The sequence below is a fragment of the Microcoleus sp. A2-C3 genome, from assembly GCF_036706065.1.
In the GTDB taxonomy this organism is placed as follows: Bacteria; Cyanobacteriota; Cyanobacteriia; order Cyanobacteriales; family Microcoleaceae; genus Microcoleus.
Window position 1 is genome coordinate 1 of the sequence record NZ_JAUBVX010000016.1, and the last position, 57,671, is coordinate 57,671.

The window sequence follows — 57,671 nt, forward strand, 5'->3', positions numbered from 1 at the left end:
CATTCTCTCCCGGCGCGGTGGCTCTAGTTCTTCTTTTGCCACCGTTCTCATCTTTAGTTAGTCTAAACTACAGTTAATTGCTTTTGTTCGCAAACTATCTTGAAATCAATCTGCGTACAGATACTACGATTGCAACGCCCGCGCCAGCTCGCAATCATAAACGTCGTTAACTGAATCGTATTGACTTATAGCGGTAAGGCGCGCACTGCCAGAGAAAGTCTGGCGTGTTTGTTAAGCTTGGTTTGAAGTCCGTAAAACGCTTGAAATTTGGTATTTTGTAGGGTGTGCACTGCGCACAGGTTGACTTTTTCGGTGCGCATTGCGCACCCTACACATACAACTCCTAGAAAGTAAACGTAGTTCTCACCACCCCAATCACCAAATCAGAATTATTCTTATTGTGGTCAGGAGCAGTCAGCCAAATCACACCAGGAGTAATCGAAATATTGTCACTCAACTTAAACTGATAGAACCCTTCAATGTGCAGCGAAGTATCCTTATCTTCCGGCAAAGTATTATTAGTAGAACTCGTCACCCTCGGTTCCATACCTACCAGAATCCCCGCCACATTTCCTTCTTTCAACAAATCAGGAAAAGCCAAAGTAACAGCCCAGTTCCAGATTTTTTGGTCTCCCCGCTGCACAGAACCCAAGTTGGATAAAATGCGCTGGTTGGTGTAACCAGCCCAACCGCCAAGAGCAATTCGGCGACCCAGTTTCAACGAAGCCTGCGCGCCGTAGGAATTGCTAGAAACTGGCAGATTGCTGTCGCTGTCGATTCCGAAGGAACCGAGACGCGCCGGGAAGTTAGAAGCATTGCTGCCGGTACCGGTAACAAAGTTGTAGGAATTAACGTAAGTTAGACCTAAAGCCATAGTGCTTGTCGGTTTGAAAGTCAACTGAGCCAAAGCACCATAGGAACCGTTGAACAAACCGTTACCCCGCGTCGGGCTCGCAGCGTTGCCGGCCAAATATCCCAAACTCAGCTCAAGTTTTTCCCCAAACTGATGCCGCAGAGCGATACCAGAACCGCCAGTCAAATAGTAAATCGGGTTGCGAGTACCGAAGTTAGAAAGAGCGCCGCTGCCACCATCTCCGTCAAAGTAAGGGTTGACAGTGTTGGTAAAATCGTCAGCAGCGCCGGCGTTGGCTTCTAGAATTACAGTAGTGCTTTTACCTAGGGGGAATTGGTAAAGCAGCGCATCTAAAGCTACAGTATTGCTAGCCTCGCCGAAAGGCCCGGCATTAAACCGCAATTCTCCTTCAGCGGTTTTGGTATTATTAGTAGAAAACGAGCCCAAATTTAAAACTTGCAGTCGAGTTCTCAGCAAGTCTTGGCCTGAGAAACTCGTGTCAAAGTTCAGACGAACCCTGCTGCCAAAAGCTGTGGTTTTATCAGCTTCGCGGCCGTTAGCATCATCTCCGCCGGCGATACCTGTCAAAGCAAATACTACTTCGCCGTTAAGTTTAGTTGTAGTCGAAAACTGATTTGCTTCTAATTCAGACGTGCGTGCTTCCAAAGCATCGACGCGGCCGCGTAAAGTTGCCAATTCCGCTGCAAATTCTTCTTGGAGCTTTTGCAGAGAAGCCAAATCTTCTTTGGTTGCCAGATTTGTTGTACCGGCTTTGATCAGTTCGGTAACTTTATCTAAACACGCATTCAAACCGGCTGCAAATTCGTAGCGAGTCATCGCCCGGTTGCCGCGGAAAGTGCCGTCAGGATAACCAGCTATACACCCGTAGCGCTCTACTAGGGACTGCAAAGCTTGGAATGCCCAATCGGTGGGTCGAACGTCGGAAAGTTGCGAGACTGAGGTTACTTGGCCGACTGCATCTTCGCTGCCGCCTTCGGCGCTGTATTGGTTGATTTGTTCTAGAACATTTGACGGCGCTGGAGGCTGGGCAATTGGAGCGGTTGATTGGGAAATCTGCTCTGGTTGTGCGGCCGGTTTTTCGGCGCTGAGATTAGTCGGTGTGGCGACAGGTTGGGTTGCGCTTGAGTTTGCAGGCGCGACTGCGGGGATTTGTTCTGCGACAGGTTGGGTTGCGCTTGAGTTTGCGGGCGCGACTGCGGGGATTTGTTCTGCGACAGGTTGAGTTGCGCTTGAGTTTGCGGGCGCGACTGCGGGTTGGGTTTCGCTTAACTCTGCTGCTGCAACTGTATTGTTTTCTGGTGACGCGGCTTGTTCGGTAACTGGGGCTACCTTGGCTGGAACAATTTCTGTTTCAATAGTCTCAACAGTCAAGTTGCTAGTTAATGATGCTAGCTCAGCCGTCATTGTTGCTGTTTCAGGCTTTGTAGCTTCGGTTGCAGCACCTGCTAATTGCAATTGATTTGCTTGAGCTGTGGCAACTTCTACGGGTTGCTCTGCTGCTAGGGCTGTCGAAGATACGAGTAAACTTGCTGCTAATACAGCGGGACTGACTAAAAGTCCTTTCCACAAAAATTTTGACATTTTTTTCCTCACACCACGTTAATTCGATCGCCCTTTCCGAAAATTCAGTCGATCGCAAATCCCCTACAGTATTCCGTCTAATAGCATTTTTTGTCAACAATTGGGCGGATTTTTACCGGAGATTGCGGTTTGGCTGCCCTTGATTTCGGAAAAACCCCGTTGATTCCCAAAATCCTTAGCTGGAGCTAGATACTTACGTAGAAACCCGGTTGGTGGTTCCATCGTTCGTAAGTGATTGCTCAGTAGGACTAATATTGACAGCATTGGCGCAAATAAATCGTTCGATCGACTACACAAAAGTGAAAAAACTCAAATACGCCCTAGTTCACGAATGGTTGACACCCTCAGCTACCGGCGGTTCAGAACTCGTAGTGCAGGAAATCCTCAAATACATAGACGCTGATATCTATGCCCTGATTGACTTTGAATCGGCCAATCCCGAAAGCTATCTTTTCCAAAGACAGATTGGCACAACATTTTTGCAGCATTTTCCCAAGGCCCGCAGCGGCGTGCAAAAATATTTGCCATTTCTGCCGATCGCGATCGAACAACTAGATCTGCGAGAATACGACATCATTCTCTCATCATCCCACGCCGTCGCCAAAGGCATCCTCAGCAGTCCGCAGCAACTGCACGTCTGCTATTGCCACACACCCATGCGCTACGCTTGGGACTTAACTTTTGACTATTTACGCAGCAGCAAAGCCGGACGGGGCATTCCGGGCATCCTGACGCGATATTTGTTACACCGACTGCGGCAGTGGGATGTAATTTCCGCCAACCGCGTCGATTATTTCATCGCCAACTCCCAACATACGGCGCGCCGAATTTGGCGGTGTTATCGGCGACGGGCCGAGGTAATTTATCCGCCGGTCAATATCGAGCGATTTTCCTTGATGCGGCAAAAACAAGACTTTTATGTGACAGTGTGCCGCTTGGTAAGCTACAAAAACGTAAGTGCGATCGTCCAAGCATTCAATCAACTAGGGCATACTCTCATTGTTATCGGCACCGGCCCAGAATTAGAAATGATTCGGCAAATCGCCAAACCCAACGTGCAACTACTCGGCTGGCAGCCTGCATCCGTAGTGGAAAAGTACATGGCAGAAGCAAAAGCCTTTGTCTATGCAGCTTGTGAAGATTTTGGCATCGCTTTAGTAGAAGCTCAAGCTGGCGGCACACCCGTAATAGCCTATGCAGCAGGCGGCGCTTTGGAGACAGTGCTCGACATTCGCCAACACCCAGAAACAGGGACTGGTTTATTTTTTCCATCCCAAACCGCAGCAGCGATAGTCGAAGCCGTCGAGGAATTTGAGCAGTTGCAAGGAAAATTTCAGCCGGAAATGGCACGGTTGCACGCCGAAAAGTTTGCCCCCGAAGTCTTTGAGCAGCGCTATCTGGCTTTTGTCGAACAGTGCTATCAGGAATTTAAATCCGGCGATTTTTCCAAGTCGGGGACTTGAGAGTGGCAGAGTCCGAGTGGGACACTGGCAGACTCGGAGACCTGGAAAATATTCTGCAATTGCTTCCGAAGCCCTCAAAACCGCTCTACATAAGTACCTTGTCCATTCTTCCTTCTTCCTTCTTCCTTCTTCCTTCTTCCTTCTTCCTTCTTCTGAATTCAGAAAATTGAGTATTTGAAACATAATTCAGAGAACAAAGCGTCTTGAGGCTTTATGATCATGACTGTGTGTGGTGTGAAGTGAAGGAGTAAGATGACTGCCGACAGCCAACTAATCTCCGGCAAGGTAATTCGAGCGATCGCGAGACGCGGTTTTGGGTCTGTCCTCGACGGAGATAGACGCATAAGTCGTTCTCTACAGAGACTCGACGGAGAAATTTTCAAGCGGTTATTTGATATCCTCTTTTCATTATCGGTTCTGATCCTGTTTGCTCCGGTTTACCTGCTTTTGGCTCTCTCAATCGCCTTAAGCTCGTCCGGGCCTATCTTTTACGTACAGGAACGAGTAGGCAAAAACCGTAAAATGTTTTATTGCCTTAAATTCAGAACGATGGTGGAAAATGCGGATGACATATTGCTGGAAATCATGAAAAATTCTCCGCATTTGCGTCAAGAGTTTGAGGACAATTTCAAACTGAAACAAGACCCTCGAATTACCTGGATTGGAAGATTTTTACGAATGACCAGTTTAGACGAATTTCCCCAGTTTTGGAATGTTTTAAAAGGAGATATGAGCGTCGTCGGGCCGAGACCTTTAGTTGAAGAAGAACTGCCGAGATACGGCCGTCACATCAACAAAATTCTCACCATTAGACCTGGAATTACAGGCCTATGGCAAGTTTCCGGTCGCAACGACATTCCCTATCCCCAGCGAGTCCAGATCGACCTCTATTACGCCAATGACAAAAACCTTTGGATGGATATGTGGATTGTTTTCAAAACAATAGGAGTTGTGATTTTTCCTAAAAATAACGGCGCATATTAATTATTGTCCGCAGTCAGCAATCGGTAGTTAGTTTGTTTTGTTACTGACCACTGATGCTGACTACTGACAGCAAGCTACAAACTCTTTGCTAAAACTAAACACTTCCTTGATGCCGATCGAAGAATTGTGAGTTAAGGTAGAGCTTGAGCATACGATCGGCAAACAAAAAACTCTGTCCGAAACGTCCGAAGCGAATTAACACAGCCTGTCAAAGGAAAATTCAGATGACGCAACGCAAGCGAGCGCTAATAACAGGTATTACAGGTCAAGACGGCTCCTACTTGAGCGAATTACTGCTAGAACAAGGATATGAAGTTCACGGGATTATCCGGCGCAGTTCTAGTTTCAATACCGATCGCATTGACCACATCTATGTCGATCCTCACAGCGAGGGTGCACGGCTGTTTCTGCACTACGGCGACTTAACCGACGGCACGACTCTCCGCCGAATATTGGAACAAGTTCAGCCTGTAGAAGTTTATAACTTAGGTGCTCAATCTCACGTTCGAGTTAGTTTTGACTCGCCGGAATATACGGTTGATGCCGTAGGGATGGGAGTATTACGTTTGTTAGAAGCAATACGGGACTACCAGAATCGCACAGGCATAGAAGTGCGGTTTTATCAAGCAGGTTCTTCAGAAATGTTTGGTTTGGTGCAGGAAGTTCCGCAGAAGGAAACAACTCCTTTTTATCCCAGAAGTCCTTATGCTTGCGCCAAAGTTTACGGTCACTGGCAAACAGTAAATTATCGCGAATCCTACGGACTTTTTGCCTCCAACGGCATCTTGTTCAATCACGAATCTCCGCGCCGGGGCGAAACTTTTGTCACCCGCAAAATTACTCGCGCTGTTGCCAGAATTGTCGCCGGCAAACAGAAAAAACTTTATTTGGGCAATCTCGATTCCAAGCGAGACTGGGGTTATGCTAAAGACTACGTGCGGGCGATGTGGCTAATTCTGCAACAAGATAAGCCTGACGATTTTGTCATTGCTACAAATGAGACTCATTCCATTAAAGAATTTCTCGATTTGGCCTTCACTTATGTCAATTTAGATTGGCAAAAATATGTGGAGTTTGACGAACGCTACCTGCGTCCGGCAGAAGTCGAACTGTTGATTGGCGATTCGACCAAGGCCCGCAAGCAGTTGAATTGGGAACCTTCTGTAACTTTTCAGGAGTTAGTACATTTAATGGTAGATGCTGACATTAAAGCTCTAGAAAAGCAGGAACGAGGTTCTGGTAACGGATTTGATTAAGTCGCAAAACTCAGCGGTAAGTCGATTTTAGATGTTAGATGTTAGATGTTAGATTTTAGATTTACTCCACAGATGAATCTGAAAGCTTGAACTAGGGTCTAAAATTTTTGACACTCCCCGACTCCTGTCAGGGGCTTGTATCCTTTTCCGGGCGGGGTCACTGCTAACAATTTGTAGGGTAGTGCCCCGTGTCTGCCCCGATTCGCCGCGAAAGGGGTACACCGGGATTTCCTCTACAAATTGTTCATAACTGATAATAAGATTGTTGCAGCTATTAGCTTGGGCATTCAAAGAATCAGCTTAATTGCTAGGAAAATTTTCGGATCTGCGAGCTAATAAAAACATTAAAATGATCGCTGAGAACTCGCGGCACATAAGTCTAATTTTTGGGTTCGGACGGGGTGTATTGTGCTTATCTACAGCAGCTAAAACGGATTTGTTGACACGCGCATCCTGTAGCTGAAAGCTTTTTTAGCTAAAGTCAACAATTTGAGAATGGAAATTGTCGATCGACCTTTATTGAAAATCAATCACCAGGATAAAATTATGACAAGCTTGGATTTAAGCAGCAAGCGCATTCTAGTCACAGGCGGCGCGGGTTTTCTCGGCCGTCAAGTAATCGACCAGTTAGTCAAAGCAGGAGCCGATGCTGATAAAATTGCAGTAACGCGATCGATCGACTGCGACCTCCGCGTTATGGAAAACTGCAAGCGCGCCGCCGACAAACAAGACATCATCATACACTTAGCAGCCCACGTCGGCGGCATCGGTTTAAACCTAATTAAACCAGCAGAACTATTTTATGACAATTTAATGATGGGCGCGCAACTAATCCACGCAGCCTACGAAGCAGGAGTCGAAAAATTCGTCTGCGTCGGTACAATTTGCGCCTATCCAAACTTAACCCCAGTTCCCTTCAAAGAAGACAACCTTTGGAACGGATATCCAGAAGTAACCAACGCACCTTACGGCATTGCGAAAAAAGCCCTATTAGTGCAACTGCAATCCTACCGCCAGCAGTACGGATTCAACGGTATCTACTTGCTACCAGTGAATTTATACGGCCCGGAAGATAACTTTGACCCGAAAAGTTCCCACGTCATCCCCGCATTAATTCGCAAAGTCTACGAAGCCCAAGAAAGGGGAGACAAAACATTGCCAGTTTGGGGCGACGGCAGCCCCAGCCGCGAGTTTTTGTATTCCACAGATGCCGCGCGCGGGATTGTGATGGCGGCTCAATCTTACAATGAATCTGACCCGGTTAATTTGGGAACTAATAGTGAAGTTAAAATTCGCGATTTAGTGGAAACAATTTGCGAATTGATGGGATATGAGGGAGAAATAGTTTGGGAAACAGACAAACCGAACGGTCAGCCACGCCGCTGTTTGGATACCGAAAGGGCTAAGGAAAGGTTTGGTTTTGTGGCTGAAATGGGCTTTAAGGAAGGGTTGAAAAATACGATTGATTGGTATCGCAAACACGCAGTTTGAGTTAATAAAGCCCCGGTTTATTGAATAAATCGGGGCTTTATTGAATGAGATTCGGCGGTTTAAACTGAGACCATACAAACGATGTTTGCCTCCGCAGACTAAGAATAAGAATTTATACCAATCGATCGCCTTTTGGGGAGAGTTCTCCTACAATAATTACTTGTAGAACACCTTTATTGTAAAATATATTATTTTCGCATATGTTTATTTTGTAATGGAACTGAACCAGCAGAAAGAACTTTTTAGCAAAGCTTATGTGCGTGCCGTTGCAGCCGTGGCAGGTTTCTCTGTCAGTCAGCCAGAGGTAGATGATGACAGCATTGATTTGAAGATTGTGGCAAGAGGCGGTGAGGGAGTAGTTTTTTCCCCTGAGCTTAACTTACAATTAAAATGTACCTCAAGAGATGTACTCGACGGACAGTTCATCCGATATCCGGTGAGGATAAAAAATTACAGGGATTTGATCGTCAATTCCCAGGTTCCGCGCCTGTTAGTGGTAGTTTTAGTGCCGGAAAATTTAGAAAACTGGTTGCAGCAGTCTGAAGACGAAATGTGCATGAGGTATTGCACCTACTGGGTGTCGCTGCGGGGGCTGCCAGAAAGACTCAATACAGCGAATGTAACAGTTGAGTTATCCCGCTCTAATCAGTTCACAGTAGAGGCTCTCAAGTCTATTATGCAGCGTCTTAGTCAAGGAGGTTTACCGTGAAAGTAACTGTCAAAGACAAGGAAATTTTCCAAACTATAGATCCAAATGTGTTAGCAGAACACTTAGAGAAAAATGGCTGGCAAAAAGTTGCTTTAGTTTATGAGAATACTTGGATTTGGCACAAAAAGAATGATGTCGGTCAGATTTTTGAAATCAAGCAGCCTGTGAGACAAGAATTTGATGCCCCTCAGCTTATTGCTGAAGCTTTTAAGACGCTAGAAATAGTAGAAAATCGTTCTCAGTTAGATATTCTCAGCGATTTAATCACTTCTTTACCTAATGTTGTAATTTCGGGATGGATTAATAAAGTACACGGGGAAGAATCGGCAAACTGCAAAATTACATTAATGGGATTTGTGGTGGGGAAGCTGAGAAAAATTCATCTGGAATTGAGCGGATCTGATTATCAGTTGGCCCTCAAGGCTTATGAAGCGCGATCGCCCGTAACGTGTTTTGGTGATTTAATTAAAGAAAATGACTGTTTCGTGCTAAACAATCCGCGCGATTTTGCTCTGCTGACTGAGGCTGAATTAATCCAATAGTTTGGGAAATCCTGGTTGTGGTACAATATAAAGCAAAAATTATTGTGCCGATCGCATTACAGGAAAACAGGTTATGCAAACTTTAAAATTAGGTGCATCGGGTTCCGATGTTGTGAAACTTCAAAAACGCTTGCTGGAGTTAGGGTTGAATCCAGGAAGTGCAGATGGTAAGTTTGGGCCGAAAACTGAAGCATCCCTCAAACAGTTTCAAACCAATCAAAAAATTTTGGCAGACGGAATCGCGGGCCCCAAAACCCTCGCTGCGTTGTTCCCTGGGGAACTTTTGGGCTCGTCACTTTTATCATACAGGGCGATCGACCTAATCTTAGAATTCGAGGTCGGCGGCGGGCGGGAATACTACGAAAGCCTTTTGCAGCGTCCAACTTGGCCGGAAGGAGCATCGGGAATTACGATCGGCATCGGCTACGATCTAGGTTACAACAGTGTAGAAGTTTTTAATCAAGATTGGAATAAATTAGCGGATGCTGACCAAAAACGTTTGAGTAACTGCTGCGGGTTGACAGAGGATGCAGCAAAAGAACGTTTAGCTAGTGTTAGAGACATCATTATTCCCTGGGAATTAGCTTGGGAAGTTTTTAATATTGTCACAGTGCCGAAATTTTACAATCTGACAAAAGAAGCATTTCCCGGTTTTGAACAATTGCCCGCAGATGTTCAAGGAGGATTGGTAAGTTTGGTGTTCAATCGCGGCACGAGTATGCAGGGAAACCGTCGCCTAGAAATGCGTGTAGTTCGTGATTTGGTCACGAAAAAGAATGTGAATAAAATTGCTGAACAAATTCGCAAAATGAAACGAATTTGGCTGGGAACGAGCATTGAAAAAGGGATGAATAGACGGCGGGATGCTGAAGCGGATTTAATCGAGAAAAGTGCTTAGATATCTTTTAGCTGTTATGATAAAAGCGATGTTATCCGCACAAAACCTCGGCGAACAAGTCAATAATTGGGAATTTATCGAGTTGTGGGTAGATGCGATTGTTTTCCCGCCTCGGATTCTGATGTTAGTGGGTGGCAAAAATAGTAAGTGTGGTATTTACGAACCATCGCTGAATTATAAACTGCTGTTTTTAAGCTCAAGTTATGATGAGGCTCACTCGTGGTTACTGGAAGATGAATATGAGCGAGTTGATGGGAGGCTTTTAGCCTCGGACATAGTTTGAGTGAAGAATAATTAGGGCGATCGGCCTTGGGAAGCCGTGTCTATTTTTTTTAGCCGTTTCCCTACTTTTTTGCGTCCATTTAAACTGATTTAATATGAAAGATGAATACTCCTAAACCTTTATTAACTAAAATCGAATTAAGACGATCGCTCCTCAACACCCGCAAATCCCTATCAGCCCAACAATGGAGAGAAAAGAGCGATCGCCTTTGCAACCACCTGCACAACTCGCCCCTATTTACCCAAGCAAAAACAATCCTTGCCTACTTTAGCTTTCGCCAAGAACCAGATTTAAGTCCCCTATTTGTAACTCCCCGCAAATGGGGATTTCCCCGCTGTGTCGGCTCATACTTATCCTGGCACGTTTGGCAGCCCGGAGATGCTTTACATACTGGAGCTTATGGCATACTAGAACCGCTGCCGGATGCTCCTAAAATCGACCACTCAGAAGTAGATTTAATCCTCGTACCCGCCGTTGGTTGCGATGTTCGCGGCTATCGCTTGGGCTACGGCGGCGGCTATTACGATCGAATGCTGAGTTTACCTGAGTGGGAATCAAAAATTACGATCGGCACAATCTTTGAATTTGCCTTGCTAGCCCAGCTACCAGTTGACTCCTGGGACAAACCGCTGCACGGAGTTTGCACCGAAAGCGGGTTAGAAATGATACAGCAAAAATCTTAAAGGTCGATCGAGCAATAAATTTTCAGCAATTATCCCTAGATCCATGTTTATATGTATTATGACTAACGCACTCGCCCACAAAGAAACCGGGTTTTTTAACCGAGATTGAGGGTTTTAAGCAAATACTTTGGTTAAAAAACCCGGTTTTTGGGCACCCGTGCATCAATCCTATCTATCCTACTGAAAGTCCTATTTAATCCAAAATCTAAAATCTAAAATCTAAAATCCTATGGCCCACCGATACGTTCGAGTTAAAACAACACAAGGACACATCCATTACGGTTTGCTGCAACTAAGCCACAGCGTTCAAGTATTTGATGCACCTCCGTGGTTAAAAGGACAACCAACAGATTTGGAACTCCAACCAGATACTTACCAAATTCTCGCCCCGTGCTCTCCCTCAAAAATTGTAGCCGTCGGCAAAAATTATGCCGATCACGCGGCCGAAATGGGTACTCCAGTACCCGAAGAACCCCTGCTGTTTTTTAAGCCTCCCAGCGCTATCATCCCCGCAGGTGGAGCGATTCGCTATCCGCAGCAGTCGGAAAGGGTAGACTACGAAGGAGAATTGGCCTTGGTAATTGGCGAATATTGTAGCAACTGCACTCCCGAACAAGCACACGGCAAGATTTGGGGCTATACCATCGCCAACGACGTGACAGCCAGAGATTTGCAAAAGCGTGACAACCAGTGGGCGAGGGCGAAAGGGTTCGATACATTTTGTCCCTTGGGGCCTTGGATTGTCCGCGAACTGAGTCCCGCTGCACAGTTGCAGACTTTTGTCAATGAGAGCGATCGACCTGTACAGTCATCCCAGATCGATCGCATGGTATTTTCCCCAGACTTTCTCGTCTCCTACATCAGTCAAATCATGACTCTAATTCCCGGCGATGTGATACTGACAGGAACGCCGCAAGGGGTAGGGCCGCTACAAATAGGCGATCGAGTCCGCATTGAGATAGAAGGTATTGGCAGTCTGGAAAATACCGTAGTTATTGGTTATTAGTTATTGGTTATTAGTTATTGGGCATTGGGCATTGGGCATTAGAACCAACAAATAATAACCAACTAACAACTGCCAACCGTCAACTGTCAACTGCCAACTGTCAACTGCCAACTGTCAACTGTCAACTGTCAACTGACTAACGTACCTGCATATAAACAGCATCCGAAAGCGGAGGAATCTCTGCATAGCGTCCCAACGCCGACTGAATGACTGCATAGAAAAATGCAGCCAAAGCGCCCAAAAACACCATGTTATACAGAGTTTCTGCAATAAATGCGACTTGCAAGCCTTTTGAGAAAATTGGCAAAACCAAACCGCACAGCATCAAAACAATGTCTAAAAGAATCGCCTGCATCGCATTAAAACGAATGAAGTGACTGATGTTTTCGTTTCTAACTACTCCTAAATACAGGGCAAAGAAAATAACCAAGCTAGCAAAGGGCAAACTATAAATTTGCATCAATGGAGATAGCGGTATCAACAACAGTTGCAGGATAGGAAACTGTGTAAACAGAAACCTGCCAAAGGCAAGCCCGTCAATCAGCGGCAGCAAGTAAGGCAAACAAGCAAAAATCCGGTCTGGAACAGTCGTAGATCCGCGCCAAGTCATAATGAACTCTCCTGAGTCGATCGATTTAACTATCAATTCCCGTTAAACTCAGGATAACGCAGCAGGCTCAGTTCCGACTCGCCCGGAATTTACCCACACTCAGAGCCTAGTAGATTCAGGGGTACTTAGATCGAGTCGGGTTCAATAGTCACCATGCCCGATGCCCGATGCCCCATGCCCCATGCCCCATGCCCCATGATTATTTGATATTGGCAATGACGAAGCCCATTAGACACTCGTATCGATCGGGCAAATTTTCCGTAGGTTTAGCAACTGGATGCCCGCAGCGAAGCTCTCCACCGCTCCAGCGCGGTTGGCCCGTGCGATCGGCGAGCACACAACCTTGGCAAACACACTGAGGGGCAAGCATCTGATTTTCCATTAGAATAACTAACATTTGATACCTCCGGCAGGTTTCATACCAGTAATTTCATTGTATGTCAGGAACTTGGGACAAACGGCTTAAGCTGAACACAATGTAATATTTGGATCAATCGTGCGAAATCCGTAGTAGGGTAAAAGATCCCCAATTCGCAATCCCAAAATTGTCAAGAGGTTGATTATTGTGACCGACACTAACTTTGAATTCCTTTCCAAAACCGACCCGCAGATTGCCGATTTAATCGGGCAAGAACTCCAGCGGCAGCGAGACCACCTAGAACTGATCGCCAGCGAAAACTTCACCTCCGCAGCCGTAATGGCAGCTCAAGGCTCAGTGCTGACCAATAAATACGCTGAAGGACTGCCAGCCAAACGCTACTACGGCGGCTGCGAATTTATTGACGGCATCGAGCAAATCGCGATCGATCGCGCCAAACAGCTATTTGGAGCAGCCCACGCCAACGTCCAGCCCCACTCCGGCGCTCAAGCGAACTTTGCAGTGTTTTTGAGCTTGCTAGAGCCTGGGGACGGAATTATGGGCATGGATTTGTCCCACGGCGGACACTTGACCCACGGTTCGCCCGTCAACGTCTCCGGCAAATGGTTCAAAGCTTTTCACTACGGCGTTAACAAAGAAACAGAACAGCTTGACTACGACGAAATTTTGGCACTGGCGAAACAAAACCGACCGAAATTGCTGATTTGCGGCTATTCAGCATATTCGCGAATTATCGACTTTGAAAAGTTTAGAGCGATCGCCGACGAAATCGGAGCCTACCTGCTCGCCGACATCGCCCACATCGCCGGGTTAGTCGCCACAGGCCACCACCCAAGCCCCCTTGACCACTGTCACGCAGTCACCACCACCACTCACAAAACCCTGCGAGGCCCCCGTGGCGGATTGATTATGACTAATGACCCCGAACTTGGCAAAAAGTTTGACAAAGCAGTGTTTCCCGGCACTCAAGGCGGCCCCTTAGAACACGTTATTGCGGGCAAAGCAGTAGCTTTCGGCGAAGCATTAAAACCCGAATTTAAAACTTATTCCGGTCAAGTAATAGAAAATGCGCGGGCTTTAGCAGCACAGTTGCAGCAGCGGGGTTTAAAACTCGTTTCCGGCGGCACGGACAATCACTTAATGCTAGTAGATTTGCAATCGGCAAACATGACAGGCAAGCGAGCCGACCAATTAGTTAGCGGTGTGAATATTACTGCTAATAAAAATACCGTGCCTTTCGATCCGGCATCGCCTTTTGTCACCAGCGGTTTGAGACTCGGTTCGCCAGCGATGACAACCAGGGGCATGGGAACTACTGAATTTACCGAAATTGGTAATATTATTGCCGATCGACTCCTGAATCCAGATGATGAAAGCGTCGCCGCCGATTGTCTGCGGCGAGTAGCTGCACTTTGCGATCGCTTCCCGTTATATCCGCACTTGTTCTTGAAAGTGCCGGCATTAGCTTAATTTTCCTGATTGGCAATGAGAAATTGGTAGTTGGAAGTGTACGGGTAAAAGGGTAAAAGAGCCGGAAAAGATTGAGAGTTGCCATTCGCGATCGCCCCCTGTTTTAACGTACATATATCGATCGCGTGGGGCGGGTTTTACCCGAGATATTTGTCGGTAGCCAAAGATATCGATCTACCCGCCCCCTTCCAGGGATAAATCCACTCGGATCGATGTGTCGATCGACAGTCTCGCGATCACAGCATAGATCCCCAAGGGTCTTAATTTGAGAGTTACTAAGTGAAAAATCTCACTTTTTGGCGATCGGGCAACTTCCACTCCAACAAATTTCCGGCTCCCAAACCCCCCAGTCGCACTTTAAAGATGTTTCCTTGTGATAAGCCATCTGAAATGTAGTAGACTCTGCCTGACAGCCTAATTGCCCCGCACTATTATTTAAAATTGATTTCAGATGCCGTATCAGTATCTGTACCACGTAGTCGCTTTTCTGGTTTCTGCGATCGTCGTCCTCTACAGTACACCAATAGTCAAAAAAATTGGTCTCAAAAGCGGGAGAGTCGATCGGCCAGGCGAGCGAAAAGTCCACAAGCGCCCAATGGTGCGCTTGGGAGGAGTGTCCATCTTTATGGGCACTCTGACTGCTCTGTTATTTGTCTGGCTCTCAGGAGGCTTCATCGATGCTAGCGGACAAATTCTCGATCGCAAAGACGAATACGAAATCTGGGGAGTCACCCTCGGCGGCGTCGGATTCTTCCTCATCGGTTTAGCAGACGATTTATTTTCGCTCTCAGCCATCAAACGCTTGCTCATGCAAATTGGCGTATCCAGCATCGCTTGGTACGCGGGCGTACAAATTGAGTTTCTCACAGTTCCATCCTTGGGACTGACAGATCTTGGCTGGCTGAGCTTGCCAATTACCGTAATTTGGCTCGTCGGTATGGCCAACGCCATCAACTGGATTGACGGTTTGGACGGTTTAGCAGCCGGAGTTTCAGGCATTGCAGCAGTTGTGATGCTGATAGTCAGTCTGTCAATGCACCAACCCGCAGCAGCCCTAATTGCAGCGGCTTTAGCAGGCGGCACTTTGGGATTTCTGCGCTACAACTTCAATCCGGCTCAAATCTTTATGGGAGATGGCGGCGCTTATTTTATCGGTTTCACTCTCGCGGGAGTGGGAGTAATTGGGTTAGTTAAAACTACGGCTATTACCTCTGTGTTGCTGCCATATTTAATTTTAGCTGTACCGATTTTAGATATGTCAGCCGTGATTCTCGATCGACTCCGCAACGGCAAATCACCATTTATTGCTGACAAGCGCCACCTCCACCACCGACTTCTAGAAGCCGGACTATCCCATAAATTTGCGGTTTTATTTATTTACTCGCTGACACTGTGGGTAGGGAGTTTAGCCCTAGCTTTTTCGGTTCCAAGCGGCATCATTTACGCGATGGGTGCGACAAGTTTGCTGGGATACGCTAGCTGGAAAGTTTGGAGACACGCTCGATAGTCAGTTGACAGTTGACAGTGGACAGTTGACAGTTGACAGTTGACAGTTGATGGTTGATGGTTGACAGTTGACAGTTATCATTTACCACCAATTAGCAATTAGCAATTAGCAATTACCAATTACCAATTAGCAATTAACAATTAACAATTAGCAATTACCAATGCCCAATCCCTCCGCTTCGCTTCGCCCAATGCCCAATGCCCAATGCCCAATGCCCAATGCCCTATTACCAATAACTAATGGTTGCTGAAATTATTTGTGTTGGCACTGAATTGCTGTTAGGAGATATTCTTAATGGCAACGCTCAGTTTTTAGCGAAAGAATTAGCGAGTTTGGGAATCCCTCATTACTATCAAACCGTGGTGGGGGACAATCCAGAACGCATCAAACAAGTGTTAGAAATCGCTGTGGGTCGATCGCAACTTTTACTCTTCACAGGAGGTCTAGGCCCGACACCAGACGACCTCACAGTCGAAACAATCGCCGATTTTTTTGGCGTTCCCTTAATCGAAAAACCGGAAATTATCGCCGATATCGAACAAAAATTTGCCCTGCGCGGACGCACCATGAGTCCCAGCAACCGCAAACAAGCTTTAATTCCAGAAACGGCGGACATTCTGCCTAACCGCAGCGGTTCTGCACCGGGCATTATTTGGCAGCCGATTCCCAACGTGACAGTGATGACATTTCCCGGCGTACCGGCGGAAATGCACTTGATGTGGCGAGAAACCGCCGTTCCTTACCTAAAAAATGGCGGTTGGTGCAGCGCCACTATTTTCAGCCGCACGTTGAAATTTTGGGGAATTGCTGAGTCGGCCCTGGCGGAAAAAGTAGAATCTTTTCTGCATTTAACTAATCCTACTGTGGCTCCCTACGCCAATCACGGTCAAGTCAAATTGCGGATTTCGGCCCGCGCTGACTCGGAAGTGGCTGCGAAAAAGTTAATTGAGCCGATCGAACAACAATTGCTGCAGATTACTGGCCTAGACTGTTACGGCGCGGATACCGATACCCTCCCTTCGACTGTCGGGCAATTGTTGCTGGATGCGGGGCAAACTCTGAGTGTGGCTGAATCCTGCACGGGAGGAGGGTTAGGGGCGATGCTGACTTCTGTTCCCGGCAGTTCGAGCTATTTTTGGGGCGGGATTATTTCTTATGACAATCGAGTTAAGGAATCATTATTAGGTGTTAATCCCCAAGATTTAGCCGAATTCGGCGCAGTCAGCGAGCAAGTAGCAAAACAAATGGCTGCGGGAGTGCGCGCGAGGCTCAATACCGATTGGGGATTGAGCATTACAGGCATCGCCGGGCCCGGAGGCGGTACAGACGCTAAACCTGTGGGACTGGTTTATGTCGGTTTAGCTGGCCCCGACGGCGTGACAGAAAGTTTTGAATACCGCTTTGGCGATGCGCGAGGCCGGGATTGGATTCGGCATCTCAGTAGCTGTACGGCGCTCGATCGGCTCCGGCGTCAATTATTATTGGTAAAAGCGTAGAAAATATCCAAGGCCGTGTCAATTGTCAACTGTTAGCAGTAAGCTTAATCTTTATTTAACACTCTGCGAACCCAGATTGTTCCGTAATTTTCTGATAACCTCTTGATTATCTGTAAAGATTCGTTATGATAATAAGATAGGACTGATTGGCAAATATACTGAACTCTCTCCTTTGCTCAAAACAACCAGCAAGCGAGACAGCAAGTTTGACCTTTGATTTCAAAGTCGTGCTTGCTTATGTTTCAGAAATTTAGCCGTCGGTTTAGCAGTCTAGACTATAAAAAAAGGAGCTATCCGTTCAATGGAAAACATTGAAAAGGTGCTGGAACAAATTGAAAAATGGGTTCGCAAGTTGATAGAAGGACTTCTGAGTCCCGAAGCTCAACCGGAACTGCAACCGATTCCTATTCCAGTTAACCAACCTAGGCATCGCCGATAGTTGAGACTGGGTTTGAGATTTGATGTTGGCGATCGAATTCAAGTCAAAACTCAAAGTTTTGTGGCGCTGGAATTTAAAAAATTGTTAAATATCCTGGTACTTCATGGCCCTAATCTGAATCTATTGGGTCAGCGAGAACCTGGAGTATATGGTTCTGCGACTTTAAAGGATATCAACGAGTTGCTAGAACGAGAAGCGCAAGCTCTCCAGGTGCAAGTCTCTATTCAGCAGTCGAATCACGAAGGGGTTTTGGTGGATGCTATTCATTCGATGTTGGGGCAGCACCAAGGTTTATTGATTAATGCTGGAGCTTATACTCATACGAGTGTGGCAATTAGAGACGCGATCGCTGCGGTGAATATCCCTGCGGTGGAAGTTCATCTGAGCAATATTTACCGCCGGGAAGCTTTTCGACACCACTCGTATATTGCACCAGTGGCGATCGGGCAAATCAGCGGTTTTGGCTCGGAGAGTTATCGGCTGGGGCTGCAAGCTCTCGTTAGTCACTTGATGAAAAATTAAAAATTTACCGATTCTAGCGATCGGATGAGGGCCGGTTTTAGATGGAAAACCAGCCCTTATATGTTTGGGTTTAATTCAAATTCATCACAAGAATTGGTAATGGGTAATTGGTAATGGGTAATTGGTAATGGGTAATTGGTAATGGGTAATTGGTAAGCTGTTGCGCATTTTAATTGCATATTCTGCGCGATGCTCGGAGCAAATGCCCACAAGAGTTTGATTGATTATTGACACACAATTTAAATGCAACAACAGCTTAATGGGTAATAACACAGCAAAAAAATGACCAATGACTAATGACCAATGACTAATGACCAATGACTAATGACTAATGACTAATGACTAATGACTAATGACTAATGACTAACAACTTAAGTTAAATTCAAATGCGGCATTCCCTGTTGAGCAAGTTTCAAGGAACCATCCTGGGGGCAGTTTTAGGAGACTCTATAGGCCTGCAATACCAGAGGGAACTGGCGGGTATCCCTCGCCGAACAGAAGACTTGCAGCCGATTTTACAACTGACGAAACACCAACAATTGACCCTGAGTGGGGCAAAATTGGCGTTGAATTCTGCCAGCAGCAAAATCCTAACTAGCAAACACTCCAAATGCGGGAGACTTGCAGTGGCGTCCGCTCAAAGTTTAATTCGGTGTAACGGTTTAGATTTCAAAGATTGGGGCGATACTTGGGAAGTATTCGCCAAGTCGGAAATCTACCATTCGCAAAACACAGAGTTTCAAAGCCTGCTTAACCCTTGTGAAGTTGCGGTTGCTGCGCTGCCGTGCGCGATGTTTTTTCACGAAAATAAGGCTAAGCTGCGAGAAAAAATCATGCTGGCGACAGATGTTTTGCCCAACGAAAATAAGGCAGAATTGCAAACAGCCGTTTTAGCTATCGGATATGCGATCGCCCGATCGCTCAAACAAAGACTTGACCCCGCAACAGCGATCGAACAAACAATTGCCTACCTGAAAACAGATAATGCCTTAACAGAACTGCTGCTGCAAGTGCAAATACTACTAGAAAAAGGAGCCGATTTAGAAACAGCCGCCACTCATCTGTGCAAAAGCGCGACAGCTTTGCGAGAAAGACAGGGCGAAGGTGAAAAAAAATTACAAACCGAGTCAATTGTCAACCCAGAAAATTTGATTCCCATTGCCTTAGCTTTCTACTGCTTTTTGAACACCCCAGAAGACTTGCGCTTGTCAGTGGTGCGTGCTGCCCGCTGTGGCATAACTGGACAAATAACCTGCGCTTTGACGGGAGCTTTGTCTGGAGCCTATAACGGCGTTGCGGGGATTCCTGTAGAATGGCGACAGGTATCTTTGGCTGAGGTTAAATCCCAGCAGCTAGCCGAGGGCCGAGAACCCTCGCTCTGGGGAACTGGCAGCGATGCAAAAATTGTAGAGTTAGCAAATAACCTGTTTGCTGTTTGGGCGGGAGTTTACAAGCCCGATACCGGACTGGATTCCGCAGCGCTAGCCCGATCGGTGGCTGCACCTTATGTCATTAGACCTCGTAAAATATAAAGTTTGGAGCTTTTAACGGTAAGGGGAAACCAGAAATTAGCAAGTAGCCATTAACAAGTCAAAAGCGAAAGTGGAAGGAGAGCGACAATTAAAAATTAAAAAGTGAAAAATTAAATGTGAAAAATTAAATCGGACGCGCCTGCCCCAACAAGCCAGGTTTAAACGAGAATATGGGGTTGGGAAACGAAAAATCTACGGATAAACAAGGTTTTTAGCGATCGCGCGCGAGTTCTGTTCAAGATAGACAAGGTTGAATATTCAGCCAGGTTAGTTCGGATAAAATCAATCAAGATGCATAGTCAGGAATTCTGACAAAGCTGCTGGATAACAGTGATATATCTTCGACACAAATGAATACGCTCTCCTCATTGATGCGGCAGATTGAGCAGCTAGGGGCTGCGCGCTCACTGCGCCAACACATTGCTAAAGTGCAAAATGGCAGCAGCAAAGCAGATACCGATCGCGCTGGCGGGCCTCTCCTGAGCCGTTTGTCGCGCCCGAAATGGATTCTTCCCGAGGCTTTTACTACTAAATTTACAAGTAAAACCTCCAAATCAAGCCTCAAAAATCAAGCTCGTTCCCCTATGTTGGCGCTGGTGGCGGTAGTTTCCCTCAGCAGCACTTTGGGGCACCGCTTCTACAACCAGCCGAAACTGGATGTGGGGACGAAAGCTCCTCAGACGATTAAGGCTCCTGATACTGCTAGCGTCCCGGATTACAAAACTACTGAAGAACAGCGGAAAGCAGCGCGGATCGGGGCTGTAGCGATATTAATGCTAGATCCTGCGGTCAATCGACAAATTTATCAAGAATTGCAACAATTTTTGCAGCAGGGGAGCGATCTACGGGAGGCGGTAGGGCCGTTTCCGTTTGCGAAATCCTCGGCGCTCTCACTTGCTGCACAGGTTTACTTGCGAGGCTGTCCCGAGTGGGAGTGGCGATCTATTTTGGCGCAAGCTAAGGAAAAAAGTCAAACTTCCGATCGCTTGAGTTTGGATTCTCCCGCAGTTGCTGGGCCGACGGAGAACAAGTCTCAGCAGGATGCTATCGCTCAATTGCAAGCTTACAGCCGATCGGTCCGGGCGGAAGAGTTTCAAAGCCTGACAGACAGTATTTCCTCTGCTCGCCGCAGCTATCTCAATGCTGTGGAGGCGCTGGAAAAACCGTTGGTTTCCGGGTTCCCCCAGATTTACGATACTTCGCTGTTTGATTTGTCGGATGCAGCTTGGCAGAAAACCCAAACAGGCATGAATCGCGCGGCAAAAAGGATGGTGGCTCAAGGTATCCTGCAGGGATTGCCAAAAGAGATTTTGAAAGAAGCTGTGAAGCTGCAAGTGGCTGATGAAGTGCCGTTAGAGTCCCAAGGTTTGGCGGTGGAGGGTTTAACAGCGATTTTGCAGCCAAATCTGGTGAGAGATCGCGAGGAAACCAAACAGCTAGCTGAATTAGCGGCGCAAAAGGTGCAACCGGTGATGATCGCAGTACAGCAGGGCGAGATAATTGTTGCACAAGGAAAAGATATCTCGCAGCAAGATTTCGTGTTGCTGGACTATTTTGGTTTGAGCCGGCGGGGGGTGAATTGGTTGGGGCTGGCGGGGTTTGTTTGTTTAGTCGCAGGGGCAATTGCGATCGTACTGTTGGTGGAAAGGCACTACCGCTTGCGCCGCAGAGATCATTTGCTATTGCTGCTGCTGACTTTGAGCGCGCCGGTGCTGGTGAGTTTGGGGCTGCCTTGGACGAGTTTGCCCGCGATCGGCATTTTAGCAGGCGGCTTCTACGGTTCGGCGGTGGGAGTGACTGTGGTGGGGCTGCTGTCGGCACTGCTACCCATTGGCTTGGGTGTAGAGTTGATTCATTTGGTAGCTAGCGCGGCGGGGGGATTGCTGGGCGCTTTTATGGCCGGAAGGTTGCGATCGCGCGAGGAGTTGGCTCTGTTGGGCGTGGCTGTCGGCTTGACTCAGGGCAGCGTCTATCTGGTGGGGACTTTGATTGCCAGCGCTGCTGCTGGTGCGATTTGGTACGTCGTGCTCGGTACGGTGGGCGCGCAAAGTTTGGCCGGCTTGGCTTGGAGTGTTGTGGCGATCGGCATCAGCCCTTATTTGGAACACGTTTTTGACTTGATTACGCCGATCCGGCTGGCGGAACTTGCCAATCCCAACCGGCCGCTGTTGAAGAAATTGGCTGCCGAGACTCCGGGGACTTTTCAGCACACGCTGTTTGTGGCAAGTTTGGCAGAGGCTGCGGCCCGGGAACTCGGCTGCAATGTTGAGCTGGTCAGAGCTGGGACACTATACCACGATATTGGAAAAATGCACGACCCGCTCGGATTTTGTGAAAATCAAATGGGCGGGGGTAACAAACACGATGAAATTAATGACCCTTGGGCGAGCGCTGAGATTATTAAAAAGCACGTTAGCGAGGGCTTGGTGATGGCGCGGAAGCATCGATTGCCGAAGGCAATTCAGGCGTTTATTCCTGAACATCAAGGCACAATGTTAATTGCTTATTTTTACCACCAAGCGCAGCAAATTGCTGCAAAAGAAGCAGAAGATTTAAAGATTGCTTTGCCAGATGCGGGTAATTTAAAGTCAACAATCGAAAGTCGGGAAGTGAGGGAGGAAGATTTTCGCTATGACGGGCCGATTCCGCAGTCGCGGGAAACGGGGATTCTGATGTTGGCGGATTCTTGTGAGGCTGCTTTGCGATCGCTCAAGGATGCTACTCACGAGGAAGCTTTGAATATGGTTAATAAGATTTTGCGAGCTCGTTGGCAGGATAATCAGTTGATTGATTCGGGTTTGACGCGGGAGGATATGTCTCTAATTGCAGAGATTTTTGTGCGGGTTTGGGAACAGTTCAATCACAAGCGGATTGCTTATCCTAGTGCCGTTTTTACTCCGAGGTAGAGATAAGTTGCTAGTTAAAATTTGGGACTTATATTCAAATGGGGTATTTTACCACATGAGATAATTCCTAGAGTTAAAGAGTTAAAGATTTTATTGAGAGGCAATCGCTTTTAAGATGTACCACGCAGGGCACCGTGAACTTGAGGATTGCCACTCAAAATCACGACAGTTTGCTTGATTCCGTCGATTAACCAATGTCCGTCTGTTTGAATCAAGGAATGAAAATAGTTTCCTGCTGTATCCAGTCGATTCTCTCCCAATTTGCGAGTGGGGTCAAGTCGATAAATTTGGTATGCCGATTGGCATTTGGCGGTATCGTTGTTAAGAGTTACTTCTTGATTCGTGCTGACGTGCAGCGTTTGCAAACCGGCAAGTCCCTCTACCCGCTGTTTTATGTATGCTTCTGCGGTTACTCGTCTGGGAGTTTCACTCCTGAAGTCTGAATAGTCGATATCTATTTCGTCGGCTAGGTGCGATCGCAATTTGTCCCAGTCCTTGGCGTCGATCGCATTTGCGAATGCTACGATCGCATCTATGACAGCAGCGCGGTTAACAATCCAGCGGATTTCTGGGAGTTCGTACATGGCAAATAACCTTGGCTACTTTAGGTAAGTGTTGAGTTTAAGAGTTTTAAAACCGCAGATGTAGGCGCTTCGCCTTCCCGAAGGGTACGCGGATAAACGCAGATGAATTTTGGGTTTATCCTGATGTTAGATTGATTTTATCCTTTCACTCCGGCGGCCGCTTCTGTGGGCACAATGTATTTTTGCAAGAGCAAAAACAGTCCTAAAACAGGAATGATCGAAATAATCGAACCCGCGGCCACCAAACGCCAATCCAAAGAAAATGTCCCGGCTAAATTCGCGACACCTAACGGTAATGTGTAATATTCCGGCCTGTCTAAAACTAGAAGCGGCCACAAAAAGTCACTCCAAGAACCGATAAATACGAAAATTCCTAAAGTCACTAAAGCTGGCTTAATTGCCGGAATCATGACGTGCCACCAAATGCCTAATTCTGTGCAGCCATCAATGCGGGCGGCTTCTTCTAGTTCTTTGGGAACTGCTAGGAATGCTTGCCGCAATAAAAATATGCCGAAGGCTGAGGCTAGTCCGGGAAATATTACGCCTAAATAGCTATTTTTTAATCCTAGTTGTACTGTCAATATGTACAGCGGAATCATGACTATTTGGAAGGGAATCATGATTGTGGAAACGATCGTAATTAAGATGGCTTCGCGACCGCGAAAGTTGAGTCTGGCTAAGGGGTATGCGGCGAGGGCGCAAAATAAAACGTTGATGCTGACTGTGAGGCCTGCAATCAGGCTGCTGTTGAACAGGTAGCGGCCGAAGGGGTTGGTTTGCCAGACTTTAATGAAGTTTTCGAGGGTTGGCTGTTGCGGCCACAGTTGCGGGGGATATTGGAAGATGTTTTCGCTGGGGGATTTCAGGGATGTGCTGAGCAGCCACAGCAAGGGGAAGAGCATTAAAAGTGCGATCGCCCCCATGATACTGTATGTCCACAGCGTGCTCCACCGCGAGGGACGGCTGTTTAGGGAATTTGATTTTTTAGTTTTGAGATTGTTCATAGTTGGGATATGATAATAAGTCCTTGCTTCGTGAGAAGCCTTGTTTGTCCATAAGGGATTATTGCCATGAAACCGTTTATTTACGAAACAATGTACATTCTGCGCCCAGATTTGGGTGAAGAAATGACTGACCAGGCGATCGCGAAATATCAAACCATTTTGCGCGATCAAGGTGCTGAAAATATCGAAACTCAGCACCGCGGCAAGCGTCGCTTGGCTTACGAAATCGGCAAGCACCGCGACGGAGTATACGTTCAAATGAACTATACAGCTCCGGGCGCTGCAATTTTTCCTATGGAACGCGCGATGCGTCTGAGCGAAGAAGTGATTCGCTATTTGACGATCAAGCAAGATGTCCCAGATGCACCTGAAGCTGAAGCTGAAGCTGAAGTCGCTGCTTAGAAATCTTGTTAACTTAACGTCTTAGTAGTACGGATCTACTGTTTGATAGTTAGGCCTAGATCCCCCCTAGTCCCCCTTAGGAAGGGGGGGACAAGAGAATTGTCAAAGTCCCCTTAAGAAAGGGGAAAGACAAGGGAGTTGTCAAAGTCTCCCTTAAGAAGAAGGACAGGATTCATCTCAAAGTCCCCCTTCTTAAGGGGGATTTAGGGGGATCTGGCCTCGGATCAAAACGCGATTTATCAAGATTTTCAGGCAAAAACGTTAATCCGAGTTCAAAAACTCCAAATAATTATTAGTTAATTCTTTGACTGCTAATTCGTGAAATTGCTGGCCGTGTTCGGGAGTTGCTAAGGCTGGATTTGAACCCATTCTCCCGTCGGGAAATCGGCGGCGGAAGTCTGTAGCACTATAAATTTTGTGCCCGGATGCAACTTCTTCCGAAAGCGGTGCTTGCTTGATTGCTTCTGGATAAAGGTACTGAGTTAAGGCGATTTCGCTGGGGGTGGCGTGGGAACCTTCTTGGTTTCCGTACAATTCTTTGGCTAGTTTGTAGACTGAACCGCACATGAACCAGTTGCCAATTTGACACTGGATGCGATCGGCATTTGGTAAATTCAAGTCCGACAAATGCGCGTAAGTCTCGGAAAATGCTGCTTTCATCGTGGCAATGTTGCCACCGTGACCGTTGATGAAAAAATATTTCTCAAATCCGGCTTTTGCCAAAGATGTGATATAATCCCTAATTACTAATATCAGCGTCTGCGGTCGGAGGCTGATGCTACCGGGAAAGCTCGTGTGATGCAGGGCCATGCCTACATTAATTGTCGGGCCGACTAAGGCATTCGCTGCTGCGCCGACACTCTGGGCGATCGCACCAGCAGCAATCGCGTCAGTTCCGATTAAGCCGGTGGGCCCGTGTTGTTCGGTGGAGCCGATCGGGATAATTATGCCTCGCGAGCTCTCTAAATAAGCTTCTACTTCGGGCCAGGTAGTTAAATGCAGCAACATTATAGGCAGTCTACAGAATTTTTACTTACTATTGTCGATCGTAGCGGGCCTGAGTCAGTTGTAGCGCGATCGGCGATCGCGTTCAACCCAAGACGCACGATTCCTCAAAAACTCGATTGATGCCCAGATTTATCCTGACTTTTCCCCAATATTTTTAGAGCAATCAGGTTTCCGAGCATAAATGCGATCGAGATTGTATCTTCAACTAAAAATGTAGGGTTCGGTTGAAATTTAAGAACAACATTACTCAGCTTTAATAAATTAACCGTTTATTTACTAAAACTTTACCTTTTGATAACCTTTTGCCTGTACGATAAACCCATCTCCCAGTAAATTGGGTGTAACCTGGTCAATTTAAAGTGGGCAATGTTTTACAAAGTAATACCGACCCCTAACAATGACCAGGCTTCTAACGCCTGGACTGAGGAAGACAGCGCAGCTATCGCAACTGCTCAACGACTATATTTCTTGCACGAACAAGTAAAAACAGTCGAGCGTATGTCTGTCGGATGGACTGGCGAAAGATGATAAGTGATTGAATAGTCGATCGTTAATACAAAGCGATCGCAGCGCGAGAGTGCCTCAGCTACTGAAGAACGCACCTCCGGCTAGCCACATACAAACACAACTCCCACTGATATTTATGTCTTCTGCTGAATTAAGCGAATGTCCTTCAAGGTTGGCTGTTGGACAAGCCGGCCGTATCCTGTTATTGGAAGGTGAAGACCTGTTGCGGGAAATGCTAGCTTTAGCCCTGAAAGAACAGGGCTATGAGGTGGTGGTTACTAGCGACGGGCGCAACGCTCTGCCTTCTGTGCAGGCTTCCTCGTCATACCACGGTGAATTTGCCTTTAACCTATTAATTATGGATTCAATCAACGGTTTGGATCTGTGTCGAATGTTACGGCATCAAGGAAATCCCGTACCTATTTTGATTATCGGTGCTAGAGGAAGTGCCAACAATTGCGCTTTTTATCTAGAAGCCGGATCAGATGATTATCTCACCAAGCCTTTTGGAATGCGGGAATTTATCGCCCGTTGTCGAGCGCTGATGCGTCGCCAACGCCTCGGTCAGTTGTCGCAGCCGGTAATGCTGCAATATAAGAGCATAACTCTTTATCCTGAAGAATGCCGCGTATTGGTTCGCGGCATTGAAGTGAAATTTTCTCCTAAACAGTTTCGCTTACTAGAACTATTTATGAGTAATCCGCGGCGAGTGTGGTCTCGCGATCGGTTGCTGGAAAAAATTTGGGGTCAAGATTTTATCGGAGATAGCAAAACAGTTGATGTTCACATCCGCTGGCTGCGCGAAAAGTTGGAAATCGATCCTAGTCAACCGGACTACATCATTACAGTACGGGGATTCGGCTATCGATTTGGTTGATTGTTTAAATTAGTTGTAGGGCTCCAAGTTGCAGTCAAATATAACGTAGGGACACAACATTTTTGTGTCCTTATTTGTATGTGTAGGGCAATTATCGTAGTGCATATTTTCCGTGCGATCGACCACCAGCGAGCCGAATATATACTTAAGTCCAGCGAGTTGTGTGACAAAAGGTGAAAAATTCGGGTTTGAGTGCGATCGGGAGATTTGACATCCCAGGAAAAAAGAACAGAGATTGCTCGCCCCAAGATTCAAAAAAAAATACAATAAATTTAATTTTTAGCCGGCGGATGCTCAGTTGTCAAGCAATATTTTACCACAAGAAATGGGTTTCAAGCCTCCTCCTTGTAGTGTGCAAGGAAAAATTAATTTCCCTCGCAGGCCATCTCCTCGCGATCGAGTACGGGGTAACTCTCAACAGGCAAGCTGTTTGCAGTCAACTGTTGAAATACGACTGTCAAGAATCAAGAATTCCTACTTTTATTGAGTGCAAAACTACCTGCATTTGCACTCAATTCTTGCGAACAAAAATTTGTCATTCCCTTCCCAGATGCTGTTAATTCCTCGAAGGATAGGGAGAAGATTCCGGCGTTGCTGACTTACGGTACGAAAGGCTAAATATGCAATTCACAAAAACTAGCACCTAAAAAGCTTCGGGATTTTCTTGCTTATTTGTTTTTCGCGCCCAATCGAGCAACCCCCTGCCTTCTGCTATGAATTTCTCGCCCGCGATCGAATTAGCGCCGAGGGCGAAGCTTGCACACCACGCACTCTGAGTTAAAAAGTGCAATAAATGCCCCAGCGATCGCGACATTACCTCTATTTTGCTGTACAATCAAAAGCAGGCGTTTTTATTTTATTAATTCGATCGTAAAAATATTGTAGAGTTATGCAGCCTGCTAGCAGTTCATAGGTAGCATCTCAAAAATCAGCAGACTTTGATAACAGTCCATAACAGAGACAAAACTTACGATCGTCAATCCGGTTTCTACGCAAAACAAGCACCAACGTTGTGAACCCAACCCGATCTACTGGCCCCAAAGCCACAAAAACTGCTCGCTCCCGAACCTTGCGAACAGTTCTGATAGTTCCCTTCGTCTTGCAACTCTTCGCGGCGGTGGGACTGGTAGGATATCTCTCGTTTAAAAATGGACAGAAGGCAGTCAACGAAATTGCCGATCGACTAATGGCAGAAGTAGGCAGCCGCGTCCAACAAAATCTTGGTACTTACCTGACTGTACCCCATCAGGTCAACCAGATCAATGCTGCGGCGATCGAACTCGGCACCCTGAACCTGGAAGATTTACCTATTTTACAACGTCATTTTTGGCGGCAGCTTCAGATATTTGACACGCTCACTTTTACGGGTTTAGGGTTAGAACAAAAAGACAACTTGGGGGCAGAAAGGCTCGACAACGGCTCGCTGACTTTGAGAATATCGACAGCAGCAAGTAACTATGATTTTCGCACATATACTACCAATGAATCCGGTGAAATCGCCCAATTTTTAAACAACAAAACTAATTTCGACCCGCGCACTCGCCCGTGGTACAAAGCTGCGGTAGCTGCTGGCAAACCCACCTGGAGTCAGATTTATCCCAATACGGCCGGCATTACTGCTTATCTTGGCGCATCTATGCCTTTCTACGACAAACAAGGCAAATTGCAAGGCGTACTATTAACTAATATTAATTTGTCCACCATTGGCAAGTTTTTGGAAAGCTTAAAAATCGGCAAAACCGGACAAGTTTTTATTATAGAGCGATCGGGAATGCTGGTCGCAACTTCGACAGGAGAAAAACCGTTTCATACCGTGAAAAAAGACTACGGCGCTGAACGAGTTAAAGCAATTGATAGTAACAATACTTTCACCAAAACCACTGCTCAATATTTAGCAACCAATTTTAACGAATTCCAATCTCTGAAAAGTTCGCAGTCACTAGAATTTGATGTTCAGGGTAATAAACAATTTTTACAAGTTCTACCTTGGCAAGATGACAAAGGATTGGATTGGTTGATTGTGGTGGTTGTTCCCGAAGCGGATTTCATGGCACAAATTAATGCCAACACTACCGCAACTATTTTGTTGTGTGCTGCTGCTTTGATCGTCGCTATAATTGTCGGCGTTGTTACGGCAAGGTGGGTAACAAAACCGATTTTATCTTTGAACGAGGCTGCCAAAAATATTGCTAAAGGTGAATGGGGCAAAAGTGTCACAATTAATCGCGATGATGAAGTCGGAGAACTTGCCAACTCATTTAATAGTATGGCGGCGCAACTGCAAGTATCTTTCACAGAAATGCAAGCTTTGAATGCCGAATTGTCTGAGAGTGAAAGTCGGCTCAACCAAATTTTAGAAGCCGTTCCGGTGGGGATATTTGTCGCCGAGTCTAGCGGCAAACTTTACTATGTTAATTCTCGCGCTCAGGATTTATTAGGGAAAGGTATAGTCGCTAATACTTCGGAGGAACTTCGCGAAATTTATAAAATTCATCTGACAGGTAGCAACGAAATTTATCCAGCCGAAAAAGATCCAATTATTAATGCTTTTAAAGGGGCTAGTGTTAATGTTGATGATATGGAAATTCGCCAGCCTGACAGGATTATTCCGATCGAGGTTTGGGGCACGCCCATCTATGATGATAAAGGAAAGGTGAGTTATGCGATCGCAGCTTTTGCCGATATCACTCAACGCAAACAAGCCGAAAAATTGGTAGCGGAATACAACCGCACTCTCGAAATCCAAGTCGCGGAAAGAACCCAAGAACTCAAAACAGCATTGGACAACCTGCAAACCACTCAGGAAGAGCTGATTCAATCGGAAAAAATGGCAGCTTTAGGTCAATTAGTCGCCGGAGTTGCTCACGAATTGAATACTCCGTTGGGTGCAATTCGATCGAGTGCGGGAAATATGATTAATTTTTTGGGTCAAACTATCACTAATTTGCCCTCACTGTTTCAGTCGCTTTCCCCCGCAGAATCTGAAAACTTTAGTCAATTAATGTATCGCTCGCTACAAAAAGATATGACTTTAACAGCTAGAGAAGAAAGGAAGTTAAAGCGGACTTTGATTCGTCAACTCGAAGGCGAAGACATTGACGAAGCAGATAATATCGCGGATACATTGGTGGATATGGGCATTTACGAGGCTGACGACTTTCTGTCTCTGCTGCAAAAGGTCGATCGCGATCGCATCTTAGAAATAGCTTACAAACTCTCAGAAATTCAGCGAGGAACCCAAATAATCAATACCGCAGCCGATCGCGCTTCTAAAGTCGTCTTTGCCCTGAAAACCTATGCCCGTTACGACTCATCAGAAACGATGGTTGAATCTAATATAACTCAAGGCATAGAAACCGTACTCACCCTGTATCAAAATAACTTCAAATACGGCGTAGAAGTTATCCGCAATTTCCAAACAATACCGCCCATAATGTGCTATGTAGACCAACTAAATCAAGTATGGACAAATCTGATTCACAACGCCCTGCAAGCGATGGACAATCAAGGCACATTAGCTCTAGAAATCCTTCAGGAAGGCAACAATATCAAAGTCGGCGTTACGGATAGCGGTGCAGGAATTCCAACCGAAGTCATGCCCAAAATATTCGCTCCCTTCTTTACCACAAAACCCCCCGGAGAAGGCAGCGGTCTGGGTCTCGATATAGTCAGAAAAATAGTTGACAAACATCACGGTAAAATAGAAGTTGAATCCGTTCCCGGCAAAACTACTTTTACAGTTGTTCTACCTATAAATCGCCCCTAAATAATTAGTTAAATAATCAAAGATGTCTAAACCAATTATCCTGTGTGTTGACGACGAACCAGTAGTTTTAAAAAGCCTCAAAACCCAACTTAAATCTGCCTTTGGGAATGCTTATCTTTACGAGATAGCGGAAAATCCCGCCGAGGCTTTAGAGTTAATTGATGAATTAAATGAGGACGAAATTTCGATTGTATTGATTGTATCGGATTGGTTAATGCCAGGAATGAAAGGAGATGAATTTCTGATTCGCGTTCATCAAAAATTTCCCAAAATAGTCAAAATTATGTTAACAGGTCAAGCCGATGAACAGGCAGTAAAGAGGGCTTTTGACGAAGCCAACCTCCATCGGTGTTTGCAAAAACCTTGGTCGGAATCAGAGTTGATCGAAGCCATTAAAACAGCCTTATCGTTATGACAAAACAAGTCATTATTTGCGTTGACGATGAAAAAACAATTCTGAAAAGTCTTAAAACTGAATTAAAAGAGGCTTTGGGCAATACTTATCAGATTGAAATTGCCGAAGGAGGTCAAGATGCCCTAGAGTTAATTGCTGAATTACTCGAAGACGGGTATGAAATCCCTTTAATCATCTCGGATTATGTAATGCCTGACATGAAAGGAGATGAATTGTTGCGGCTAGTTCACGAAATTTCTCCCAAAACTCTCAAGGTGATGCTGACGGGTCAGGCGACTATTGAGGCGGTAGGAAATGCCATCAAACACGCGAAACTCTACCGCTATATCGGCAAACCTTGGCAAACTCAAGACTTGAAATTGACTGTGACAGAAGCCGTCCACAGCTACAGTCTGGATAAAAAACTAGCAGAACAAAATGCCGAACTTCGGAAAATCAATCAGGAGTTAGAAGTTGCCCTGTCACAGCAATTAAAATTAACAGAAGCTGCTAAACGCTTTGTGCCGAATCAATTTGTCTCGCTGCTAAGCCATGATAGCTTGAGCGACGTTCGACTAGGCGACAGCGTGGAAAAGGAAATGTCAATATTGTTTTCCGATATTCGGGATTTTACAGCTTTTTCTGAGAGTCTGACACCTCAAGAAAATTTCAATTTTATTAATTCCTATTTGAGTCGAATGGAGCCAAGCATTATTAAAAATAATGGCTTTATTGATAAATATATTGGCGATGCAATTATGGCTTTGTTCGGTGACAGTGCAGCCGATGCTGTGAACGCTGGAATTTCTATGCTGCATAGTCTCGACGAATACAATCAACATCGCATGAGTTGCAGCTACGCACCGATTAAAATTGGGATTGGTATCAATACGGGTTCATTGATGTTAGGAACAGTGGGGTCAACTAACAGGATGGACAGTACGGTGATTGGCGACGCGGTGAATTTAGCCTCGCGGGTGGAAAGCTTGACGAAAAGTTACGGAGTGTCGATGTTGATTACTCAAAATACTTTTTTACAGTTGAGCAATCCGGCAAGTTACTCAATCCGAAATATCGGCTGTGTCCGAGTAAAAGGTAAATCAGATTTGGTAACAATTTACGAAGTGTTTGATGCCGATACACCAGAAGTAAAAGAGGGCAAGTTAGCAACTTTACCCGTATTTGTCGAAGCACTGTATAATTACGCTGCTGCTAAACATCAAGAAGCGGCAGAGCTATTTGCTGATTGCGTGCGAAAGAATCCCCTGGATAAGGTGGCGCAAAATTATCTGGAACGCTGTCAGGAAATCCAAGTAATTTTGCCCCAAAGTCGATCGGATTTTATTTAAGTCCGGGACGCAAGGAAAGACTTGCATTCCTGACTGCGAACTATAACTCAAAACTCCCCTTTCCACTCCCAACAATGAAGTTTCCAGCAATCTCCTGCAACCGCAACAGCCCCCACCATATCTGAACTGGGAATTAATTCAATTAAAGACCATCTCGATGCTTCTTCGGGGTTTTGTTCAATATTTAACACTGCTGCTGGTTCTCCTGGTGCGAGGGTGACATCAAACTGATTCAGGGGAATAGATAATCCTTTACCGACTGCTTTGATGTAGGCTTCTTTGCGAGTCCAGCAGGTGAAAAAAGCTGTGGGTTGGAGATGCTCTGGAAGTGAACGCAGCACAGAGTTTTCTAATGGTGAAAAAAACCTTTCAGCAATATCCAGACAAGGAAAGTTGGGATTAATCCCTTCAATATCGACACCAATATCTCTATTTTTGGTAAGAGCAATTAGAGCCATTCTCCGAGAGTGAGACAAATTGAAACGCAGGGTATTTCCACTTTGGGCGATGATGAGAGAGGGTTTGCCATAGGGGTTGTATTCAAAGCGTAGATGGCTGGGATTTATGTGCAGATAGCGACTCAGAATTGCTCTCAGTGCGCCGCGACTCACAATAAATTGCGATCGATCTTTTGGAAAGTGAAAACGCTCTGCTTTTGTCTGTTCGTCGGTAGAGAGAGTCTGTGCTAAAGTTTGCAAGCCTGATTCTGTTTGAGTCAGAGAGACGCGCCAAACATGAATTTCGTTGATGTCTAATGTCAGGTTTTGCGGTGGGGAATTCCACGAATCAATAGCAGCAGTCATGTATTTATGTTTTGTGATGATTGACATCAGCATTCCCAGAAACAGGCAAGATGCCTGTGCTACAACAGATGAATTTCTATTTCAAGGATCAATTAATCCAAGTTTGCACAACTTTTCCTGCTAATTTTTGTCCCAACCAAGGTGTGTTTGCCGATCGCGACTTCAGACTACGCCCCTCAACAGTCCAAGTCATGAGCGGGTCGAACAAAATCAGTTCAGCAGAGACACCCAGCGTAACCGTAGCGGGGATTTGACCAAGACAAACGGCGGGACCTGTACTCAACACTCGCCACAGTTCCAAAGCCGAAAATTCGCCAGTTTCTACCAGTCCGTGCCACAGCAAAGGTAATGCTAATTCTAAGCCGATCGCCCCTGGGGGACTATCCGCAAAAGCCACGGTTTTTTCCTCGTAGGTACGCGGATTGTGGTCGATCGCGATCGCATCAATCACCCCATCTTTCACAGCTTGAATCAGGGCTAATTGGTCGTTGCGAGTGCCTAACGGCGGTTCTAGGTGTAAATTTGGATCGTAAGGAAACGAAGCCGTCAGAGCATTTTTCCCGCCTCCGCAATCTTTGGCATTTCCTGAAATTGCGCCAACATTCAACAGCAAGTGCATCCAAGTTACACTCGCCTGCACCGGCAAACCCCGCGCCTTGGCATCTCGAATCAATTCCACGCTGCGGGCGGTTGAAACGCGCATGATGTGCACGGGAGTACCTCCAGATGCCACCAACTCCAGGATTGCCGCCAAAGCCGATGTTTCCGCACTCGCGGGAATTCCTGGCAAACCCAAGCGTACCGACACCGCACCCTCCCGCGCTGCACCATTTCCTGCCAAAGTTCGATCGCACGGCCACAATGCGATCGACCTGCCCAAAGGCTGGATATACTCAAGCAAACGCCTCACCAGAGCCGGATTAGACAGCGACAAACCGTCCGCAAACCCCACCACCGCAGAGGATGCCAGCTCGCCCAACTCGGCCATCTGCTGACCTTTAACGCCCGCTGTCAGCGCGCCCCAAAAATACAAACGCGGTAGGGAGGGCGACAAATTGCGGATATGTTGCTGCAACAAAGCTAAACCGGCCAAATTGTCCACAGGCGGCGAAGTATCGGGCAAAATTGCCACTCGCGTAAAACCGCCAGCCGCGGCAGCCTGCATTAAGGATTCTAGGGTTTCTCGTTCCTCAAAACCCGGTTCTCCGCTATGACTGTAAATATCAGTTAATCCTGGCCCTAAAATTAGTCCTTGGCAATCCCGCACTTCTGTGTCTGCGGGAATTTCAGTGATGTTTTCTTGGATTGCTGTGATCTGATTGTCTGTAATTAGAATATCAGTGGTGCGATCGATCTTTGAAACTGGATCTAGCACCCTTACATTTTGTAGCAGTTCGCGAGTCATAAAGAAGGAAGAAGGAAGAGGGAAGAAGGAAGAAGGAAGAAGGAAGAAGGAAGAGGGAAGAAGGAAGAAGGGGCGTTGCTGATTTACGGTATGAACGGCTAAATATGCAAATCATAAAAACCATTGTCCACAAAGCTTATGGATTTTTACCTGGTTCTTTTTCATACCCTGATTAAGCAACGCCGAAGGAAGAAGGAAGAGGGAATAACGAATCGCGAAGACGCTCAGGACACGAAGGAAGAGGGAAGAAGGAGGAGGGAATGAAAGCAAGGGTTTCTGCTATGAAAGTTCAGACATTCGTTCGACGGGGAAGTGTAGCAGAGGGGATTTATTCTGCTATACTTCGTGCCGATAACTTTACTAATTACAGTGCTCCGGCTGCTGTTTGGTCGAATACGCCGCCGCTTAAGTGAGTTGTGATATTCATTGCTTGCAGTACGGGTAAACCGTCGGGGCCGTGGGGATAATCAATTACGCTAACTGCACCGTTTCCTTGTTTGAATTTCCAGAAGTGTTCGGGCTCTAAATTGAACAGGTGGCAGAGAAGGGCTTTGTTAACGGCGTCGTGGGCAACTACAATTCCTGTACCAGATACTGATTGTACGATTTCTCGCCACGCTGCGATCGCCCGAATCGAAACTTGCTCCAAATTTTCTCCTTCTGGCATTTGCACTTTTTCGGGAGATATTTTCCATTCTGCAAGCAAACCAGGATAGGATGCTTCTATTTCTGATTCAAATTTTCCTTCCCAAAGTCCGTGGCTGATTTCTCTCAATTCGTCGCGGAGTTCCAGTTGCAAACCGCCGTGATATTTGAGAATAATTTCCGCTGTTTCTTTCGGGCGCAGCATGGAACTGCTAATCGCAAAATCTAATTTTACATCTTTCAGAAATTCTGCGGCTTGCCGAGCTTGTTCGCGACCGTTATCATTGAGAGGTACGTCTATTTGTCCTTGAAATTTACCTGCTCTGTTCCAGTCTGTTTCGCCGTGACGCACTAGCAATAAGCGCGGGCCGCGGTGTCCATCTCTCGGTTTGGGGAAGATTTCTCCGGTATGGGCAGTTAAATTCAGTGATTCTAATTGAACTGCAATTTTCTTGTTGGATTCGGTTTGGTCATCTGTAAATCCAAAATTGATGACACTAATTCCACAATTTGATTGTTGAATTGATTGATAGTAATCTGGGGCAATTTCTGAGGCTGTAGCGATGAGCGCCCGGTTAATTCCGTTGTGACCTACTACTAGAATTGTGCCAGAAGTGTGGCGTGATAAAAGTTCTTCCCAAAACTTGCGGGCGCTAGCAAAAACGGCTAGTACGGGAAAGTGTTCGATTTCTCCTTCGGGGGAGGGGATTTTCATGGAAAATTTGTCGGGATGTTGTTGCCATTGCTGATATGCTTCGGGGAATTGGTCGATCGCATCTTGGCGCAGCATTCCTTCCCACAATGGCAAATCGATTTCCATCAATTTATCAGTTGGCTGGAGTTCTGGCGGATTTGTCAAGCGCGACACGATGATTTCTGCTGTTTCTTTGGCTCGTTGCAGGGGACTGGTGTAGGCGGCATCAAAGGCGATACTGCCCAGGATGTCACCTACTTGCTTTGCGCCAGCGCGGCCTGCTTCTGTCAAAACTGATTTATCGAGGCGGCCTTGGATGCGCCGTTCTTGATTGTATGTGCTTTTGCCGTGACGGACTAAGATAATGCGAGTCATTCGATTTTAGATTTTAGATTTTAGATTTTAGATTTACGCTGCTACCGAGTCGAAGGGTGCGCGGTGCACACCTTACCTCACACATCGCTGGCGCACAGTACATTATTCCTGTAGGGTGCGCACTGCGCACCGCTGGGCTAAGGTGTGCACCTTACGCATAAACGGCGAGTCGAGGATTTGTGGCGCAAGTTCTGTTGAGCCGAGTCAAAAAGATCAGCCAGTGAAATTTTACCAGTAGACGGGATACTCTCGACTGCAACGACCTATGATTAAAGACGGACAAGATTTAGCCACAGATTCGCGCGGGACGGAAAGCAGGAATGACACTGAAGCGGATAATTTTAAGTATTTTAACAGCGATCGCGATCGCCCTGGTCGGTTTATCTTTACTTGCTAGTTGGAATGAGCCGCAAATTCAAAGCCGGCTGGAACTCTATCAGACAAATTTGCTGCTTCACGCCTCGGAGTGGCAAGGAGAAAATAATTCTAGTGCTAATTTAAGTTCAGCGCGCAACAATATTATCGGTTCTGATCCTTTAAATACGGCTTTGACGCAATATCAAGAAGCGCGAGACTCGACTCAAAAAACTCTCAAAATAACTCAATCACAACTTAAAGAAATTCCGCCGACACTGGTATCGAAATCGGAAAATCCTGCTATCAAATCTGCACAAAAAAAGGCTGTACAAGAGTTAGTGATTCAACAGTCAACGCTGTTAAATGAACTTGAGTTGCGCCTGGGAATTTTGCAGGCAACTAGCGGCAAAAATGATGAGGCGATCCAAACTTGGAAAAGTTTAGTTACGCGGTACAAAACTGACGTTGATGCCGACCCTTCCGTGGCAAGTGCTCAGGTTTTAACGGGAATTTGGAGCAATCCACCTCAACTTTTGCCGGATGCGGAGCCACGGATTCAAAAGTCTTTGGACGGCTGGTTTCGCTATCGCGCTTTAGCTCAACTTTACAAGCTGCAAGAACGTTCTAAGGAGCTAGTGGCGCTGCAAGCTGCTGAGCAAGCAACGGCTGAACAAGCTATAGAAAAGTTGGCAATTATTGTCGGTGTTCCGGCTATCTCTCTTTGTATTGGCACGGTTTTGCTGGTTGGTTTGACTGTGCAGTGGCTGTTGCAACGGAAGCAGTTAGATCAAGCAGATTCCGGGCCGCTGTTGGCGCGAAATGGGAGCTTGGCTTGGGATGTGCCTTGGGATGGCGAGATTGTTTGGCAGGTGCTTGTGGTCGGCTTTTTCTTTGTCGGGCAAATCTTGATTCCCTATTTATTACTGCCAGTTTCTCTGGCTGTTTTTAAACTGAGTCCTGCTACTTTTGACCCGCGCGAAAAGGCTTTTTATATCTTTGCCACTTATTTGTTGCTGTCGGCTGGCGGGCTTTCGGTACTGTATTTTTCGGTTAAGTCTTTTTTGCCTTTACCTGATGGTTGGTTTCGGATTAATTGGCGGGAAAATTGGTTTTTGTGGGGTTTTGGCGGCTATTTGGTTGCTTTGCCTTTGGTGGTTGTGGTGTCGTTGATCAATCAGCAATTCTGGCAGGGACAAGGTGGCAGTAATCCGATTTTGCCGATCGTCCTTGAAGGTAGGGATAACGTGGCTCTGGCGGTGTTTTTCGGCACTGCTGCGATCGCCGCTCCGGTTTTTGAGGAAATCGTGTTTCGGGGCTTTCTACTGCCTTCTCTGACTCGCTATTTGCCTGTTTCCGGGGCGATCGCAGCTTCGGCTTTCTTGTTTGCGGTGGCTCACCTGAGTGTCTCTGAGATTCTGCCTTTGGCGACGTTGGGGGCGGTGTTGGGGTTTGTGTACACGCGATCGCGCAATCTCCTCGCCCCCATGCTTCTCCACAGTCTTTGGAATAGCGGAACTCTCTTGAGTCTGTTTCTTTTGGGCGGCGGCGCCAGTTAATTCGGGCGGTTGTTAATAATTGTGAATTAACCTTGCTTTTTTCACAAATTTGAGAAATAGGAAGTTAGGCTGGTGCGCCGCCCGCACCTGAGCTTAAATTTACTCCCAAATCTGGAAGCTAAACGGAAAAACTTGTCTTAACATGGAAGTAATACCTTGTCCGGTTTTTGTGGATGGTCGAACTAATGAGCAATTTTAACAGCCGCAAGTTAGAGAGAACGCCGAGTTGGATGCGTTTCGCACCCTACGCAGCCCTAGGCACTTTAATATTTTCTCTGAATGCAAGTAGCGAACTCGATTATTTCTGGAGAGGTTACTTTGTCATTCTACAGGCTCAAGCCGGTATAGTTATCCTGTATTTTGCGATGTCCAAGTTTCGCAAAAACCCAAATAAATGATTCATTCAGTTGATAGTTGACAGTTGACAGTTGACGGTTGACAGTTGACGGTTGACAGCACTTGACAAAAGAAGAAAGAGGATTGGAGTAATGAATAGTCTTGTTTTAATGTTTTACTACAAGGGTTCCGGCTTTCAACCAATTATTTTTGGTAAAAATTAGTCATAAGATTACTGAACTCGATCGTTAAAGATCTATCGCACAAGTTAAAGTAAAAAAACTGGGGAAAGGGAAAAATGGTAAAAGATAAAACCGTAGCAGTTGTGTTAGCTTTCTTTATCGGAGGTTTCGGAGGTCACAAATTTTATTTGGGTAACAATGTAGCAGGAGTATTTTATTTGCTATTTTCTTGGACATTAATTCCGTCACTGTTCGCGTTTTTCGATTTTATCGGCCTGCTGCTGATGTCGGAACAAGCTTTTCAAGTACAGTACAATGCCGGAGTGTTGCCGTCTGGGTATGCCCTCAGAGGGGCAAAAGATGTGACTGGGGCGATCGCAGAATTGAAAGGACTTTATGATATGGGCGCAATTACCGCCGAAGAATATGAAGAAAAACGCCAAAAACTGCTGCGAGAATTGTAATTTGTGAAGGAAGAAGGAAGAAGGAAGAAGGAAGAAGGAAAAGAGCCTTTCGGGTTCGCTTTCCCTCTAGGTAAAAATAAGGAAGAAGAAAGAACAGAATCCACTCGAAAAAGGGTGGGATTTAAATAAGAATCAAATAAAAGTAGATCGAGGATAGAACTAAAGTGTCTCAAGATTTATACTGGCTGCGTCAAACTCCCAACTGGGTGTGGTATTCTTTTATTCCCTACTTCGGCGGATTGGCGATCGCCTATGCAGGCCAAAAAACAAATATTCGCAGTTGGATGGGATGGGGTGTTGGCATTACTTTAGCAGCACTAGCACTATCTTCTTCACCTAATTTGGGCACCCTCGTTTGGATCGCTCAAATTGTCACTGCCTTTTCTTTGAAAAAGCGTTATCTGATCAAAACCGCACCCCGAGGCTTACTGGTTCCTGAAACTGCGACAAATGCCGCAGAACTTGCTAATCTGCGCGGCAAAATAGATATTAACGAGTGCACCAAAGATGATATGGTGAGAATCTTGGGTTTGCCGATCGTCTATGCTAACGATATTGAATCTTTGCAAAACGAAGGCTACCTTTTTACCCACGCCGAAGAGTTATCGGAAATCGCCGGAGTTCCCGAAAGTCACGTCCGACGCATCGCCCCGATGATTTGCTTCAGCTACAATTATCAAAAAGAATCCCAGTTTACTTGGAAACGGTTAAATATTCTTTCACCGGAAGAGTTGATTCAAAGCGGTTTAGATCGCGTTGTTGCTGAAACAATAGTTAGAGAAAGGCAGATTAAAGGCGCATATAAATCAGTTGTTGACGTGAAGCGGCGGACGGGATTGCCTTTTGATTCATACCGCCATATTTGTTAATTTGTTAATTGGTAGTTGTTAAGCTGTTGGACATTTGAATTATTGCATATTTGGGGCGGGCAGGATGCCCACCCCACAAGAGTTTGACGCACGCAGATATCAGAAACCCGGTTTCTGACTAGATTTCTCGTGACTCGACGCAAAACTCGTAAAAACCGGGTTTCTTGCCCCTGTGCGTAAGTCCTGAAACTGTCGGAATTGTTGAATCAGGAACAAGTTATGACAACAAAATTAGAAGTTAATCGACATAAATTGTATGATATCGATTACCTCAGATGGATTGAAACCACTGTAGAAAAGTTGCGGATTCGCGACTTTTCAAACATCGAATGGGAAAACTTGATTGCAGAAATAGAAGACATGGGGCGAAGCGAACGCCGGAGTTTAGAAAGCAATCTTGTGGTAATTATCCTACACTTGCTGAAGTGGCAATTTCAACCGGATCAAAGAAGCGGTAGTTGGAAAGGCAGCATTGTTGAACATCGCAGACGCATTCGCAAAACCCTAAAAGATTCCCCCAGTCTCAAACCAGATCTTGAAGAAATTTTGGCTGAATGTTATGCGGATGCAGTAGAACAAGCAAGTGCTGAAACTGGATTATCTGTAGACACGTTTCCGCCATCATGTATCTACTCTGCTGTCCAGCTTCTAGATTCTGAATTTATGCCAGAGTTTCTGCCCGATGAGATGATTTAATGGTATAGCATTTCTCAATTAAGTGAAGTACGCGGGCGAGCAATTCCAGATCAGATTGCCATTCACAGACATATCTTGAAATTATCTGCGTTAATCTGTGTTAATCTGCCTTAATTTGCGATTGAATCCGAGAGTTTAAAAATGGCGACACACCCTACGAAGACTGTCAATAGTCAATTGTCAACTGTCAACTGACTATTGCTCCTCTTGACATTTACACAAAATAATGATATTTAAATATATTGGTAAAACCCATATTTTTCTCTAGCATCAACTCCAATCCTGGGTAAGTTTTCCAGACGATGCCTGAAATATCAGTGGTGTCCTACAGAATTATTATTGAAACCAAAAACTAGACAATAGTAGCAGTACCGCTCACATCACACTTATGTCTGACTCTCCTCCATCCCAAATCACCCCAGAACCCACACCTCCAAGCGCTGCTACCGAAAGCCGCAGTGCCAAAACTCGGCAAATGTTGGGTATGAAAGGGGCCTCTAGCGGGGAAACTTCCATCTGGAAGATTCGCTTGCAACTGATGAAACCGATTACCTGGATTCCCCTGATGTGGGGCGTGGTGTGCGGGGCGGCTTCTTCGGGAAACTATGTTTGGAATTTAGAGAATTTTGCGATCGCCGCAGCGTGTATGTTGATGTCAGGGCCTTTGCTGACTGGCTACACTCAAACTTTGAACGATTTTTACGATCGCGACATCGACGCAATTAACGAGCCCTACCGTCCGATTCCTTCCGGTATCATCTCGATTCCTCAAGTAGTAACGCAAATTTTGGTATTATTAGTCGCAGGCATTGCGGTAGCCTATGCTCTAGACTTGTGGGCGGGTCATGAATTCCCGATCATGACTGTTTTGACTCTCGGCGGCGCATTTTTGGCTTACATCTACTCTGCGCCACCGCTGAAACTCAAGCAGAATGGCTGGTTGGGCAATTATGCCCTGGGTGCTAGTTACATTGCCCTGCCTTGGTGGGCTGGTCAAGCTTTGTTTGGTACACTAAATCCCACCATTATGGTTTTGACCCTGTTTTACAGTTTGGCAGGGCTGGGGATTGCGATAGTTAATGATTTCAAAAGTGTTGAGGGCGATCGCCAATTAGGGTTAAAATCTTTGCCAGTGATGTTTGGCATCGACACCGCAGCTTGGATTTGCGTGTTGATGATCGACATATTTCAAGCAGGGATAGCAGGCTACCTGATCAGCATTGACCAAAACCTTTACGCTGTCATTCTCTTGCTGCTGATCGTTCCCCAAATCACTTTTCAGGATATGTACTTTTTGCGCAATCCGCTGGAAAATGATGTTAAATATCAGGCAAGTGCTCAGCCTTTCCTGGTGTTGGGTATGCTGGTAGCGGGTTTGGCGCTAGGCCATGCTGGTTGAGAAGAATTTTGAGTTATCTATTTTGAGTTAAAGAGTTTTTAGCTTAAAATAGATAACTCAAGACTCTGCACAGTGTTCTTGGATACAAAATATCAAGTTAAAAATTAAAAATTGAAGATGGCTCGCCTTTTTAATTTTTAATTTTTAACTTAAATTGATGAGGTATGAAGGTCTGAACGTGTCAGAATTTTTCTCAAATATTAAGTATAAATTGAGCAAAGTCACTAAGGGAGTAGGCGGTAATTCCGATCTAGAATCGCCAAATGCTGCCAATAGCACCGGGCTAAACTCGCCGCCATCTCCGGATCAATTGTCTGCACAGACAACAGATGCGCGATCGGATTATGTGGTATCAGAAGATGCTGAACCTCCAGAAGAGTCAGAATTAGCATCAGAATATTATTCTGACTCAGAAGACGATGAATATCCAAGAGTCCAGCGCAATTGGCAAGGGTTGAGGCGCTTAATTATTTGGTTGGAAATTGAGCCTCTAATTACTACGTTGCAAGCAAAGGGAAGAGAATTGTTGCAGCCGGGATTGAGTGGGCACAGAACTAAATCACCCAAAAAATCCCAGAGATACAATAGTCGCAAATTACGGGAAAATAGCGCGCTGCCACACACCCAACTGGAACAAATCAATACTGAACTACCAGAAAATAGCGCGCTGGCGGACACCCAACTGCCAATAAATACTGATCTACCGGAAAATAGCGCACCGCAGGAAAATAGAAAACCACAGGAAAAATTAAAAAAACTTCTGTCCCGCCGCCCGAGATTTTGGATAGCCATAGGTGTGGCTAGTATGGGCGGTGGCGCTTTAATATACGGTTTATGGATTTTGCACACCTTAGATAAAGGTTTGCCGGATGTTAACGATTTGTCGGCTTTTAACCGTGATGGAACGCTGACAATTAAGGCGGCAGATAATACGATTTTATTGCAGTCGGGGCCCGCAACTAGAGATAAGCTAAAACTTAATGAAATTCCCGATTTGTTGAAGAAAGCTTTTATTTCTATAGAAGACCGCCGTTTTTACGAACATGGCGGGGTGGATTATCAAGGTATTGTGCGATCGATCGCTTCTAATGTGATGGCGAGAGATTTCGTGCAGGGCGGCAGTACAATTACTCAACAATTGGCTCGCGTGGTTTTTCTCAATCAAGAAAGAAGTCTTAAGCGAAAGGTTCGGGAGGCACTTTTAGCTCAGAAAATAGAGCGGGAGTTGAGTAAAGACCAAGTTTTAGAAAGATATTTAAATTTGGTTTATTTGGGATCGGATGCTTACGGGGTGGGAGATGCGGCTTGGGTTTTCTTTAGCAAAACAGTCGATAAATTAACTTTGGCAGAGATGGCAACTTTGGCGGGTTTGCCTCCGGCACCGAGTGAATATTCGCCTTTGGTTAATCCGAATGTTGCTAAGGAACGCCGCAATATTGTGCTCAAACAAATGCAGGAAGCAAAGGTAATTACAGAAGCGCAGGCGAAGGAGGCGATGGCAGAACCTATGACTGTTAAACCAAGTGCACCGAAGCGATTTCAAGTGATGGCGCCTTATTTTGCTAGTTACATTCGCAAGGAATTGCCGCGCTATGTTTCTAAGGATGCTTTGGAATCGGGTGGCTTGACTGTCGAGACGACGGTGGATTTGAAGTGGCAGAAAATAGCGGAAAAGGTGGTTAAAGATGCGATCGAGGTTGATGGCCGCCGTCAAGGTTTTGAACAAGCAGCTTTAGTTTCGATCGAAACCAAAACAGGGGAAGTTAAGGCGCTAGTCGGCGGCGGAAATTTTAATCAAAGTCAGTTTAATCGCGCTACGCAGGCTTTGCGGCAGCCCGGATCGACTTTTAAGGGGTTGGTTTATGCCGCGGGGATAGCAGCCGGTTTTTCGCCTTACGACAGCTATGAAGATGAGCCCATTATTTTCGACGGCTATCAACCGAATAATTACGGGAAAAAGTTTAGCGGTTGGCGATCGATGTCTGACGCTTTGAGGGCGTCGGTGAATGTGGTGGCGGTGAAGGTGTTGGTCGATGTCGGCTTTGAACCGGCGATGAAATTAGCCCACGATATGGGAATTAAGTCTAAATTAAGTCCGATTTATTCCCTGGCTTTGGGTTCTTCTGAGGTGAATTTGCTGGAGTTAACTAATGCTTACGGTACTTTGGCATCCCAAGGTAATTTTATTGAAGCGCACGGAATTACTAAGGTAATTAATCAGCGGGGAGATGTGATTTATCAGGCTGATTTTAAACCGAAGCGGGTTTTGGATAAGGATAGTGCTGCGATTACTACTTGGATGTTGGAGGGCGTGGTGACTGGGGGTACGGGCGGGCCTGCTGCTTTAGCCGATCGGGCTGTTGCTGGCAAAACTGGTACTTCAGAAAATGTGCGGGATTTGTGGTTTATCGGTTATATTCCGCAGGTGGTGACTGGGGTTTGGCTGGGGAATGATGACAATTATCCGACGGGGGGAACTAGCGGTACGGCTGCTTATAATTGGCGCGATTTTATGAGTCAAGCTGTCAAAGGAATGCCGGTTGAGGAGTTTCCGAAGTTGCCGAAGTTAGAAGGCCGCAAAGGCAGTATTAAGGCGAAACCGGTCAAGCCCAACGAGATTATTCGGGGGATGATTGTCAATGAGGATGGTGCGATCGTACCTTACAATCCCAATCCTCAACCCCGGTATCGCGAACCTGCTTATCAAGAGCCAGCCTATCAAGAACCTGCTTATCAAGAACCAGCCTATCAAGAACCAGCCTATCAAGAACCGCCACAATAAGATAAGACGGCGGTTGAAACCGCCCGGTCTTCTTAATTTCGTTTGAGTCGCACCATAAAAAAGCCATCCATTATATGTTTGTGCGGCCAAAGTTTCACCCATCCTTCGGGTGATGGCTGTACGGGTAAATCAATGGTTGGTGCTTCGATTTGCCAGTCAGGATTGCTATCTAAGAACGATCGCACAACCTGTTCATTTTCCAAGGGATGAATCGTGCAAGTTGCATACACTAAGACGCCGCCGGACTTGACAAATGTCGCTGAATTTGCTAACAATTCCGATTGCAGTTGCGATTGTTGTTGAATATTTTCGGGTGTGTGTCGCCAGCGGGCGTCAGCGCGGCGGTGCAGGGTTCCGAGGCCGGAACAGGGTGCGTCTAATAAAACTCTGTCTGCTAGGTTGATAAATTCTGGGAACTCGCGGCTGTCTCCGGTATGAATTTTAATGGATTTCATCTGGAGTCGATCGGCATTTTCAGTAAGTTTTTTAAGTCTGCTAGCGGTTTTGTCGCAGGCGTAAATAGTGCCTGTATCCTGCATTAATTCGGCGCTGTGGGTGGTTTTCCCTCCGGGTGCGGCGCAGGCATCAATGATGATTTCCCCTGGCTGTGGATCGAGTAAATGGGTGACTAATTGAGCGCTGCTGTCTTGGATTGTCCACCAACCTTCGCTATATCCGGGGAGGTTTTGAATTGCGCCGGTGCTGCTATTTAGTCTTAATGCTTGGGGTAAATGGGGGATTCTGCTGGTGGAGATGTTCTGGGCTGTGAAGGCGGTCTCGATTTGGGCGATCGAGGTTTTTAAGGGATTGATTCTGAGGTGAATTGTGGGAGATTGATTGAACCATTCACAGAGTTGTTCGGTTTCGGTTTCGCCTATTTGTTCGATCCACAATTCTACTAGCCAGTCGGGGAAGCTGTGCAGAATTCCGAGGCGTTCGACTGATGATTTATAGTTAGTAATTGTTAATGGGTTTAAGTCGGTTTCTGTTAAACGGATGTATTGTCGCAGCAAACCGTTGACAAAACTGCTGAGTCCTGCAAAGCCATTTTCTTTTGCTAGTTGAACGGTGGTGTTGACGGCGGCGGAGGGGGGAATATTGTTGAGATATTGGAGTTGATAGAGGCCTAAATGTAGGATGGTGCGGAGGTCTGACGGTTGTTGGGAGGATTTTTTTGTGGCTAGTTTGTCGATGATGAAGTCGATCGATCGCATTCTCCTAACGCTACCGTACACTAATTCTGTGACTAAACGGCGATCGATGTCGCTGAGTTGAGAATTGCGGAAAGTGCGATCGAGGGCTGCGTCTGCGAATGCGCCTCGGCGGTGGACTTCGCGGAGTGCGAGAAAGGCTATTTGGCGGGGATTTTGCATGATTTAAATTGGGACTTCGCGTGGGGTTCAGAAACCGGGTTTTTTAGGGAATCTGCGCGTCACAATGCGTCTTGTCGCGAAAAACCCGGTTTCTTACGTCGGAGTGCGTAACTCCTGAAGATATTAAATAAAATGACTTACACAATGTTAAGTGTATAATATTAATAACTGCTGATTTATTTTATCATTTTCTGTTTCGAGTTTCTGTACCTCGTTCTAAGGTAATACATTATGACTCAAACATCTGTAAGAAGTACAAAAAATATCGATCGACAAACTCCTGTTGTTGAAGAATCCGAAACAATGCTGCCGCTGGAAAATGGCGATCGGCTTTCGCGGCCTGAATTTCACGATCGCTATCTCGCCATGCCGCACGTCAAGAAAGCCGAATTAATTGAAGGAATTGTGTATATGCCATCCCCAGTAAGATTTGTACCTCATGCTGAACCTCACAGTAACATTATTGGGTGGCTGTGGAATTATCGGATTGCTACGCCTGGGGTGCGACTGGGTGATAACGCAACGGTATTCTTAGACGGGGACAACGAACCGCAGCCAGATGCTTTGCTGCGAATTGAGAATGGGGGAAATTCGCAAATTACTGATGATGATTACATCCAAGGTGCGCCGGAATTGGTTGTAGAAATAGCTGCTAGTACCGCATCTAAAGATTTGCACGATAAGAAAAAGGCTTATCGGCGAAATGGAGTGCAGGAGTATATGGTTTGGCAGATTAACAAACAACGTTTGCATTGGTTTACTTTGAATGAAGGCAAGTATGTTTCTCTGGAACCTGATGAGAATGGTGTGGTGCGGAGTCTAGTTTTTCCTGGTTTGTGGTTGGCTGTACCCGCTTTGTTGTCGGGAGATTTGGCGCAGGTGATGGCGGTTTTGCAGGAGGGGATTAATTCGCCGGAACACGCGGAGTTTGTTGGGATTTTGTCGGGAGAGTCGGGAAATGGCGATTGAAATCAGTAGAGACGCGGTTTCAAGCGCCCGGTTTTCTTTGTTCAGATTTCGTCGGGGTTGATGCCCATTTCTCGCAATTTGTCGGAAAGGCGATCGGCTTTTTGCTGTGCTAACTCCTGTTGTCTTGACAACTCCACATAAGACAAAAATTTCTGTCCATCAGGCCGATAAATTTCCAATTCTCCCGATGCAGTTTCAAAAAGTATCTGCAAGCGCGGACTCACCCAACCATCCATTAATTCAATATAGTTGAGTTTTCCATCACTTCGCAGCCAACCCATTAATTCATTATCCTCTGGACTGTAGACATAATATTCTTCTACTCCATAATTCTGATAAAAATTAAACAGTTTAAACAGCGATCCCATTCGGTTTCCAGGTGAAAGGATTTCAAAGACAACTTGCGGGGCGATATTATCTTCCAGCCACTGTTGATAAGAACCTCTGTAACCTTTCGGTCTGCCAAACACTACCATCGTATCAGGTGCTTGGCGAGTTTTGTTATCGCCTTCGACGGGATACCACAGCAAGTCACCTGCTACAAAGACATTTTCGTTGTCTTTGTATAAAGCATCTATTCCGCCTTGAATGGTGACAATTAGTTCAAACTGTTTGGTATTGTCTGACATGGGTTTACCGTCGCTGTCGGGGTAGATGATTTCTGATGAAGTTTTTGTGGGAATTGTTGCGGTCATGGGGATGAGTCCTTTGCTAGTATCATCAATTTCTATTTTATACCTATTTCAACAAAAACCATGTTCATGGGTTGGGGAAACCCGGCGGTTGAAACCGCGTCTACACACACAAAACCCGCCTCCGCGGGTTGAATTTCCTTTCTTCCGTCCGCGGAGGCGGACATCGTTTGTGTAGCCGCGATTTCCAATCGCCGGGGGCCTCAATCGTGACCGTAATTTCTAATCGCCTATTCTACTTTTCCTGACACCAACGGTTCTAATAGATTGCGTTCTTCAATGGGAAGTTCTAGCAAAACTCGTCTGTCGCCCTTGGTTTCTTTATAGCGGACAGCGGCATTCAGCAGGCGGATGGGAATTTGAAATTGTTCGTAGTTGCTGGTTTGTTCTTGCCACAATTCTAACCAAGTGCGGGCGGCTTTGTCGCTGACCATTTCTGACATTAGCGCGGGGATGTTTCGCACGATTCCCTGTCCTAAGACTGAGAGATTTTTGTGTTTTTCGTAAACTGCAATTAGGCTGGCGATGCGAGGTATCCATGTAGCTCGATCGTTCGTGTTCGCGAATATGTTGCTGATAATTAATTCGGCATCATCTGAATCTGCTTCATTATCGAGTTCTAGGCGTTTAAATGCGTCGTCTAAGGCGGTGATGCCTTCATTCCAACGATTCAATCCGAGAATGGCAATGGCGCGGTTGAAGAAAACAGATGCACCTTCCTTACCAAGTGCGATCGCTTTATCGCAAGATATTAAAGCTTCTTCATAGCGGCCGAGAATATCCAGCATCCAGCCTCGGCTAAACCAAGCCCACTTATCATTGGCATCAAGTTCGATCGCGCGATCGTAAGATACTAAGGCTTCATCGTAGCGTTTGAGGTTTTTGAGTACATCGCCTCGATTAGCCCAAGCCCACTGATAATTGGCATCTAGTTCGATCGCGCGATCTAAAGATACTAAGGCTTCATCGTAGCGTTTGAGGTTGTCGAGTACATCGCCTCGCATACGCCAAGCATACTGATAATTGGCATCCAGTTCGATCGCGCGATCTAAAGATACTAAGGCTTCATCATAGCGTTTGAGGTTGTCGAGTACATTGCCTCGCATACGCCAAGCCCACTTATTATTGGCATCTAGTTCGATCGCGCGATCGAAAGATACTAAGGCTTCATCATAGCGTTTGAGGTTGTCGAGTACATTGCCTCGGCTAAACCAAGCCCACTGATAATTGGCATCTAGTTCGATCGCGCGATCGTAAGATACTAAGGCTTCATCGTAGCGTTTGAGGTTGTCGAGTACATCGCCTCGATTAGCCCAAGCCCACTTATCATTGGCATCAAGTTCGATCGCGCGATCGCAAGCTATTAAAGCTTCTTCATAGCGGCCGAGATTATCCAGCGTCCAGCCTCGATTAGCCCAAGCCCACTGATAATTGGCATCTAGTTCGATCGCGCGATCGTAAGATACTAAGGCTTCTTCATAGCGTTTGAGGTTTTTGAGTAAATTGCATCGTAAAGCCCAAGCCAACTTATAATTGGCATCTAGTTCGATCGCGCGATCGTAAGATACTAAGGCTTCTTCATTGCGTTTTAGGTTTTCGAGTACAATACCTCGATCAGCCCAAGACGACTTACCATTGGGATCAAGTTCGATTGCGCGATCTAAGGAAATTAAGGCTTCATCATAGCGTTTAAGACTGTTAAATACATTGCCTTGATTAGCCCAAGCTCTCGCATAATTAGAATCAAGTTCGATCGCTTTATTTAAACACTCTAAAGCTTCATCAGACCGCTCTAGTCTATCCAAGCAGAATCCCTTTTCCGACCAATCCTTTGCCTCGCCACGACTTGTTACCAATTTTTCCGCATATTCTAAAGCAGAACCATCGTCTTTCTGTTCGCGACAATCTTCAATTGCCTCAAAATAAGCCTTACAACGCGGATCTTCCTCATTTCTTTCAATTGCCTCCAGCGCCCGCGTATAATATTCTCGTTCCATCAAAGCATCAGGTGGAATCGGTGGCAAATTTTGCCGATACTCAAAACGACTTTCCTTATCCGCAAAATCAACATCCGCCATCCTCAATCCCAATCGCTGCTGCAACTCTTCCCGCGTATACCAAACCCGCAAAAAATCCACCAACAATCTAATCGGTTCATTGCGCTGCTTCTTAACTTCCAAACAAAAACGCATCAGCGGTTCCCGCAATTCGTACCAAGACTCCCGCCCGATTTCTTCACTTTTCACATAACCCTTTTGCCGCAAATTTTTCAGTTGACTAGATGCAGTTTGGTGAGTGATAAAACAGCGTTTAGCAATTTCTTTTACCGAAACCGCGTGGCGCAAATCCGCCAAAAAATCAACAATCTTGCGCTGCTGATTTGAAATATATTTCATCCGATCCTGGTAATACGGCGTTAAATCGTCCAGCATCGCCATAAATGTTTCCACCAGTTTATTTAGAGACTCGCGGTTCACCAGAAAATCCGAGAAAACCATATAAATCCGGGGACTGCCGCCAGAAAGGAAATGCACAACTTTAATCCGATCTCGTCCCGTAGAATCTTGAATAAAAGATGCTAATTCGCTTTTCCCTTCCAAGCTAGCAATCTGATGCAACAAATTTACAGCATCATCGAGTTCTAATTCTTTTAAAGTATGAGTATAAAAAAAGCCGTAAAAAGGCTGATCGCGCGATTCAATGCCATCAAACAAACTTTGGGAAGTTGCCAAAATAGTCAAAAACCCATAAGTTTGAAGATAAGCCCTAAACTGCTTTTGTCCGATATCGCCCAACCCGCCAAATACATCATCCAAATTCTCGACAATCAACAGCAAAACGCGATTCCCAATAAAATCTCTCAACAATTGTGCCGCCACAGATTCAGCATCCTCCGGCGACTCATAAAGCCCTTCGACAGCATCGTGTAACTCGGCTTGATATTCGGCAGGATATTCTTTACCAATGGCGCGCAATATCGCAATCAACAAATCCAAGAAAGATGCTATCCCATATTCTTCTTCCCTCAGCCATGCAATGAGCAATTTATCCTGCAAATCCTCCATCTTAGAAACGCGGTGATAAATCAGAGAAACTAAGTGGGTTTTGCCAATGCCGCGCGGCCCGATTAGGAGTTGATAATGTTTGTTGGCTGTGAGGGCGCTTTCGCGGATGTTTTCTACTAAATAGTTTGCCAGTTTGTGACGCTGTACTAGGATTGCTTCGAGGGTTTCTGGTGCCATCAAGCTCGGAGTAAATCGTGAGATTAATGTGTTTTTCATGGATTGATTGTGTTGGTTTTTTAGGTAGTTCGCTTGTTGTTTAGGTTCGATCCCCCTAAATCCCCCTTAAGAAGGGGGACTTTGATCAGAATCTTGTCCCGCTAAAAAATGGGGCTTTGTATACTCTTGTCCCCCCCTTCTTAAGGGGGGCTAGGGGGGATCTAGACTTAAATACAAAGCAGAGAGACACAAATTTGAGTCTTGATTTGCCAATAATAAACACTGCATTTTGATACAAAAGAATCTCAACATCTTAAGGATTTCCAGTATTTTTGAATCAGCGCATACCGAAATTGATATCTGCCATCTTTCTTATAAAGATAATAATCCTGCTCCAAAAGTCTTAAAACTTTACGCGCCATTTCTTTATCTTGAGTTTCCGACTCTTGCTTGATACCAGCAAACAACTCATCAAAGGACAAAGAATCGCCCGCAGCCGCCAAAACATCAAGCAAATTTAGGGCATAAGGACGCTGTTTTTCATCGTAGTAAGTATCAACTCGCTCCCGATAATGTTCCATTTTCCAGGGATTCAGCGGGTCATCTAAACAATCAGCAATGACTTCCTCAATACCTGGCTTGTCCGCTGTACCACCGCGCAATTTGAGTTTAACAATTAAATGGTGAATGTAAAATGGAATATTACTTAATTCATCGGCGATCAAAACCGCACTTCCTTGAATATCCGGTGTAGCAATATTTTCGCCCTCAAGCAACTTGCGAGCTAAATTAGTTGCATCTTTATCGGATAGCGGCGGCACGTCTTGGACATACATATCATTAATCGGGTCGTTTGTATAACCAGCTTTTCTGAGAACATTCAGGACGTGATGCAAGCCAATTGAACCTGTATAAACCATTCTGACAGCCGGGTACGTCTGGCGGATATATCGCAAAGTATCGAGCAACTCCATCGCCGCTGCATCGCCAATATTACCGAGCATATACGGCATTTCATCCCAAAAGAAAATGACTGTACGGTCTTGATTTTCGACCAAATCTGCTATGGTTTGAGTCAGCAAATCTTGCCAATGGGTATTCGCAATGCTCGGTAACTTGACACCGCTAAATTCTGTCCCTCCCAGTTGAGTTAGGAATGCGCGAGCCTTCTTAGCATTGCGATTCAAACCTGTTAAATATTTTTCGACATCTTCAAAGACTTTCTCGACAAATCCTAAGGGCGATTTAATACCTTCTAAGTCACGATAAATCGGCAATTTATCTGCGGTAGCTTCCGCTTGCATTTTCTTAATTACTGAGGTTTTACCCATCCGGCGCTCGGCACTCAATATGACACTTTGCTGCTCTAAAATCCCCCACAAATCTACAATCAGCTTGTCTCTACCCATGACTTCTGCTGGTGCAATTGCTCCGCCTGGATTTGCTTTCATATTCTCTCCTTAATTATATTCGTAAAATCTACGTTGTTTTCATTGTACGTCAAATCCAACGTATATTCCGGTTAGACACACAAAATCAATCAAACTCTTGTGGGATGGGCCGAAGATCTCGTCCCCTCTCCTGTGGAATGAACCGAAGAACCCGTCCAAAAATCTTTTTGGATCTACGTCCCCAGGCAGAGCCAGGGAACTAGAAAAAACGCTATAAAAATCTGTAAAATATTCGTGTAGTTTTGTTACAATACGCAAAACTTGATATTTTAAACCACACTGGATGACCTTCTTCAACCCCTGTGAACCCCCGATCCGCTCCAAACAAGAACATCTCGATGTACAAGACCTCGCAGGCCTCTTGCGCCTCCACTGGAAAGTCGGAAATATTACTCTTTTCTCAGGATTTTATACCCGCATTGACCAAACTTTTCTGCTTTGGGCTTTGGTGACGGCGGGGATTTTTTTCACGGCTCAGTTTGTCCCGCTTAGTTGGAGCTTTCAGGCGATTCTGTGGTCAACTTTGACTCTAATTGGCACTGCGATCATGGCGGTTTTGACTTTATTTTGGGTAAAGGTTGAGCGTGTTAGCTGGATTCTTTACTCTTGGGCGATTTTGATGATTTCTGGTTTGGTGCTGACGGATTGCAGTATTTTTGCGAGTTGGGGATTTTGGTTGCTGCATCTGTGCGATTTGTGGTTGGGGTTGAGCGCGATCGGCTATTTTTGTACTGGGCTTGGTTTGCGATCGCGCACTTTTATGGCGATCGGGCTAACTCATCTATTTGCGATCGGATTATTGCCCTTTGTCGCACCTTGGCAGTATTTGACAACCGGAATTGTGATCGCAGGCTGTCTAATTTTACTGTCTGAGTTGCAGTGGGATATGCGATCGCCGATCGACAATTCTTTACTGACAGAAGAAGAAAAAGAATTCAACCGAATTCAACAGCAACGGCGGCAGTTCGGCGCGAATACAGCTAAATAACTCAAAAATCTTAACAGTCAGCAATCTTAAAATTTGGTTGCAACTCACTTAAGCTGCGAGTCCTAAACTTAAGTCTGAGGGAAGATTCCAAAAGTGCGATCGATCCCTTACTCAAAACCGACGGATCATCTTTTCGATCGAAAAAGTGTAAAGAATTCTGTACAACAGCTAACATTTTAGAGAAATCGCACAGAATAGAAACATACAACATAAATAAACAACAAACCTTAACCAGAACAGGTGTTTTGCTGTGTAACCTGTGAATCGCCAACCTAAGGAGAACGGTGTCCGGGAGGCGACTGGCGAACAATGCTGTACTTGCCACGCTCAAAGTGAATTACAGTTTCACAATAGTTGTTAAAACAAACAAGTGGTGCAGGGTTTTTACCGTTTCCCCTGCTTTACAGTCTCCTAGGAGAGGCTAAACCCTCTACTAGAACAGTCCGAGGAGATTGGCACACAATTCGAGAGTTGATCAGGTAAAATTTTGAGTTCGGTGTTTAAGAAAATTGAGGTAATGCTCCCTTAGCAGCCTCGCAGGACTTACTATTAAATAAGTCCTGCTTTAGTTTTGTGGAAAATTTTAGTTATGCTAGTCTTGGAAGCACGGATAGCCAGAAACCGGATTTTTTACGAAAATACTTTGTTACAGCCTACAATTCAGGTAAAAACCCCGGTTTCTTAGGTTGTGTTTTACCAGAAAGAATTGGTTTAAAGCCTCTCCCTTAAAGGCGAGAAATTAAAAGAAAACTATTCATTACTCCAATCCTCTTCCTTTTAGGTAGAGGTCGCTGTCAACTGTCAACTGTCAACTGTCAACTGAATGAAGTGCCTTTTCGCAAAATCTCTCGCACTTCCATTAAAATCTGTCCCAACATATTTTTGCCGCTGCCATCTTTCCCACAACCCCAATAATAATCTCCCGGTGCATTTTCGACAATTTCCTCTTCGCCAGTAGCGAGTAAAATTTCGCGAATATCGGCATGAGTTTCAAATTTGCGGAGTACAGCTTTTCGCATGGTATCGTCTTTGACTTGTTCCCAATCTTTGCGCAGGGGACGAGAGCGCTCGCGCCCCATCTTCGCAGCATCTTTCGGCGTTTTTGCTTGGCGAATTTGGTCGCAGTGTTCCGTTTGGGGAAACTTTTGTGCTTGAAAATAATGTTCGGTAGTCGGCCAGTGTTCTCCGTCTAACTCGAATCCGTGACGGGAAAAATTAGAGAAACTACCGTATTCGCTGCGAGTGCTGTAAAAGTAAATTGTCATAATATTTTGTGGTATTTTATGATTTACTACGCATTTTACACTACCTATAATTATGCCACAATCTACAATTGGCAATTGGTTTTTTTACAAATTTTTAGTAAAATAGTAAAAGTTTTTTTGATCAGAAATAATTGGTTTAAAGTCAACTGAGAGGGCGGGCACTCTTGGCACCGCCCCTATCAACTATCAACTGTCAACTGTCAACTGAATGAACTGCCATCCACTACTTATAACTAATCATGCAGCTTAAAATAGAAACCTTCACTGTCCGCAAGCGGTTTGCGCTTACCATCAGTCGCGGTACAACATCCCAAAGTACGAATTTGTGGGTCAAATTAGCCCATGAAGGTATCGAAGGTTGGGGAGAATCATCGCCCTTTTCTACAGGTGCTAAGCCACAAACTACCGAGAGTCTGCTAGTAGCTTTGCAGAAAGTTGCACCACTACTAGAAAAGTTTACTCCGTGCGATCGCCAAAAAGTCGAACAAATCTTCATCGAAGTCGAGTTACCCTCCGCCGCCCGCGCCGGCATCGACATGGCAATCCACGACTGGCTGGGCAAAAAAACAGGCTTGCCGCTGTGGAAAATGTGGGGATTAGATCGATCGCGCATCGTCCCCACATCCGTCACCATCGGCATAAATTCGCCGTCTGGAGCGAGAGACAGAGTGCGCGATTGGTTTGGCAAAAATGCGACAGAGCCCGCCAGCATCCAATACCGCGCCGTCAAAATTAAATTGGGCAATCCCGAAGGAATTGAAGCCGACAAAGCTATGTTAATCGCAGTGTTAGACGAAGCCCCAGCTAACATTCAAATCAGTGTTGATGCTAACGGTGGCTGGAGTTTAAAGGGCGCGATCGAAATGTGTCGCTGGCTGGAAAAATATAACATAAATTATGTCGAACAGCCGCTGTCACCAGTAGCAGATTTGGCTGAATTCGCAGAACTTTACCGTCAATCACCGCTGCCAATTTTTGCTGATGAAAGTTGTTTTAATAGTTCGGATATACCGAAGTTAGCACAATGCGTCCACGGCATCAATATCAAAATGATGAAATCCGGCGGATTGAGCGAAGCTATGCGGATGATTCACGCAGCAAAAGCCTGCAATTTGCAAGTGATGTTCGGCTGCTATTCCGATAGTGCGATCGCCAATACCGCAGCCGCACAACTTTCGCCCCTCGCTGATTACTTGGATTTGGACAGTCACTTAAATTTAATCGACGATCCTTTCACGGGTGCAAGCATAGAAAATGGGTGTTTGGTGCCAAACGGGCGATCGGGATTGGGAGTGCGGCGAATTGACATTGTAGAATAAAAGTATCGTTAAACAGTTGACAGTTGACAGTTGACAGTTGACAGTTGACAGTTGACAGATAAAAATAAATCTGGAGATAGTATGATACCAGTAGAATCAATTGGACAGGGAATCGATCGAGAAGCCAAGCTTTTCTTTGAAGAACACAAGCCGCCGACTGATTTAATTTTTGATGATGGTGCAGAAATGGAAAGCAACCGCCACCGTATAGCAATGACTGTTTTAATCCGTTCCTTAGAACAAGGTTTAGCTCACCGGAACGATTTTTTTGTCGGTGGTAATATGTTTATTTATTACAGCGTTAAACAGGTTCGGAATCAGGATTTTAGAGGGCCGGATTTTTTCGCTGTATTGGGTGTTGACGGCAATACTTCCCGACAAGGTTGGGTAGTCTGGGAAGAAAACGGACGTTACCCGGATGTCATTGTGGAACTGCTGTCGCCGTCAACGGCTAATCAGGATACAGGCAAAAAAAAGGATATTTACGAGCAGGTTTTTAGAACGCCTGATTACTTTGTATTCGATCCTTTCGATCCGAATTCTTTGCAGGGATGGCGTTTAGATGCCAACCTGCGCTATCAGCCGTTAGTGCCCGACGAGCGGGGTTGGCTGTGGTGCGAAACCCTAGGTTTTTGGTTGGGTACTTGGGAAGGAATTGTCGATCGAGAAACAGCAGTCTGGGCGCGTTTCTACGACGAGTCTGGCAATCTAATTCTGTTACCGGAGGAAGCTGCTCAACAGCAAGCGGAAGCTGCTCAACAGCAAGCAGAAGCTGCTCAACAGCGAGCCTCGCGATTAGAGGCCAGATTGCGAGAATTGGGAGAAGATCCGAATGCTTTAAACCAGTAATCGCAAATCATAGCGAATAATCAATTGTAGATTGTAGATTTAATCTACAATCTACAATCCGAGCTTAAAAGTGAACCAATGACTCAAAACTATCCTATCAAAAATGGCAAAGTTGCTATCTTGCTGCACGAGGGAATTCTCGGCTATTCCGGCAAAACAGGCTTAGCATTTTTGCGCTACAGCGCAGCACAAATTGTAGCAGTAATTGACCGCCAATGTACAGGAAAATCTTTGTCTGAATTAACTGGCATTCCTCAACAAGTACCGATTGTTGCTTCCGTTGCAGAAGCACTGCAATTTGTGCCGGATATTCTGCTAATTGGTATCGCTCCATCTGGCGGTGTTTTGCCCCCGGAATGGTTGCCAGAAATTAATCAAGCGGTAGCAGCAGGCTTGTCGGTTGTCAACGGTTTGCACGCGAAACTTGCACCTTTGATAACGGTTCCGTTAACCGAAAAT

Annotated in this window: 53 protein-coding genes (1 of these 53 running past the window's edge); 38 read left to right on the forward strand and 15 right to left on the reverse strand. The window is 45.8% G+C overall.

All coding sequences use genetic code 11. The features are described 5' to 3' along the window. Positions 1-343: 343 nt before the first annotated feature. Positions 344-2,455: an iron uptake porin gene (locus tag QUB66_RS11210; protein WP_265234452.1), complete on the reverse strand. Its 2,112-nt coding sequence runs from the start codon at positions 2,453-2,455 to the stop codon at positions 344-346. A gap of 299 nt (positions 2,456-2,754) precedes the next feature. On the opposite strand from QUB66_RS11210, the gene QUB66_RS11215 reads away from it, so the two are divergent. The 10 genes from QUB66_RS11215 (at position 2,755) to QUB66_RS11260 (ending at position 11,770) form a co-directional block, all read left to right on the forward strand. Further along, positions 2,755-3,918 carry a glycosyltransferase gene (locus QUB66_RS11215; RefSeq protein ID WP_265234451.1) on the forward strand — a complete coding sequence of 388 codons (1,164 nt, stop codon included), beginning with the start codon at positions 2,755-2,757 and terminating at the stop codon, positions 3,916-3,918. A gap of 252 nt (positions 3,919-4,170) precedes the next feature. Beyond that, positions 4,171-4,902 (forward strand): sugar transferase, encoded by a 732-nt coding sequence (locus tag QUB66_RS11220; protein WP_265234450.1) that lies wholly within the window; start codon positions 4,171-4,173, stop codon positions 4,900-4,902. 224 nt (positions 4,903-5,126) lie between these two features. Beyond that, positions 5,127-6,158, forward strand: a complete 1,032-nt coding sequence (gene gmd / locus QUB66_RS11225) for a GDP-mannose 4,6-dehydratase (RefSeq protein WP_265234449.1) — start codon at positions 5,127-5,129, stop codon at positions 6,156-6,158. Positions 6,159-6,704: 546 nt separating this feature from the next. Then, on the forward strand, positions 6,705-7,649 hold the full coding sequence (locus tag QUB66_RS11230; RefSeq protein WP_265234448.1) for a GDP-L-fucose synthase family protein: 945 nt from the start codon (positions 6,705-6,707) through the stop codon (positions 7,647-7,649). A 214-nt stretch (positions 7,650-7,863) separates the two neighbouring features. Further along, on the forward strand, positions 7,864-8,358 hold the full coding sequence (locus tag QUB66_RS11235; RefSeq protein ID WP_332967791.1) for a DUF4365 domain-containing protein: 495 nt from the start codon (positions 7,864-7,866) through the stop codon (positions 8,356-8,358). Then, entirely contained in the window at positions 8,355-8,900 is a 546-nt protein-coding gene (locus QUB66_RS11240; RefSeq protein WP_332967790.1) for a hypothetical protein, read from the forward strand. The genes QUB66_RS11235 and QUB66_RS11240 overlap by 4 nt, the downstream gene beginning before the upstream one ends. A gap of 73 nt (positions 8,901-8,973) precedes the next feature. Next, on the forward strand, positions 8,974-9,798 hold the full coding sequence (locus QUB66_RS11245) for a peptidoglycan-binding protein (RefSeq protein WP_265234446.1): 825 nt from the start codon (positions 8,974-8,976) through the stop codon (positions 9,796-9,798). A 28-nt stretch (positions 9,799-9,826) separates the two neighbouring features. Continuing rightward, positions 9,827-10,081, forward strand: a complete 255-nt coding sequence (locus QUB66_RS11250; RefSeq protein WP_332967788.1) for a hypothetical protein — start codon at positions 9,827-9,829, stop codon at positions 10,079-10,081. A 101-nt stretch (positions 10,082-10,182) separates the two neighbouring features. Next, complete coding sequence (locus tag QUB66_RS11255) at positions 10,183-10,764, forward strand: 5-formyltetrahydrofolate cyclo-ligase (protein WP_332967787.1); 582 nt, start codon at positions 10,183-10,185, stop codon at positions 10,762-10,764. 229 nt (positions 10,765-10,993) lie between these two features. Then, positions 10,994-11,770 carry a fumarylacetoacetate hydrolase family protein gene (locus QUB66_RS11260; protein ID WP_265234443.1) on the forward strand — a complete coding sequence of 259 codons (777 nt, stop codon included), beginning with the start codon at positions 10,994-10,996 and terminating at the stop codon, positions 11,768-11,770. Positions 11,771-11,906: 136 nt separating this feature from the next. On the opposite strand, the gene QUB66_RS11265 is transcribed toward QUB66_RS11260, so the two are convergent. Next, positions 11,907-12,380 (reverse strand): Tic20 family protein, encoded by a 474-nt coding sequence (locus QUB66_RS11265; protein WP_332967784.1) that lies wholly within the window; start codon positions 12,378-12,380, stop codon positions 11,907-11,909. Positions 12,381-12,579: 199 nt separating this feature from the next. Next, positions 12,580-12,777, reverse strand: coding sequence for a hypothetical protein (locus tag QUB66_RS11270; RefSeq protein ID WP_106149203.1), 198 nt, complete (start codon positions 12,775-12,777; stop codon positions 12,580-12,582). Between the two features lie 168 nt (positions 12,778-12,945). Here QUB66_RS11270 and glyA point away from each other — a divergent pair, with 168 nt between their 5' ends. The 7 genes from glyA (at position 12,946) to QUB66_RS11305 (ending at position 22,631) form a co-directional block, all read left to right on the forward strand. Then, positions 12,946-14,229 (forward strand): serine hydroxymethyltransferase, encoded by a 1,284-nt coding sequence (gene glyA, locus QUB66_RS11275; RefSeq protein ID WP_332967783.1) that lies wholly within the window; start codon positions 12,946-12,948, stop codon positions 14,227-14,229. Between the two features lie 451 nt (positions 14,230-14,680). Further along, positions 14,681-15,736: a glycosyltransferase family 4 protein gene (locus tag QUB66_RS11280; protein ID WP_265234440.1), complete on the forward strand. Its 1,056-nt coding sequence runs from the start codon at positions 14,681-14,683 to the stop codon at positions 15,734-15,736. Positions 15,737-15,975: 239 nt separating this feature from the next. Beyond that, positions 15,976-17,232 carry a competence/damage-inducible protein A gene (locus QUB66_RS11285; protein WP_332967781.1) on the forward strand — a complete coding sequence of 419 codons (1,257 nt, stop codon included), beginning with the start codon at positions 15,976-15,978 and terminating at the stop codon, positions 17,230-17,232. A gap of 301 nt (positions 17,233-17,533) precedes the next feature. Further along, positions 17,534-17,671 carry a hypothetical protein gene (locus QUB66_RS11290; protein WP_265234438.1) on the forward strand — a complete coding sequence of 46 codons (138 nt, stop codon included), beginning with the start codon at positions 17,534-17,536 and terminating at the stop codon, positions 17,669-17,671. Between the two features lie 81 nt (positions 17,672-17,752). Further along, on the forward strand, positions 17,753-18,193 hold the full coding sequence (aroQ, locus tag QUB66_RS11295; protein ID WP_265234459.1) for a type II 3-dehydroquinate dehydratase: 441 nt from the start codon (positions 17,753-17,755) through the stop codon (positions 18,191-18,193). 386 nt (positions 18,194-18,579) lie between these two features. Continuing rightward, complete coding sequence (locus tag QUB66_RS11300) at positions 18,580-19,725, forward strand: ADP-ribosylglycohydrolase family protein (protein ID WP_332967779.1); 1,146 nt, start codon at positions 18,580-18,582, stop codon at positions 19,723-19,725. A 350-nt stretch (positions 19,726-20,075) separates the two neighbouring features. Next, positions 20,076-22,631 (forward strand): HD family phosphohydrolase, encoded by a 2,556-nt coding sequence (locus QUB66_RS11305; RefSeq protein ID WP_332967778.1) that lies wholly within the window; start codon positions 20,076-20,078, stop codon positions 22,629-22,631. 110 nt (positions 22,632-22,741) lie between these two features. Here QUB66_RS11305 and QUB66_RS11310 read toward each other — a convergent pair whose 3' ends face one another. Together QUB66_RS11310 and QUB66_RS11315 are read right to left on the reverse strand one after the other, a co-directional pair. After that, entirely contained in the window at positions 22,742-23,215 is a 474-nt protein-coding gene (locus QUB66_RS11310; protein WP_265234434.1) for a nuclear transport factor 2 family protein, read from the reverse strand. Between the two features lie 137 nt (positions 23,216-23,352). Next, a complete protein-coding gene (locus QUB66_RS11315; RefSeq protein ID WP_265234433.1) occupies positions 23,353-24,219 on the reverse strand; it encodes a carbohydrate ABC transporter permease in 867 nt (288 codons plus the stop codon). 66 nt (positions 24,220-24,285) lie between these two features. Here QUB66_RS11315 and rpsF point away from each other — a divergent pair, with 66 nt between their 5' ends. Then, positions 24,286-24,621: a 30S ribosomal protein S6 gene (gene rpsF / locus QUB66_RS11320; RefSeq protein ID WP_265234432.1), complete on the forward strand. Its 336-nt coding sequence runs from the start codon at positions 24,286-24,288 to the stop codon at positions 24,619-24,621. Positions 24,622-24,882: 261 nt separating this feature from the next. On the opposite strand, the gene QUB66_RS11325 is transcribed toward rpsF, so the two are convergent. Continuing rightward, positions 24,883-25,629 carry a creatininase family protein gene (locus QUB66_RS11325; protein ID WP_265234430.1) on the reverse strand — a complete coding sequence of 249 codons (747 nt, stop codon included), beginning with the start codon at positions 25,627-25,629 and terminating at the stop codon, positions 24,883-24,885. Here QUB66_RS11325 and QUB66_RS11330 point away from each other — a divergent pair. After that, positions 25,618-25,749: a hypothetical protein gene (locus tag QUB66_RS11330; protein WP_265234429.1), complete on the forward strand. Its 132-nt coding sequence runs from the start codon at positions 25,618-25,620 to the stop codon at positions 25,747-25,749. The two genes, QUB66_RS11325 and QUB66_RS11330, sit on opposite strands and share 12 nt — an antisense overlap. Positions 25,750-26,272: 523 nt before the next feature. Beyond that, the gene (locus QUB66_RS11335; protein WP_332967777.1) at positions 26,273-27,013 is read left to right on the forward strand and encodes a response regulator transcription factor; all 741 of its coding nucleotides are present in this window, start codon (positions 26,273-26,275) and stop codon (positions 27,011-27,013) included. Between the two features lie 643 nt (positions 27,014-27,656). On the opposite strand, the gene QUB66_RS11340 is transcribed toward QUB66_RS11335, so the two are convergent. Continuing rightward, positions 27,657-27,848: a hypothetical protein gene (locus QUB66_RS11340; protein ID WP_332967775.1), complete on the reverse strand. Its 192-nt coding sequence runs from the start codon at positions 27,846-27,848 to the stop codon at positions 27,657-27,659. Between the two features lie 177 nt (positions 27,849-28,025). On the opposite strand from QUB66_RS11340, the gene QUB66_RS11345 reads away from it, so the two are divergent. Genes QUB66_RS11345 through QUB66_RS11355 form a run of 3 tightly spaced genes read left to right on the forward strand, consistent with a single transcriptional unit; the run spans position 28,026 to position 32,522 of the window. Beyond that, a complete protein-coding gene (locus QUB66_RS11345) occupies positions 28,026-30,779 on the forward strand; it encodes an ATP-binding protein (protein WP_332967774.1) in 2,754 nt (917 codons plus the stop codon). Positions 30,780-30,801: 22 nt separating this feature from the next. Beyond that, positions 30,802-31,194: a response regulator gene (locus tag QUB66_RS11350; protein ID WP_265234426.1), complete on the forward strand. Its 393-nt coding sequence runs from the start codon at positions 30,802-30,804 to the stop codon at positions 31,192-31,194. Continuing rightward, positions 31,191-32,522: an adenylate/guanylate cyclase domain-containing protein gene (locus tag QUB66_RS11355; protein ID WP_265234425.1), complete on the forward strand. Its 1,332-nt coding sequence runs from the start codon at positions 31,191-31,193 to the stop codon at positions 32,520-32,522. Before QUB66_RS11350 ends, QUB66_RS11355 begins: the two co-directional genes overlap by 4 nt. Positions 32,523-32,569: 47 nt before the next feature. Here QUB66_RS11355 and QUB66_RS11360 read toward each other — a convergent pair whose 3' ends face one another. Then, entirely contained in the window at positions 32,570-33,352 is a 783-nt protein-coding gene (locus QUB66_RS11360) for a 4'-phosphopantetheinyl transferase family protein (protein ID WP_332967771.1), read from the reverse strand. Positions 33,353-33,413: 61 nt separating this feature from the next. Then, the gene (locus tag QUB66_RS11365; RefSeq protein ID WP_332967770.1) at positions 33,414-34,730 is read right to left on the reverse strand and encodes a dihydroorotase; all 1,317 of its coding nucleotides are present in this window, start codon (positions 34,728-34,730) and stop codon (positions 33,414-33,416) included. Between QUB66_RS11365 and QUB66_RS11370 the strand changes: the two genes are divergently transcribed. After that, entirely contained in the window at positions 34,669-34,812 is a 144-nt protein-coding gene (locus tag QUB66_RS11370) for a hypothetical protein (RefSeq protein WP_332967793.1), read from the forward strand. The genes QUB66_RS11365 and QUB66_RS11370 overlap by 62 nt on opposite strands. A gap of 56 nt (positions 34,813-34,868) precedes the next feature. Beyond that, on the forward strand, positions 34,869-34,994 hold the full coding sequence (locus tag QUB66_RS11375; RefSeq protein ID WP_332967769.1) for a hypothetical protein: 126 nt from the start codon (positions 34,869-34,871) through the stop codon (positions 34,992-34,994). Positions 34,995-35,094: 100 nt separating this feature from the next. Here the strand turns inward: QUB66_RS11375 and QUB66_RS11380 are convergent, their stop codons facing one another. Next, a complete protein-coding gene (locus tag QUB66_RS11380; RefSeq protein ID WP_332967767.1) occupies positions 35,095-36,444 on the reverse strand; it encodes a histidine phosphatase family protein in 1,350 nt (449 codons plus the stop codon). A gap of 320 nt (positions 36,445-36,764) precedes the next feature. On the opposite strand from QUB66_RS11380, the gene QUB66_RS11385 reads away from it, so the two are divergent. The 8 genes from QUB66_RS11385 to QUB66_RS11420 all read left to right on the forward strand — a co-directional run bounded on the left by QUB66_RS11385 (position 36,765) and on the right by QUB66_RS11420 (position 45,085). Next, on the forward strand, positions 36,765-38,357 hold the full coding sequence (locus QUB66_RS11385) for a CPBP family intramembrane glutamic endopeptidase (RefSeq protein WP_332967766.1): 1,593 nt from the start codon (positions 36,765-36,767) through the stop codon (positions 38,355-38,357). Positions 38,358-38,542: 185 nt separating this feature from the next. After that, entirely contained in the window at positions 38,543-38,755 is a 213-nt protein-coding gene (locus QUB66_RS11390) for a hypothetical protein (protein WP_265234419.1), read from the forward strand. A gap of 236 nt (positions 38,756-38,991) precedes the next feature. Next, positions 38,992-39,339 carry an NINE protein gene (locus QUB66_RS11395; RefSeq protein ID WP_265234418.1) on the forward strand — a complete coding sequence of 116 codons (348 nt, stop codon included), beginning with the start codon at positions 38,992-38,994 and terminating at the stop codon, positions 39,337-39,339. A gap of 3 nt (positions 39,340-39,342) precedes the next feature. Next, positions 39,343-39,468, forward strand: coding sequence for a hypothetical protein (locus QUB66_RS11400; RefSeq protein WP_265234417.1), 126 nt, complete (start codon positions 39,343-39,345; stop codon positions 39,466-39,468). Positions 39,469-39,503: 35 nt separating this feature from the next. Continuing rightward, positions 39,504-40,208: a helix-hairpin-helix domain-containing protein gene (locus tag QUB66_RS11405; RefSeq protein ID WP_332967764.1), complete on the forward strand. Its 705-nt coding sequence runs from the start codon at positions 39,504-39,506 to the stop codon at positions 40,206-40,208. A 219-nt stretch (positions 40,209-40,427) separates the two neighbouring features. Continuing rightward, positions 40,428-40,904 carry a DUF29 domain-containing protein gene (locus tag QUB66_RS11410; protein ID WP_332967762.1) on the forward strand — a complete coding sequence of 159 codons (477 nt, stop codon included), beginning with the start codon at positions 40,428-40,430 and terminating at the stop codon, positions 40,902-40,904. Positions 40,905-41,292: 388 nt separating this feature from the next. After that, complete coding sequence (gene chlG / locus QUB66_RS11415; RefSeq protein WP_332967761.1) at positions 41,293-42,303, forward strand: chlorophyll synthase ChlG; 1,011 nt, start codon at positions 41,293-41,295, stop codon at positions 42,301-42,303. Positions 42,304-42,460: 157 nt separating this feature from the next. After that, positions 42,461-45,085: a transglycosylase domain-containing protein gene (locus QUB66_RS11420; RefSeq protein WP_332967760.1), complete on the forward strand. Its 2,625-nt coding sequence runs from the start codon at positions 42,461-42,463 to the stop codon at positions 45,083-45,085. Between the two features lie 32 nt (positions 45,086-45,117). On the opposite strand, the gene QUB66_RS11425 is transcribed toward QUB66_RS11420, so the two are convergent. Then, positions 45,118-46,458, reverse strand: coding sequence for a 16S rRNA (cytosine(967)-C(5))-methyltransferase (locus QUB66_RS11425; protein ID WP_332967759.1), 1,341 nt, complete (start codon positions 46,456-46,458; stop codon positions 45,118-45,120). A 303-nt stretch (positions 46,459-46,761) separates the two neighbouring features. On the opposite strand from QUB66_RS11425, the gene QUB66_RS11430 reads away from it, so the two are divergent. Next, positions 46,762-47,427, forward strand: coding sequence for a Uma2 family endonuclease (locus tag QUB66_RS11430; RefSeq protein WP_442923186.1), 666 nt, complete (start codon positions 46,762-46,764; stop codon positions 47,425-47,427). Between the two features lie 41 nt (positions 47,428-47,468). On the opposite strand, the gene QUB66_RS11435 is transcribed toward QUB66_RS11430, so the two are convergent. From QUB66_RS11435 to QUB66_RS11445, 3 genes are all read right to left on the reverse strand, one after another. Next, positions 47,469-48,122, reverse strand: coding sequence for a Uma2 family endonuclease (locus QUB66_RS11435; RefSeq protein WP_332967758.1), 654 nt, complete (start codon positions 48,120-48,122; stop codon positions 47,469-47,471). 227 nt (positions 48,123-48,349) lie between these two features. Beyond that, a complete protein-coding gene (locus tag QUB66_RS11440) occupies positions 48,350-51,400 on the reverse strand; it encodes a tetratricopeptide repeat protein (RefSeq protein ID WP_332967757.1) in 3,051 nt (1,016 codons plus the stop codon). Between the two features lie 245 nt (positions 51,401-51,645). Then, positions 51,646-52,791, reverse strand: coding sequence for a hypothetical protein (locus QUB66_RS11445; RefSeq protein WP_332967756.1), 1,146 nt, complete (start codon positions 52,789-52,791; stop codon positions 51,646-51,648). Positions 52,792-53,074: 283 nt separating this feature from the next. Here QUB66_RS11445 and QUB66_RS11450 point away from each other — a divergent pair, with 283 nt between their 5' ends. Next, positions 53,075-53,779 (forward strand): hypothetical protein, encoded by a 705-nt coding sequence (locus QUB66_RS11450; RefSeq protein WP_265234407.1) that lies wholly within the window; start codon positions 53,075-53,077, stop codon positions 53,777-53,779. Positions 53,780-54,594: 815 nt separating this feature from the next. Here QUB66_RS11450 and QUB66_RS11455 read toward each other — a convergent pair. After that, positions 54,595-55,044, reverse strand: coding sequence for an NADAR family protein (locus QUB66_RS11455; protein ID WP_332967755.1), 450 nt, complete (start codon positions 55,042-55,044; stop codon positions 54,595-54,597). Positions 55,045-55,283: 239 nt separating this feature from the next. Here QUB66_RS11455 and QUB66_RS11460 point away from each other — a divergent pair, with 239 nt between their 5' ends. The 3 genes from QUB66_RS11460 to QUB66_RS11470 form a co-directional block, all read left to right on the forward strand. Next, on the forward strand, positions 55,284-56,363 hold the full coding sequence (locus QUB66_RS11460; RefSeq protein ID WP_265234405.1) for a dipeptide epimerase: 1,080 nt from the start codon (positions 55,284-55,286) through the stop codon (positions 56,361-56,363). An 81-nt stretch (positions 56,364-56,444) separates the two neighbouring features. Then, on the forward strand, positions 56,445-57,212 hold the full coding sequence (locus QUB66_RS11465; RefSeq protein ID WP_265234404.1) for a Uma2 family endonuclease: 768 nt from the start codon (positions 56,445-56,447) through the stop codon (positions 57,210-57,212). A 78-nt stretch (positions 57,213-57,290) separates the two neighbouring features. Beyond that, positions 57,291-57,671, forward strand: partial view of a DUF1611 domain-containing protein gene (locus QUB66_RS11470; protein ID WP_332967752.1) — the 5' portion only. The gene runs 669 nt beyond the window's last position; the window shows 381 of its 1,050 coding nt (coding positions 1-381); the start codon lies at positions 57,291-57,293; its stop codon lies beyond the right edge, outside the window.

Coding starts and splice junctions, on each gene's coding strand:
- QUB66_RS11300 (WP_332967779.1), top strand. CDS start 18,580: ATGCGGCATTCCCTGTTGAGCAAGTTTCAAGGAACCATCCTGGGGGCA.
- QUB66_RS11270 (WP_106149203.1), bottom strand. CDS start 12,777: ATGTTAGTTATTCTAATGGAAAATCAGATGCTTGCCCCTCAGTGTGTT.
- chlG (WP_332967761.1), top strand. CDS start 41,293: ATGTCTGACTCTCCTCCATCCCAAATCACCCCAGAACCCACACCTCCA.
- QUB66_RS11465 (WP_265234404.1), top strand. CDS start 56,445: ATGATACCAGTAGAATCAATTGGACAGGGAATCGATCGAGAAGCCAAG.
- QUB66_RS11395 (WP_265234418.1), top strand. CDS start 38,992: ATGGTAAAAGATAAAACCGTAGCAGTTGTGTTAGCTTTCTTTATCGGA.
- QUB66_RS11435 (WP_332967758.1), bottom strand. CDS start 48,122: ATGACCGCAACAATTCCCACAAAAACTTCATCAGAAATCATCTACCCC.
- QUB66_RS11355 (WP_265234425.1), top strand. CDS start 31,191: ATGACAAAACAAGTCATTATTTGCGTTGACGATGAAAAAACAATTCTG.
- QUB66_RS11430 (WP_442923186.1), top strand. CDS start 46,762: ATGCTGCCGCTGGAAAATGGCGATCGGCTTTCGCGGCCTGAATTTCAC.
- QUB66_RS11235 (WP_332967791.1), top strand. CDS start 7,864: ATGGAACTGAACCAGCAGAAAGAACTTTTTAGCAAAGCTTATGTGCGT.
- QUB66_RS11385 (WP_332967766.1), top strand. CDS start 36,765: ATGACACTGAAGCGGATAATTTTAAGTATTTTAACAGCGATCGCGATC.
- QUB66_RS11330 (WP_265234429.1), top strand. CDS start 25,618: ATGCAGCAACATTATAGGCAGTCTACAGAATTTTTACTTACTATTGTC.
- QUB66_RS11305 (WP_332967778.1), top strand. CDS start 20,076: ATGAATACGCTCTCCTCATTGATGCGGCAGATTGAGCAGCTAGGGGCT.
- QUB66_RS11290 (WP_265234438.1), top strand. CDS start 17,534: ATGGAAAACATTGAAAAGGTGCTGGAACAAATTGAAAAATGGGTTCGC.
- QUB66_RS11220 (WP_265234450.1), top strand. CDS start 4,171: ATGACTGCCGACAGCCAACTAATCTCCGGCAAGGTAATTCGAGCGATC.
- QUB66_RS11280 (WP_265234440.1), top strand. CDS start 14,681: ATGCCGTATCAGTATCTGTACCACGTAGTCGCTTTTCTGGTTTCTGCG.
- QUB66_RS11445 (WP_332967756.1), bottom strand. CDS start 52,791: ATGAAAGCAAATCCAGGCGGAGCAATTGCACCAGCAGAAGTCATGGGT.
- QUB66_RS11360 (WP_332967771.1), bottom strand. CDS start 33,352: ATGTCAATCATCACAAAACATAAATACATGACTGCTGCTATTGATTCG.
- QUB66_RS11410 (WP_332967762.1), top strand. CDS start 40,428: ATGACAACAAAATTAGAAGTTAATCGACATAAATTGTATGATATCGAT.
- gmd (WP_265234449.1), top strand. CDS start 5,127: ATGACGCAACGCAAGCGAGCGCTAATAACAGGTATTACAGGTCAAGAC.
- QUB66_RS11375 (WP_332967769.1), top strand. CDS start 34,869: ATGGATTTTTACCTGGTTCTTTTTCATACCCTGATTAAGCAACGCCGA.
- QUB66_RS11335 (WP_332967777.1), top strand. CDS start 26,273: ATGTCTTCTGCTGAATTAAGCGAATGTCCTTCAAGGTTGGCTGTTGGA.
- QUB66_RS11255 (WP_332967787.1), top strand. CDS start 10,183: ATGAATACTCCTAAACCTTTATTAACTAAAATCGAATTAAGACGATCG.
- QUB66_RS11260 (WP_265234443.1), top strand. CDS start 10,994: ATGGCCCACCGATACGTTCGAGTTAAAACAACACAAGGACACATCCAT.
- QUB66_RS11365 (WP_332967770.1), bottom strand. CDS start 34,730: ATGACTCGCGAACTGCTACAAAATGTAAGGGTGCTAGATCCAGTTTCA.
- rpsF (WP_265234432.1), top strand. CDS start 24,286: ATGAAACCGTTTATTTACGAAACAATGTACATTCTGCGCCCAGATTTG.
- QUB66_RS11285 (WP_332967781.1), top strand. CDS start 15,976: ATGGTTGCTGAAATTATTTGTGTTGGCACTGAATTGCTGTTAGGAGAT.
- QUB66_RS11250 (WP_332967788.1), top strand. CDS start 9,827: ATGTTATCCGCACAAAACCTCGGCGAACAAGTCAATAATTGGGAATTT.
- QUB66_RS11210 (WP_265234452.1), bottom strand. CDS start 2,455: ATGTCAAAATTTTTGTGGAAAGGACTTTTAGTCAGTCCCGCTGTATTA.
- QUB66_RS11455 (WP_332967755.1), bottom strand. CDS start 55,044: ATGACAATTTACTTTTACAGCACTCGCAGCGAATACGGTAGTTTCTCT.
- QUB66_RS11380 (WP_332967767.1), bottom strand. CDS start 36,444: ATGACTCGCATTATCTTAGTCCGTCACGGCAAAAGCACATACAATCAA.
- QUB66_RS11265 (WP_332967784.1), bottom strand. CDS start 12,380: ATGACTTGGCGCGGATCTACGACTGTTCCAGACCGGATTTTTGCTTGT.
- QUB66_RS11310 (WP_265234434.1), bottom strand. CDS start 23,215: ATGTACGAACTCCCAGAAATCCGCTGGATTGTTAACCGCGCTGCTGTC.
- QUB66_RS11425 (WP_332967759.1), bottom strand. CDS start 46,458: ATGCAAAATCCCCGCCAAATAGCCTTTCTCGCACTCCGCGAAGTCCAC.
- QUB66_RS11245 (WP_265234446.1), top strand. CDS start 8,974: ATGCAAACTTTAAAATTAGGTGCATCGGGTTCCGATGTTGTGAAACTT.
- QUB66_RS11390 (WP_265234419.1), top strand. CDS start 38,543: ATGAGCAATTTTAACAGCCGCAAGTTAGAGAGAACGCCGAGTTGGATG.
- QUB66_RS11325 (WP_265234430.1), bottom strand. CDS start 25,629: ATGTTGCTGCATTTAACTACCTGGCCCGAAGTAGAAGCTTATTTAGAG.
- QUB66_RS11420 (WP_332967760.1), top strand. CDS start 42,461: ATGAGGTATGAAGGTCTGAACGTGTCAGAATTTTTCTCAAATATTAAG.
- QUB66_RS11460 (WP_265234405.1), top strand. CDS start 55,284: ATGCAGCTTAAAATAGAAACCTTCACTGTCCGCAAGCGGTTTGCGCTT.
- QUB66_RS11230 (WP_265234448.1), top strand. CDS start 6,705: ATGACAAGCTTGGATTTAAGCAGCAAGCGCATTCTAGTCACAGGCGGC.
- QUB66_RS11350 (WP_265234426.1), top strand. CDS start 30,802: ATGTCTAAACCAATTATCCTGTGTGTTGACGACGAACCAGTAGTTTTA.
- QUB66_RS11440 (WP_332967757.1), bottom strand. CDS start 51,400: ATGAAAAACACATTAATCTCACGATTTACTCCGAGCTTGATGGCACCA.
- QUB66_RS11450 (WP_265234407.1), top strand. CDS start 53,075: ATGACCTTCTTCAACCCCTGTGAACCCCCGATCCGCTCCAAACAAGAA.
- QUB66_RS11315 (WP_265234433.1), bottom strand. CDS start 24,219: ATGAACAATCTCAAAACTAAAAAATCAAATTCCCTAAACAGCCGTCCC.